This is a genomic window from Colwellia sp. MB02u-6 (genome assembly GCF_014077095.1).
Classification (GTDB): Bacteria; Pseudomonadota; Gammaproteobacteria; order Enterobacterales; family Alteromonadaceae; genus Cognaticolwellia.
The window spans coordinates 115,343-173,013 of sequence record NZ_JACGVG010000025.1 but is presented as its reverse complement, the minus strand read 5'-3'; the positions used below and the strand labels follow the sequence as shown (position 1 = coordinate 173,013).

The following is a 57,671-nucleotide window of genomic DNA, read 5'->3' as shown; positions in this document are numbered from 1 at the left end:
ATTACCAGCTTGGTTTTGTGCATATTATGGATGGCTTAGCTTTTGGTTTTCACGAACTTGGAGAACCAATGACCCTGGAAGATTTCAGAAGTTTATATCATGGCCTTATTATTGGTAATTGCGGCTACGACCAGGCGAAAGCTGAAGCGGTAATAGGTTTAGAAAAAGCTGATCTGGTGGCTTTTGGTCGCCCCTATATTTCTAACCCAGATTTACCTCAACGTATGCTTAATGACTGGCCATTGGCGCCATCTGACGATGCGAGTGATTGGTATGGCGGTGGCGCTCAAGGTTATACTGACTATGAGACCTACAAGTCCGCTTAGGTTTACAACATAATTGCGGGGATAAGTTTGTCTATTGTAGACATGTCCCTGTTGATACTGCTTAGGCGCTAGATCATGAAAAATCCTAAGGAGTAAATTACTTGTATGGTATTTGTCGTTTAAGGTGACAAATACCACCTTTACTACTGACCGCATCGCGACAAGAGTAATAATATGACTAGGCCACATACGTACAATACAAGAATAAGCCCAATGAGTCAGAACGAATGTACTGGCTAAACTACAAAACCTTGACCAATTTTACTTGACCACTTCAGTCATTAAAAGAAGGCTAAAAACCCTTACAACCCTTTAATCACCGCAGATATTTAATTTCTTATATTTAGCGAATACAAAAGTGCTGATAATTAACTAGCTAATGCTCACTAGGATAAATTTTATTTAAATTTTGGTATTGAATATGTGCCAACCACATGTGCTACAGCTTTTGCATAGCCTTCAGAATATAAAGAAACTTCACCAACGATTAGTGACTTCCCTACTTTTAACAAAGTACATTTAGCAATAATATCTTTCGTTGATGAGGGCTTTCTCATAAAGTTAATCGTCAAGCTGGTGGTAACAGCAAGTGCAACTATGCCTATTTCACCTAAAATAGCGACGTATAAAGCGCAATCAGCAACCGTCATTAAAACCGGGCCTGATACCGTACCACCTGGCCTTAATTCATCAAATCCAACAGTGTGTCTTACCGTTGCTGACTGTGCTCCAACAGCTTCAACAGTGCACTTAGCCTGAGGAAAATCTGTTCTCATGAAATTTTCAATTTCTTGCTTAGTTGCCAAAATAGTTCTCCAAAATAGTTATTCAAAAAAGCTCAGCTAAGTGTGAATAATAGCTTAAAGTGCGAAGCCTAGCATGTCCCTACACCTTGAAATAATATCGCTTTATTGTCTTATTAACGGTAACTAATAATAGGCTGTAACGATAGACAGTAAACATTTTAAGGTCGCTTAAGTTCTATATTTTTAGATGTTAGGCTAAAGTGATTTCCACCCATTTTACCAACAGAATCAATTAACTTTTGGTTTATATTGCCATCTTCATATAAGTCATCTCTGACATAAACAAACTTTACATCCAAAAGAATAACTGTGCCACCCGTAGGCAAATCACTGATCGGAATTATCTCTCTTAAGGTACACTCATAACGTATGGGTGAGGCTTGCACTGAGCGAGGCATTACTTGATAACTAGCGCAGCACTCAACGTTTGCGAAATCGAATTCACTTTCATCTTTATTAAGACTGGCACTGGTCATGTTCATTTTTTCTAATAAAGCCGAGTTAACTATATTGACCACACATTCGCCAGTTGCCATTAAGTTTTGTAAGGTATCTTTTTCAATACCACTTCGCTGGGTTACCTCAGTATAAAGCAGTACAGGAGGATTACAGCTGGCAACAGTGAAAAATGAATAAGGTGCTAAATTATCAATACCCTCCGGTGAACGCGTACTAATCCATGCAATGGGTCTGGGCGTTACACCACCATTGAGGAGACGATATTTTTCTTGGTTTTCTAATACTGAAACATCAAAAATCATTTGTTACTCCATCCCCCTAGTGTTCAAGTTTAACAGCATTACTCTACGTTTTTTTTACCACTAATCCGCTGTTTTCCTGCTGAAAATAATTAGTGACTATGATAAATTACAACTATAAATCACAATAATAAATGACTAAAGGTTTTACACCTCTACCTCTAGCAAACCTATTGCTGTTTCACTTTAAATGCTAAAGTTAGTCACCTTGGTACAAGATCTCAATCGTACTTGATTCTATCACTCACAACACGTATTAGGTGGGTGATATTACTTATATTGCCACACATCAGGGTTGGTGTTATTTGGCCTGCGTTCTTGACCTATTAACGAAAGAAATTATCGATTATGCCCTATCACAATCACCTAATGCTCAATGAGTAAAAGAGGCATTACTCAATGCGATGAAACATCAGCAGCCAAGGACTAACCTGTTAATGTTCCATTTAGATCAAGGTGTTCAATATTCTGCCTTTGAGTTTAGAAATGCGTTAGCAAAAAATTAAGATCACAGCCAGTATGAGCTACCAAAAAAATCTTTGGAACAATGGAACAATGGAACAATGGGACAATTTTTTAGAAGTTTAAAAACTGAACGTCTAAATGCTATTACTTTTATCAATTATCAAGAGGTATGAGCAAAGTTGAAAATTATATTCAGTTTTGTAATTATAAACCTCGATTTTCTGCTAATGATTACATGACACTGCATCAATAATTAAACCCGTTAAAAAAGTGACTTAAATACGCTCCAGATTCAGTTAACCATTACAGTTTTATTTATCCTGTATAAAAGCTAAACATTGGGCGTTGTTACCTTGAAAAACGACTCGGTCAGCTTTTAATCCTAACTGGTATTGATACATAGGATCATAATACTCACTAAGCAAGGGTTTTAACCAATCTAAGTGATACTCTAGTTGACCCTTTTGCTGCTGAGATAAGGCCACAGTCTGTATTTGCTTTAATTGACCATAACGTTCTGTACCTAGGCGTTTTCGTACTTTGAATAAACCTTGGGCTAAATACTCACTGAAGGCAACAAAACCTTGTTCTTCACCATAAGCGAGTTGGTATTGGGCGGTCATTTTGATGATATATTCTTGGTATATTTGCTCAAGTCGATAATCTAAACTTTCTTCAATCACTACAACTGGCGCTAAGGTCATCGCTTGGCGTAAACTTTCAGGTAAATGCACGCTACCAATTAATCGGCCTTCATCCTCCAAGACTAGCCTTTGCGCTAAAGGAAACTTACCCTGGATGTATTGTTCAGCCAATTTGTTTTCAAAATTTATTTGATTGGCTTGCGCGGTAACAAAACCGCCAAAACTTGAGCCTCGATGACCGGCTGCGCCTTCTAAATCTAAACTGTTCGCACAGTGAGCCAGAAAAGGCGTTTTTCCACTACCGGTATTACCCGCTAAAATCGTTAAAGGGTGTAACGCAAGTTGCTCCAATTCGTTCAGTAAAAACTGACGTAGTGCTTTGTAGCCTCCGGTAATCAATGGGTAGTTAACCCCTGAGTCTTTTAACCAGCCTTGCACTGTTTGTGAACGTAAACCTCCACGAAAACAATATAAATAACCTTGTGGGTTTTCCCTAGCAAAGTTTTGCCATTGTGCCATCCGGCTTACTTTACTCTGTCCACAAACAAGGGCATTACCCAAAGTAATAGCGGCTGCTTGGCCTTTATTTTTATAACAAAGACCAACTTCAGCGCGCTCATCATTATTCATTAGCGGATGATTAATCGACTGTTCAAAAGCGCCCTTTTCAAATTCAATCGGTGCGCGTACATCCATTAAAGGCAGTTTATTAGCAATAATAGTGCGAAAATCAGCGCTATCGGCGCGCGCTGTTACTGAACTATTAACGGCCATTACACTAAGCTTACCGTAGGTGAAGTGGCTGTAACAATTTCGCCAATAGGTTCAAGGTTCAAACCACTTTCTTGACATAAGTCTTCAAAAGCTTGCTTGCCTGCCGGCTTAACGGCAACCAGTAACCCGCCACTGGTTTGAGGATCGCACAAGAGTGTTTTCTGTTTTGGGCTTAACGGCCCAATATGCTCGCCATAACTGGTAAAGTTCCGTTCACAGCCACCAGGTACACAGCCTTGGTCGATGTAGTCATGAACAAAATCAAGACAGGGTACTCGCTCAAAATCAATCACAGCCGAGACATCACTGCCTTGACACATTTCCAAAAGATGCCCTAACAGCGCAAAACCGGTCACATCAGTCATAGCGGTTACTGTGTCTAGTGCTGCAAATTTTTGCCCAATAGTATTTAAAGTTTTCATCACTTGCGGCGCTATATCGGCATGTTCAGGTAACAATTTACCTTGTTTTTCTGCTGTGGTTAAAATACCAATACCCAAAGGTTTAGTTAAATATAAAAGATCGCCAACCTCGGCAGTATTGTTTCGCTTAATCTGCGCGTTATTAATCAGGCCAGTAACCGCTAAGCCAAAAATAGGCTCTGGCGCATCAATTGAGTGACCGCCCGCTAGTGGAATACCGGCTTCAGCACAAATAGCTCTAGCGCCATCAAGTACTTGTTGGGCGATTTCTGGTGCTAAAACATTAACCGGCCAACCTAAAATAGCTATCGCCATCAGTGGCTTACCACCCATAGCGTAAACATCGCTAATAGCGTTACAGGCAGATATTTTACCAAAATCAGTTGGGTCATCGACAATAGGCATAAAAAAATCAGTAGTGGAGATCACGGCTTGGTCATTGCCAATATCGAAAACGGCTGCATCATCTTTGGTGCTATTACCCACTAAAAGTGCGTTATTCACCGGTAAAGTAAGTGATGACTTTAGCATCACGTCAAGTACCGATGGTGAAATTTTGCAGCCACAGCCTGCGCCGTGTGAGTATTGAGTCAAGCGAATTTTTGTCATGGTGTCTTCGTATAAAAGAGTAAGCAGGTGCCTAATTTACAGTAATACCTGCCCTGTTACACCTGCCGATTAATATTTATAATCTGCCACTTAACTTGCAGATATACTTTGTTTAACTAATAACGCCGCTATTTCATGTTGTGCATAGACAAACGAGCTAATATTAATACCTGCTAATTCGCTTTTTTCTTCTAAGGTGTTAACTTTCACTATTAAGTTTGCCTTAGGATAGTAATTAAGCACAGCTTCACAAATAATTTGCTTGTTTCTCAAAGAATTGGCAGTAACAATAATGCTACTGCTTTGCTCTACCTTTAATGACTCTAATACGGGCTTTTTGTCTAAGTGACCAAAATAGGCATTATAGCCACGCTTTCTTGCCAGTAATACATGCTGTAAATCATCAGAAATAATTAAAAAATCAACACCTCTACTGGTCAGTTCTTTCGCAACAATTCTGCCCAAAATAGCAAAACCACAAACAATGGTATGGTTGCTGGCATCTACCGCTGTTATTTTGTCTGCTTCAAAAAATTCAACAACAAAAATGGCGGCTAACTTATAAATATTGCTGACCATAAAAGGCGTTAATATCATCGATAACACGGTGATCAAAATTAGAAAGCTGCCTAAATTTTCTGAGAGAATATTTTGACTGATCGCCAAGGCAAAAATAGCGAAAGAGAACTCTCCTACTTGGCACAAAGCAATAGCCGATTTTATCGATTCACTTTTATTCGCTTTTGCTCTCATTAGGAGATAAACGATAATGGCTTTTATTATCATCACCAAGGCTAATATACCCAGTACCCAATGTAGGTTGCTGATAAAAAATAACACATCGATTTTTGTGCCAATAGAAAAGAAAAACGCCCCTAATAATAAATCTTTATATGACGATATATCTGATTCTACTTTTATGTGGAATTTAGTTTCTGCGATGATCATACCCGCAATAAATGCGCCTAAAGAATAAGTAAAGCCCATTTCATGAGCAATCAGTGAAGCACCTAATACAATAGTGAATACCGAACTTAAAAATAGCTCTTCCATGCGCGCATTTGCTGAGAAATGCAGTAACCAAGTAATGATTTTTTTGCCAATAGTAAACATGAAAATAATAATAAGGCTGGCATAAAAAAGCGTTTTTAATAAAATATCAACCAGCGATAATTCATTATTAGATAAGAAGCCCATTAATAATAAAATAGGAATCACCGCCAAGTCTTGAAAAACCAAGATAGCAACTGACTTTTTTCCATAAGGGGTAACAATATCTTTTGATTTCTTCAAATAGGGTAATACGATGGCCGTTGAGGATAAGCTAAATGAAAGCGCAATAATTAATGACGATATCGGTTCAACATTAAAGCCATAAAAGGCAATAATAAAAATAACAATAGAGCTAAAAGCAACCTGTATAAAACCATTAAAAAATATCAGTTCTTTCATTTTACCCAGCTTAGAAAAAGACATTTCTAAACCTATAGTAAACATAAGAAAAACAATACCAAACTCTCCAATCAGCTCAAGAGAGTGAGGTGTGGTGCTGCCATTAAAATCAAAAAAATTACTCACAATAGTGCCAGTAATAATATAACCAATAATATGCGAAATAGAGAATTTGGTTAAAACAATATTTATAACGCTCGCCAGCGCCAAGGATACAGCAATAATAACAAGTATGGAGTCCATCTAAGTCCTTAAATTAGCCTGACTATTTATATCAGCAATTAAAAATTTATCTGACAATTTCCATGCACATTACAGGCCATTAAAAAAACAAAATCAGCACACCAGCAATGCACTGAGTCATGAAATTAACTAATTAAATTCAACAACTTAAAATAAAATCATACTAAGTCTATGTACTAGGTTTTTATCTGGCGCTTACTCTTAGTGCACGCTCACCATTATAGTGCAATTAGAGGGCTATATTAATCATTAATTAACTGAGTAGTTAAGCACAAAGCTTAAGCCAAAAAAAAATAAATGGATGGATGGATGGATGAAAATATGCAAATCACTGAGTTTTATCACCACATCAGTGCTCTGGAGGACCTATTTACTTAGGATAAAAAAGGGGTGACTACAGACACCCTTAGTTTTACCCCAAATACTTTCTACAGCAATACTATTTGAGCAACAAGCCGGTTTTTCCTCTAAGGCCAGTCGTTAGTACTTAACAAACACCACACTTGATAATGCCGGCACAGTAAAGCCCTTCTTATCTACTTTACTCTGCTTTAGCATAGCATCCAGGCTATTTTGTTGGATAGGATGCAGTTGATAATCGTTAGCTTGAGGGTAGGTGAATGTTTGTGCTTTAGTACTGGTATTAAAAATCACCAGTAAACTTTCAACATTTTCATCAACGCGTTGGCCAAGTGTGTCATCTATCTTCATCACCAACAAACCTAAAGGTTGATTAGCTATTGAATGCTTACTTAGGTTAAGAAAACTCACCTTGGCTATAATATCCTCAGCGGTTGTTAATCTAAATAATGGTGAACTCATGCGCAGCGCGATCATCTCTTTAAATATCTTAGCACTAAAGCCAATGTCTTGAGCGCTAACCTGATCTCGCCCTTGATGACCTTTACGTACTTCGTTAATTAACGACCAGTTTTCTTGGTCTTTATCACTAGGCGGCAAACCAACATGGTAGTAATTTTTATGCTGAGAAAAATCAACACGATTAAACCAATCACCATAGTCGTAACTGTCTCTAAGAAAAGATTTTGAGCGCATAAATTCACTGCCCATATGCAAAAAGGGAATACCTTGAGCATAGAGAACAAACGACAAGCTTTGTAAATGCATTCTAACGCGATCAGCGGTTGAAACATCAAAGGCCAAACGATACTGGCTGTTATCCCACAGCGTTTGATTATCATGCTTTGAAACATAATTAATAGTATCAGCAGGGTCTAAGGCGTAGCCTGTTGGCTGGTCGCCATAAGGAATATCTTTGCCTAGTCTCGCTTTACCTTCAATAAAATAAAGCGGAAAGTTTGATAAATTCCCCGTTAAACCAATACGTAGCTGATCCATGCGAAGATGGTATGCTTGCAAATTATTTTTTTGTGATGAAATACTTTGTGATTGACGTTCGTTTGGCTGCATCAGTAAACCATTACCTAGCCCTTGTGAATCACGCGTATTATTACCACCGCCACGCACTGCATCACGTAATCTGTCACTATAAGTACCAATTTCACTGCCACCTAGCTCTAGTTGACTGGCTTGAACAAAACGAGTGTTATTCGCAACTTCACCAAAGTTCCAACCTTCGCCATAGAAATAAGTATCCGCATCCACTGCTCGCACCGCTTCTCGCGCTGCCAGCATGGCACTTTTGGTTTGATGACCCATCAAATCAAAACGAAAGCCATCTATTTTATAATCACGCGCCCAAGTCACCAATGAATCTGACATTAACTTTGCCATCATCACCCGCTCGGTCGCGGTATTTCCACAGGTGTTACAGGTTGATTGTTCGACTGCACCTGTAATGATATTAAGCCGGTGATAATAATGGGGCACAATTTTATCAAGCACCGACTTTTCTTTTAAACCAAATTGATAAGTATGATTATAAACAACATCCATAATGACGCGAAAACCTAAGCGGTGAATACTTTGCACCATTTCACGAAACTCAACTAAACGGCTTTTACCTTTTGGACTAAGTGCATAACTCCCCTCGGGTACCGTGTAATGAAAAGGGTCATAACCCCAGTTAAAATTATCAAATTGACGCAGTTCACTAACGATTTTTTGCGCTTGAGCACTACTAACATCAAAACTAGCCAGTAATGATTTCAAGCTTTGTTCTTCACTGAAATCACTTAAATAAGAAAAATCAGTAGTACAAATATCACTAGTTGGCACAATATCACATACTTTTACCTTTACTTGAGCAACAGTATCATTGATATCTACCGACTGACTGTCGTCTTCATTAATAGAGGCTAAATCGTAAGTGGGCAATAAATGAATATTGTTTAATCCCGCTTTTTTCAGTGCTTTTAAATGCCGTATGCCACTGGAATTTTGCTCGCTAAACGCTTTGTATTTGCCTCGAAATCTATTATTAGACAGCGCATTATCATCAGCGCTAAAGTCTCTAATGTGCGTTTCATAAAATATATTATCTTCAATGTTTTCAACCCTAGGCACAGTCTGACTTTGCCAGTTAAGCGGTTGCGTACTAACATCATTTAAATCAACTACCTGTGAATATTTACTATTAACAGACAAGCTAAGTGAATATGGGTCTGTGGTGATCAGTGTTGCTATTTTCTTTGATTGAGGATGATAAACAGTGACCTGGTATTGATAGTAAGCGCCATCGAGTGAGCTATCACCAACAACAGACCAAATACCAGACTTGGTATCTTCAATCATTGTTAAACTAGAGGTTGATGAGGGAGATAAATCATCATTAAAAAGTAATAATGTTACCTTTTGCGCTGTTGGAGCCCATAACTTAAAGCTCACGCCATTTTCAGTGATCTTTGTGCCTAAATTTGTTTCTTCATTCGCATCATTTTCACCTTGTGTATAAAGGGCGTCTAACACCGCGCCCGTTTGTACAAAATGTACATCTTGTATTTTCTTACTTTGCGCCAGCCCAACAACCACTAATGGCTGCTTTAACCATGCTTTAACTTGTGAAGGTAACAACTCAACTTTATAGGCCTGAAAATCAGCAAGATGTGGAAACTTATTCATTAAATAATCAGGTAAATTAACCGCTAATAAATCAAGGGCCGAAAAATCTGTTTTTGCTATGTTGACTAACTGGTACAGTACCTGTTGGTTAGCTTTAGGCATGACCAATAAATTTGGTGTTAGCCAGTGAACTGAACTATCACTCGCTTGAGCAACTAGCTCAGCAGGTACAAATGAGTTTGCTTCAGCTACCACTGGCAGTGAAGTGTGCTTTTTCGACTGTTCACTGCAAGCCGTTAACAGTAGCGCAGCAAAACATGATGCATAAATAAAAAGTGATCTATGGTGCTTTTTCATTGTAACCAATCTAGTAAGTTTTCCTTGCCGTTAACTTACTTGTTAAGAGCATATAAAAAAACCCATTTTGCTATTTTGCATACGTATTCAGTTTAATATTAGCCGCTAGTATGGCTACTGAGTATCATTGAGCCAGCTCGATTCAACTTGAATCCGTCAGGTTAATTGAGGGGTATCGTTTGCGCTGTGTCAATTACATCAGGTTATTGCTATTACGTTAACGCAAAAATAAAATGCTCTGGCTCAGCCGATCTCTGAGCGGACTAAAACAATTCATACCCGGTTATTTATTTTCTCATCAATGTTCTCATCAACACTCTCATCAACGTTCTCATCAACAGAGTAACTTACTTATTTTAATAACTGTCGTTGCATACGTATTCAATCGATTTTTTGGATAAATACACCAAGTGAATACGTATGCATACGCTATTCATCTGCCAGTCAGCGCTTTATATTAAAGTTGTTCAAAATCACTGTCTTTTAGCTTTATTTAACCAGAGGACGTGACAGGACTAATAAAAAATATAATGATTAAGCTCATGGGAAAATGGCTTATAAAAATTAATTAAAAATCAGCCAGGGGAACCTTTCAATGTTAAATTTTAAACCAAGTAAAATGACGTTAGCGTTAATTTCAAGTGGCCTTATCGCCTTAAGCACACCAACGTTTGCTGCTGAAGAAGTTGCCGCAGCGAAAAAGAATGACGAAAAAGAAATTGAAGTCATTCAAGTTAGTGGCTTTCGTAAAAGTATTGTCGAATCTATCAACCTTAAGCGTTATTCATCCAACGTAGTTGAAGCTATTTCAGCAGAAGATATAGGTAAATTGCCAGATTCTTCAATTGCTGAATCAATTGCTCGTTTACCGGGCCTAGCAGCACAGCGTATTGACGGTCGTGCCAGCAAAGTAAGTATTCGTGGTTTTGGCGAAAATGAAAGTGGCACCACCTTAAATGGTCGCGAGCAAGTGTCTATTGGTGACAACCGCGGCGTTGAATTTGACCTGTACCCCTCTGAAATTATGAGCGGCGTTACCGTTTATAAAACACCCAATGCTAGCCTTGAAGGTGAAGGCATTGCCGGTGTAATCGATTTACAAACCATTAAACCATTAGACCAAGATGGTCGTGTTATTCAATTTAATGGTACCTATGAAAAAACCAGTTTTGATAAATTAAACCCTGATGGTGATGATGATGGTTTAAAAGGCACATTCTTCTATATGGATCAATTTGCTGATGATACCTTAGGTGTAGCTTTTGCCTACACTACCATGGCATCACCCAATCAAGAAAAAAGATGGAATTCATGGGGTTATCCTGAGTTTGAATATGAAGATGGCTCAAAAGGTTCTATCTTAGGTGGGGCTAAGCCATTTGTTCGCTCATCTAACTTAGAGCGTGACTCAGCGATGTTAGTGATTGAAGCTACGCCAACCGATGACATAAAGATGATTTTTGATGCACTTTATGTCGACTTTTTAGATACTAAAATTTTACGTGGCATTGAAATACCTTTCGCATGGGGTCAAGGTTCTATTTCGGCTGATACCGCAGTAATTGACGCGGCAACAGGCTTTGTTACCAGTGCAATCACACAAGACCAACGTGTTGTAGTACGTAATGACTATGAAGAACGTGAAGCACAATTAATGTCATTGGGTTTTAATACTAACTGGGCAGTAACAGATGGTTGGATATTAGATTTTGATGTGGCTTATTCAAAAGTTGAACGTGATGTTTACAGTGTTGAAAGTTATGCTGGTACCGGTCGTGGTGATAGTCGAGGTGCTGGTGATGACTTAGGTTACACTTTTAACTCTGGCAATACCGGTGCTACTTTCTCTCACGGCTTAGATTATAGCGATTACAACCTAATGCAACTAGGCGGTCCATTAAGTTGGGGTTGGAGTGGCGCATTAAATGACCAGTATGGCGTTACCGGTACTGAGTACGAAAACCAATTACAAGATGGCTTTATCAATACCCCAAGCATTGATGATGAGCTAATGTCATTAAAATTTGCCGCTAACCAAGAGCTTGACTTTAACTTCATTACTGAAATAACTTACGGCGTTGCTTATCGCGAACGTGAAAAAAATAAGCAATCTGAAGGTTATTTCATGACCTTAAGTGATTTTTCTCTTGATAATCCAGGTATGAAAGTTGTACCAGAAGCATACCGTGAAGGCACTGCTAATTTAGACTTTATTGGTATGGGCGATATGATCGCTTATGACACCATGGGCTTAATCAAAGATGGTTATTATAACCTAATGCAAGAAAGCTTAACTAACCCAACACATGCGACTAAGTCTTGGACGGTCAATGAAAAAGTGATGTCTGCTTTTATACAAGCGGAAATATCTGCTGAAATTGCGGGTATGCCATTAACCGGTAATTTTGGTGTGCGTTATGTGCATACCGACCAATCGTCGCAAGGTAATGCTTTTAACACCGTTGATGGTTTAGTGGTTACTCAACCGACTGACGTCAGCCATGACTATAGTCACTTTTTACCAAGTGTAAACTTGTCAATGCAAATTGACGATACTCAAACATTACGCTTTGGTGCTGCAAAAACTATTTCTCGTGCGCGTTTAGATGAAATGAATGCGTCATTTAACGCCTCGTATAATCAACAACCCGATACCGAGGGTAACTACTGGAGTGTCTCAGGTGGTAATCCTTCACTTGAGCCAAAAGAAGCCATTGGACTTGATTTATCTTATGAAAATTACTTCAGTGCTGAAGGTTACTTTTCCGTAGCACTTTTCCACAAAGATTTACAAAACTGGATCTTTGATGGTAGCTACGCCGTGGATATGACTGGCGTAGCAAACCCAGCGACTGGTGTATTACCCGCAACCACATCAGGTACTGGTAATGGTAAAGTCAATGGTGGTGAAGGCACGCTTTGGGGTTATGAATTATCGGCAACTTTACCTCTTAACATGCTAACAGAACATCTTGATGGTTTCGGAATTATTGCGAGTTATACTGGCATTGAATCTGATATGAAAGATCAAAATGATAATGACTACGAATTACCTGGTTTATCTAAAAGCATTACCAGTGCGACCTTTTATTACGACAAAAATGGTTTCTCTGCCCGCGCCAGTATGCGTAAACGTGATGCCTTTAAAGGTGATGTTTACGGCCTAGGTTTCAATACAGTACAAGTTGATATTGTCGGTGAAACTATTTTTGATGCACAAATTGGTTATGACTTCGCTGAAGCTGGTTTTGAAAGCTTAGAAGGTTTATCTATCTTCTTACAAGGTTATAACTTAACTGAAGAACCATTCACTTCATTACAAGGTGACAATGCACTTCAAGTACGTGATTACCAAGACTACGGTAGCTCTTATTTATTAGGCTTTAGCTACAAAATGTAATTTTTTAGTCTAGTGCAATAAAATAAAGCCCTTGTGATAATTTCTTACAAGGGCTTTTTTATACCAATTCCATTAATTAGGTGGTCTACTTTATACGCAGGAAAAATGGCCAAATACAAGGCATTTTTATTTAATAACTAGTTGTTCTAATTATTAAATAAATAACGCAGTAGTGGGTTATTTTAACCAGTAAAAATGATCAGATAATTAGTGAGATTGGTATTAATTAACCTACACGGCTATCAGGCTTGAGAGATATTATGCATAAAAGTAACACTCAGCGTAAGATAAAAAATATCGTTATTGTTGGCGGTGGTACCGCTGGATGGATGACAGCTTCACTACTAGCAAAAGTACTAGGTAAAACCCTCAATATTACTTTAGTTGAATCAGATGAAATTGGCACTGTTGGTGTTGGCGAAGCCACCATACCTCCTATAGTTAACTTTAACAGCGCTATTGGCATTGATGAAAAAGAGTTTATTAAAGCCACTAAAGGCACAATAAAACTGGGAATAGAGTTTAATCACTGGCATAAAGACGGTGAGCGCTATATGCATGCTTTTGGCAGCGTAGGGAAAAAATTCCCTTTTTGTGATTTTCATCATTTCTGGCAAAAACATCAACAATTACAAAATGGCAGTGACAATATTGACGGTAAAAGTTTTTGGGATTATTCCTTAAACTACCAAGCAGCTAAGCAAGGTAAATTCGCGCCAATTAAACACATTCCCAATACAAATTTACCTGGGTTGGCCTACGCTTATCACTTTGATGCCGGTTTATACGCTAAATTTTTACGTAAACACGCAGAGGGCTTAGGGGTAAAACGCATTGAAGGAACGATTACAGACGTAGCGCAAGATGATAAATCAGGCGATATCAAAAGTGTAAAACTTGAAGATGGCACCTGTATTACCGGTGATTTATTTATTGACTGTACCGGCCTAGCGGCTATTTTAATAGAAAAAACACTCAGTACTGGTTATGACGACTATTCTCACTGGTTGCCCTGTGATCGTGCCATCGCCGTGGCTTGTGAAAAAACGGATGATATTGAAGCTTACACCCGCTCAACTGCCCATAAAGTTGGCTGGCAATGGCGCATTCCACTGCAACATAGAACAGGAAATGGCTTAGTTTATGCCAGTAAACACATCAGTGATGAAGAGGCTAAAGCGTTATTACTCAAAAATATTGACGGTAAACCGCTAGCAGAGCCAAAAATTATCTCATTTAAAGCCGGTCGTCGCCGTAAACAATGGAATAAAAATGTTATTGCTATTGGTTTATCTAGTGGCTTTTTTGAACCCTTAGAAGCCACTAATATTCATTTAATTCAAACGGCTGCTACACGCTTAGTTAAATTTTTTCCTCACCAAGGTATTAACCTTGAGGAAGTTAACGAATTCAACCGTCAATCAAGAGCGGAGTCTGAAGGTATTCGCGATTTCATTATTTTACATTACAAACTCAATAATCGCGGCGATAGTGAATTTTGGCGGGCTTGTCAGCGCATGGATGTACCTGAGTCATTAATGAATAAAATTCAGTTATTCAAAAAAACAGGGAAAGTATTTTGTCAGCCTGACGATTTATTTACTGAAATAGCATGGCAACAAGTCATGATAGGTCAAGGTAATATACCCGAAGATCATCACCCATTAGTCGATACTTTATCAAAAGAACAGCTGGACGATTTAATGAAAAACTTAAAAATATTAATCAATCGCACGGTAGAAAAAATGCCAAGCCACGATGATTTTTTACACTCATTATAAGCGTGTTGGGTAACAACAAAGCTATAATTTAAAAAATAATAGTTTAACAAAGCGATGAATTAACAGATTTATCGCTTAAACATATATTCAAAGCCAATACTTGACGTTGAATATATGTTAACGATTAGTCTTAATTAACTTATGTAGATTAATAACTTCAGATGCTGAAGCTAAATAAAGATCGGAACAAAAACCCCATGCAAACCTATTCATTCAGTTGAGAGAAAATGGCCTTTGCGAATAAACAAAGAAACAAAGAAACAAATTTGGTAGTAAGTTTTATTTAGATAGTTGCAACTTTATTCAGCTTCTACCTTAGGCCAGTTTATTTTTGAGCCATCAAGACCATTTTTACAGCTCATAGGATCATTACCTTTATAGTTTCTACAGCCCCAAAATTCGCCATTTTTACTGGAACGTAACACCATCTCTGCATTACATTTTTCACAAATGGGTATGACATTTTGACATGATGTATTTAAACAAACTTTAAAGCCTTTATGGCGTTTTTGGCTCATGGGGCTCGCACAGTTAGCGCAGGGTTGTTCTGTATGCTCGCAGCGCGGAAAGTGTGAACAGGAATAAAAAGCGCCATACTGACTGGTGCGTTTTTTTAATTTGCCGGTTGCACAAGCCAGACAGTTTAGGTCGTCAATAAATGCTTGGCTGGCTACACTGCCAAATTCATCCAGTTCAAGGTCAAGGCTATGTTCATCAATAAGCTCTTTAACAAAGCAGCTGGCATGGCTCATATCGGCAATAATATAAACTCTGTCTTTAGCCCTAGTTAGCGCCACATAAAATAATCGCCGCTCTTCAGCAAAAGCAAAAGCTTCTTTTTTAGCGAGCAGTGCATCAAGCAGTGCGGGCGTTGCTTTCTCAGAAGGAAAGCCATGCGCGCCTTTTTTCAGTCCCATAATAATCACATAATCAGCCTCTTTGCCTTTTGAAGCATGAAAAGATTGCGCTTCAATATTTAATAGCGAGTATTGATTATTCAAGCGTTTTAACGCTGTTTTACTGGGTAACTGAAACCAAAAACGCGCCAGTAAGTAAACACTTACTGGCTGAGATACTTTAGCTGAAATAGCGGCTAAAACATCATCAACAGCGCCATTTTCTAGCTCATCAATCACCTTTTTGTTCGATGAGTTAAAAGCCGCATTCTCACGTTTAAGCAATGAAACTGCAGGGGCTTGAACCTGTTTAAACGCGTTAATATTTTTATGAATTTGTGCCGGGTTTTTACTAATGAAATTTGTCGCGACTTTGCTAATTTGATTATTAAAACGAAAGGTTTTATCTAATACTGATTGCGTGGTGGCACCAAAATAATCAGCAAAACCTGTGGTTAACCTCAGGTCTGCACCACTAAAACGATAAATAGCTTGCCAGTCGTCACCAACGGCAAAAATTGAACAGGCTTTATTATTATCACGTAATGCTTTAACTAATCGTGCCCGTGGCGCTGATATATCTTGAAATTCATCCACCATAATATAACGCCACGGCGATTGAAACTGCCCCGTTTGAACATAAGCTAGCGCTTTATTGATCATATCTTCAAAATCAATTTCTGCTTGGTGTTTTAAATGGGCCTCATAGGCAATTAAGATTGGTTTAAGTAACACCAGTGCCTTGGTGGTTTGCTGTGGATCAGCCGAATGGGCAATAATCTTATCTTTTAAACTATGGTTTAACGCGCCCTCTAAGGTAGAGTCCACATCAGCCGCTTTATAAAGCCCAACTAACTGACAAAACAAACTAGCGAGTACGGTTATTCGTCCGCTTTCTTTTAAACTTTCCAGTATCGCTTCATCAGGCAGTAATTCAACAGCAATTTTTTGGCGAGTAAAAAACGCTTCTAACGCGCTAATTAACCGCCCTTGTTTATGCTGCGCATAGCTTAATTCAAGACAAGATGTTTGATAATGCTGATGGGTATTTCGCTTCCATGTTATCGCCTCATGATATGCCTTTTTATCAATATAAGGCGCCGTATTACCTTGCTCATCTGTAACATAATATTCAATATAGACATTTAATTCAGGCAGAAAAAAGTTTGGTTGATATTGCCTGCGCACTATGGTTTCGAGCTTGTGTACATAACTAGCCTGGTATTGGTATTCTATCCCGTGATTAAATAACCAATTGGCAATAGTGAGCTCGCCAAAGCTTTTAACCTTATCGCCTTTTAAACTCCGAATATCGTTGTCGGTTAAATATTGGTAGTACTCACCTAAGCTATTAAAATCAAAATCGTTGCGCTCTACGTAATAGTACTTAGTGAAATATTCTATAATCAAATATCGATACTGAGCATGCTGATTAATTAAGCGTTCAAAACAGCCTTGGACCCACTTGGACTTAATTGTTTCATCTGTGGCTAATACCGATAAGCTAGGTTGAGCCCCTTCCACCTGAGCAATAATATTTAGGCCTAAACTATGAAAAGTTGTCGCACTTATTTCAGTGGTCACTAATTTGTCTTTTATTCTCTCATCCATTTGGTCAGCGGCTTTACGGCCATAAGCTAATAATAACATTTCACTATGCTGCGCTTGTTGGCTATTGAATAAATACCCGGCCCGCCCCACCATAACACTGGTTTTTCCTGTGCCAGCGCCCGCTAACAACAAATTATTATCATTGTCGATAATACAAGCTCGCCGCTGATGTAGTGTTAAAGGATTAGACTCGACATTATCAAAAAAGTGTTGATGATGTTGCAGCTGTCGCTTGATATAGCGTTCACGACAATCGTCTATATCCTGTGCTTGCCAATGTTGGTAATGGTTAAGTAATTGCAGTTTTTCAGTCACCATTGCTTTTGCTTTACTGTTGTTGATCCAAGGAAACCAACGCTTAAACTCTTGATGAACGGCTAATTGAACACGTTTAATACTCGATTGTCGTAGATATTGCTCATCGGTGATTTTTTTTATCGTACTTAATAATGTGTCAAGCCGTTGCATGTTAGCCGCGACCCAAAATTGCTGACAATGGCCCTGCTGCATAAGCCTTGAACTATAAGCTAGCATAATAAAAACATAGTTTTTATTGGCCGTTTTTAAGGTGACGATTTGCCCGAAAAAACTGATGCAAAACATTGGTGGGGCTATAAGATCTTGCCATTTAATTTTAATTAAACTGTTTTCAACATCAAAAGATAAGCCAATTTCATTGATATTAATTGTCGTGTTTTTGCCCATAAAACGGCCAAAAATACTTGAAGGAATATATTTCATTTACAACAAAAACCTAACACTGGAGAGAGAATAGCGGGAAAGAACTTATCTTAACATTAGTCATGTCAACAGGTAGGAATAAAAAGCAATAGGCACTTAGCAGGGTCGACTTTAGTCCATCAAGTTAAATGAAATTTAACCGTCAACAGCAAAAAAAGCAATACCGGCTACAGCTACTCGTTAACCCATAACATTAACTGCCCACTAAGCAGTTGACAGACTAAAGTCCATCCTAAAAAAATCAAAAAAACCACAAGAAAAATCACAAGAAAAACCAAAAGCCCAACACCAAACATTCACCCGTAGGCTCTTCGTAGGGTGGACTTCAATCCAACAAGTTAAATGAAATTTAACCGTTAACAGCACAAGTACCAATAAAAAATAATACCCGTGATAGCTACTCGTTAACCCATAACATTAACTGCCCACTAAGCAGTTGACGGACTAAAGTCCATCCTACAAAAATCAAAAAAAACCACAAGAAAAATCACAAGAAAAACCAAAAGCCCAACACCAAACATTCACCCGTAGGATTTTCGTAGGGTGGACTTCAGTCCAACAAGTTAAATGAAATTTAACCGTTAACAGCACAAGTACCAATAAAAAATAATACCCGTGATAGTTACTCGTTAACCCATCACATTAATTGCCCACTAAGCAGTTGACGGACTAAAGTCCATCCTACAAAAAACAGAAAAAATTCACAAAAAAGCACAAAAAAAGCCCAACGCCACATGACACCCGCAGGCCCTTTGTAGGTTGGACTTCAGTCCAACAAGTTAAATGAAATTTAACCGTTAACAGCACAAGTACCAATAAAAAATAATACCCGTGATAGCTACTCGTTAACCCATCACATTAACTGCCCACTAAGCAGTTGACGGACTAAAGTCCATCCTACAAAAAACAAAAGAAACTCACAAAAAAGCACAAAAAAAGCCCAACGCCACATGACACCCGCAGGCCCTTTGTAGGTTGGACTTCAGTCCAACAAGTTAAATGAAATTTAACCGTCAACAGCACATTAACCATGGCTATCGACGTTATTACTCTTGGTTATTCATTATGCAAAATTATAGTGCAGATCAGGTACCGCAATAGGTATGATAAGATTTATCACCTTCAACAGGTGCATCTTGATAGTGTTTAGTATCAGTAATTTCTGTATAAGGTTGTCGCAATACCGCCAAGAATTTATCTAACGCTGTTAAATCACCATTTTCTTGGCAAGACGCTAACAGTGCTTCAATATGATGATTTCTTGGAATAACAACAGGATTAGTGCTTACCATTAACGTGTGTGCAGCCACTTTAAATGACTCAATTCGAGCATACCAACGAGGTAACCATTCATTAAGCATATCGGTTAGTGGTTGTTCAATTTGAATTTTGTTCAGTGCATTCGTTAAAGCAGTGAAGGTTTGCGTGTAATCTAACTTTTGTTTTTGCATAATGGCCAGTAAATCATTAATCAACTGGGCGTCACCTTGCTCTGGCTCATCAATGCCAATTTTAGCCACCATCATAGTTAAGTAACCTTGCTGAATATCTTGATGAAATTGCGCTAATAAAGGCTCTATTTTCGCTACTGCATCATCTTCATCGCTAGCAACTAAAGGTAATAACGTTTCGGCTAGTCTGGTCATATTCCACTGCATAATACCTATCTGTTTACCAAAAGCATAACGACCATTACGATCAATTGAGCTAAAAACAGTGTCTAAATCATAAGCATTCATCATGGCACAAGGACCGTAATCTATGGTTTCTCCTGAAATAGTTGTATTGTCGGTATTCATCACGCCATGAATAAAACCCACCCTTAACCATGAAAGCACTAATGGTATTTGTTTTGACAACACAGCAGAGAAAAATTTAAGCACTTGTTCGCTACTAATATCATCAACCGTTGTTTCATCATCAAGGCTTGTTGTCGTTGTTGCTATCTTCTGTTCAACCAGTAATTCTGGAAAATGTCGATTAATGGCATAATTGGTCAACTTTTTAAGCGAATCAGTATCGTTACGCGCCGAAAAATATTGAAAAGTACCCACTCTGATATGACTTGTGGCGACACGGGTAACAACAGCGCCATCATAAGGTCGCTCGCGATATACATTTTCACCGGTAGTAACCACAGCTAAACAACGTGTAGTTGGCACACCTAGCGCAAACATAGCTTCACTCATCATATATTCGCGCAGCGCTGGGCCAAGCGCACAACGACCATCACCTTGACGTGAAAAAGAACTAACGCCTGAGCCTTTAAGCTGAATATCCCAGCGTTGCCCTTCAGCATCAGCAATGTCACCTAATAAATGTGCTCGACCATCACCAAGATGCGGATTAAAGTTACCAAACTGATGCCCAGAATAAGCTTGTGAAACCGGCTTACTTCCTTCAATTAATTGATTACCTGAGAAGTATTGTGCGATAAGTTCAGCATCATCTTTTTGACTAAAAGGGATAGTTAACGTTTTTGCTAAGGTTTCGTTCCACAGTAATAATGAAGGCGCAGCCACAGGTGCAGGAAATGTTTGCTCTGAAAAGCTGGTGCCAAGTGCTTGGTAGTTATTAGACAGGTTTATAGTCATTTATCTCTCTGGGTAAAGTTTTTATTCATGGGTTGATAACAATTAACGATGCTAATTCACTATCAAATTAACTGTAAATTCACTATGCCATCCATACTAATCATAAGCAATAATGGCGTGCTGATTGAAGGCCTTTGTTTGCCCGTATGGAAAGTCCATCGTTCAACATTTGCCAAAATTCTGGTGTCTTCTCACACGCTTGTTTTACAAAAGTATCAGGATCCCCCCTAATGCGATGCGAGTCGCTTTATTATGATAACTATAACGATACTGGAAAGTTAAGCTACCATGGACTTACATACGAATACTGAGTCATTCTCGGTCAGCTATTACATTGAAACGTTTAATATATTTTTATTAAATAAAAGTATGAATTTCAATCAGCTTAGCCCCCACATTGCCTTATAAACTTTTATAGCTGAGACAAAAAATAAGTTCCGTGGGTCACAAACTGGCTACGTTTTTATTTATAACGTAGAAAACATGATGATACCTAAATGTTACACAATAATTGGCAAATCTAGATTAATCACTTGATTTATAACAACAAAAAAAAACAAAATAAAGTTACACAGAGTAACACTATGAACCAGCCAAGTATCTTGTGGTGCGATGATGAAACATGGCCGCTATAACTAGCCTTTGAAGAACGACAATCTATTTTGTACACCTCCCTGCACACGCTTTTATTTAGTGCGGACTAAGTTAGAATCAGTGTTTTAATATTATATAAAGGAGATAAATGATAAAACTGAGAGATTAGAACTCCCATTCAATTGCCCTACCCCCTTGTACTGACGAACTTATTATTTTCCGCGTGCAAGTCAGAGCCGTAAATTTTCCTATGATTTATTCTAATGCTTAGCTGTTTTTTAACCTAAATTATCCACCTTGAGGTGAAGCTGTATAGACCTATTCATTATAACTATTGTCTACTTCTGTCGCTGTGAGGGGGTTAATCGTGTGAGCCATTGCAGCCCTTAATCGTGAAAATTTATAAATGAGTGTTGAGCAGCAATGAGGCTAGCTATTGCAGTAGGTTAAACAAGAGGTGAATGAACTAATTCGAGCGCGATCGCTTTGCTTTTAATAGGCGTGGGTGATTTAAAAAAATAGCGTCCTCGGCGAGATTCGAACCCAAGACATCACCCTTAGGTTTTCCGCACTCCTATAGCGTGTTCATAATCACAAGTTCACAATTACTATAAAAAGATTTACTAATAAAATCTTCATGAAACTACAGCAAATTTTTGAGCTAGAATGCTGAGTATTCAGTGTCAACAACAGAGCTAGATCAATCAATACTTAACTTTAATTATGTTGCCCTATTAGCTAGTAACTAATATTACTTAACCAATATTGCGATTTATTTTATTACATTAAGAGAATAAAATCATTGATTAACATCTTGAACTGCCTTAGTTTTATCTCAACTATGATTCTAACTTAATAAAATCACCTATTTTTCACGTTGGGTGGTATTATAGCCGTTAGCATTACATTTAGGCCTTTAAAGCTAATAGTCAGTAACCTCACATTAGGCATTCAAAGCTAATTAGTAATTGATTTTTCATGTGTATATTAATTTTATTGATATCTAACTTTAGGACAACCTTGAGTTAAATCTAGAGATTATTATAACTCTCTGCGCTTTTGGTTTACTAACTCAACAGGATAAGAATGACAATTTCTATATTAATTTGTGATGATTCTAATGTGGCACGAAAACAACTCCAAAGAATACTTCCTGAAGGTTGGGCCGCAAACTCACAGATAGTAAAAGACGGCCAAGAAGCACTTGATGTGCTTCGTACTCAGAAGATAGATCTTTTATTTCTAGATTTAACCATGCCGGTATTAGATGGTTTTAGTGTGTTAAGAATAATGCAGGCTGAAGGTATCGTTATTAATACCATTGTTATTTCTGCGGATATACAAGACGAAGCGAAAAGAATGGTTGAGGCCGCCGGAGCATTAGATTTGATTAGAAAACCTGTTTCTGCAAACACATTAATGAACATTTTAAATAAGCATAAGTTACTATGAAAAAGAGTTTCAATTTTACTGAAGATCAACGAGACTATTTACAAGAGATTTGTAACATAGGTATGGGGCAAGCAGGTAAATCGCTTTCTGTTCTATTTGATCAATATGTTACTTTATCTGTGCCTTCAATTGAAATTTTTTCAGCGAAAAATTTAATTACGACATTAAAACGATTAACACCTGCTGAAGAAGTATCAGCAGTACGACAGGGTTTTTATACTCATGTAGTAGATCCTAATATTTGTGGTGAATCCATTACCATTTTCAGTAACACCGACTTCGTGCAGTTGGCACGATTAATTGATTTAGATGACGAAGTCACGTCTGAAGTTCAACAAGAAATGCTCCTTGAAATTTCGAATATTATTAATGGTGCTTGCTTGTCAGGTATGGCCCAACAACTATCAGAACGTATTTTTACTACGCCACCATCGATAATAGGGCAATCCATCATAATCGAGAGTTTACTCAATAAAGAGCACTTGATATGGGATTATGCGCTTTCTATAAAAATACAATTCATTGTTGATAAGCATTCATTTCATTGCGATTTGTTTCTTTTGATGCCAGATTCTTCGGTTAAATACTTACAAGATGTTTTAATCCGGCTTGTTGATAAGTTATAAATATTATGATTAATAAGTACCCTTTCACTAATAATGTCATTGATTGCCTCGACAGTGGCGTTTTTGTTATAGATAAAGATTTTACTGTGCATCTGTGGAACGACTATATGGCTATTCGTTGTCAGTTCACCTCTGATGATATTGTTGGTTTAAATCTCTTAGATTGCTTTCCTAACTTACCTCGCAAGTGGTTTGAAAGGAATATTAAAAGTGTTTTTATTTTGAAAAGCCCAGCTTATTCTTCTTGGGAACAAAGAGCTTATTTATTTAAGTTTCCACACGGACGTTCTGTAACCGGTGGTGTTGATTTTATGTATCAAAATTGCTGTTTTACGCCCGTATTTGGCCAAGATAATAATGTTGAGTATATCTGCGTTACCATTAAAGATGTGACCGATATCGCCATAGCAACCATGAAACTCAAAGATACCGTCATGGAATTAAAGCGTATCAACAGTATTGATGGTTTAACACAATTGTATAACCGATCTCATTGGGAAAAATGTTTCCAAAATGAAGTGAGTCGAGTTAACCGATATGAACACCAAGTTTCTCTTGTTATGTTTGATATGGACTTTTTTAAAAAAATCAACGATCAGTACGGCCATTTGTGTGGTGATGAAGTACTAAGGCAAGTGGCGATACGCTGTACTGAGTCATTACGTTTAAGTGATGTTATAGGGCGTTATGGCGGTGAAGAGTTCTGTGTGTTTTTACCTGAGACCGATTTAAATGGCGCAGCCTATATAGCAGAAAAGCTGAGGCATATTATTTGTGATACACCTGTTTATTATAACTCAATAGCCGTGTCTATATCCGCCAGTATTGGTTTTACCTGCTCTCGTTCATCAAACAATAATCACGAAAAACTAATTCATGAAGCAGATACCGCTTTATATGCTGCAAAAAACAGTGGCCGTTCTCAATGTGTTAGCTTTTTCGATTGCGATGTTTAAGTTAATAACAAAAACTAACGGCTTGCCTTATTATTCGTCTAATAGATTAAAACAGTGACCAGTTACCTCTTGATAGAAGAGGTAACGCACTAAAGCATAGCTCGCTAACGTTTACTCCAACTCCTCATACCGCTCTCTCTATATTCAAAGGTTTTTTCTGTACTTTTTTTTCCTGTACTTTATTGCGGGAAGTAAGAGGTAACTATCAAAAAATATTGCTTAAAATTTTCTTTGGTGCTGTTTTTTTTGTTGATACTTTTTTGCTGACTGCTTTATAAAAAATATAAATCCTCATTTATCTCTTTCTTAATTTACTGTAGCCTACAGCAAGTAAGCGTTTAAAATAAAAAGGATTTTCATGAACACTACGGGTATCTACGAGCAGTTAATTACGCAATTAGTTGAGCAAAACTTAGATAGAGAAACTTTCCATGTTGGTGAGCGGTTATTAGAGACTGGCGAAGCAGCAACCTGGTTATCACGTTTCCTAACCCGGCTTATCGAAATTGCCATGGACTCAGTGCCCATTGGCAAGTCTAGAATTCATGAGCAAATAAACTTAGCAAATACTATTGTGCAGTGGCTTAGCACACACATAAAAGATGAAGCCTTAATCACTGATAACTTACTTGATAGCCAAGGCAAAATTCTTACCGCGTTATTTGATAAATCAAATCCCATTGCTGCTGACTTACCCAAATACGTAGACGCGATTATGCCGATAACCGGGCTCACACAAAGTGAGTTGTTTTGCGGTAGTAATGTTGGTGTTTCGCTAGAGACTGAAATTAAAAGAGAGATCCAATCGTCAGATAAAATTTATTGGCTGGTCTCCTTTATCAAATGGACTGGCATTCGAATATTTAAAAATGAATTAGAGTCTTTCGCCCGTAGTGGTAAACAATTAAAAATAATCACCACCTCATACATGGGCGCTACTGATGCAAAAGCGGTAGAGTTTTTAGCATCCCTGCCCAACACTGAAGTTAAGCTTAGTTACAATACTAACCGTGAACGCCTGCATGCAAAATCGTATTTATTTATGCGTAATACCGGCTTTCATACCGGTTATATTGGCTCGTCTAATTTATCACATTCGGCCTTAACCAGTGGCTTGGAATGGAACCTTAAAATTACCTCACAAGAAATACCACATATTATTGAAAAATCGCTCAGCACTTTTGAAACCTACTGGGAATCACCGGACTTTGAACACTTTGATGGCAAAGCAGCAAGCCGTGAAAAGCTAAATACCGCACTGCAAGAAGCAAAAGGCACGTTCAATAACGCAACGCTAAGTTTTTATTTTGATATCAAACCACACTCACATCAGCAAACTATATTAGAAAAATTACAGGTTGAGCGAAACTTGCATAATCGCTACCGTAACTTAGTTGTTGCGGCAACAGGCACAGGTAAAACCATTATTTCTGCTTTTGACTTTGCGCGTTTCTATACTAAAAATCCCAAAGCAAAGTTTTTGTTTATTGCCCACAGAGAAGAAATATTAAAGCAGGCACTCGGTGCTTATCGTGGCGTATTAAAAAATAGCGCTTTTGGTGAGTTATGGGTTGGTAATAACAAACCAAGCAAATATCAGCACCTCTTTGCCTCAATTCAATCGTTAAATAATCAGCTTAACAGCCATACAGAACAATTAGCCTTAAGTAAAGATTACTTTGATTACATTGTTATTGATGAAGTTCATCATATTTCAGCGAGTAGTTATCGCACGGTATTAAAGCACTTTAGCCCACAAATACTTTTAGGATTAACGGCAACACCCGAGCGCCATGATGGTACCGATATCCTCAGTGATTTTTGTAATGTTATTGCCGCAGAAATACGCTTACCTGAAGCGATAAATCAACGCCACCTTTCGCCCTTTCAATACTTTGGTATAGATGATGATACCGACTTAACTAAAATTTCGTGGTCTAAAGGCCGTTATGATATTGCCGAGTTAACTCATCTTTATACCTATAACGACCAAAGGGTTTTGCGCATTATACAAAGCTTACAAGAGGTAGTTACCGACATATCACAAATGCGCGCCCTCGCCTTTTGTGTTAGTAAAGAACACGCAACATTTATGGCGCAAAAATTCACCCTGCATAATATTACTTGTGGTGTATTAACCAGTGATAACAGTAGTGAACGAGAGATTCAGCAGCAGCGACTTAAATCAAAGCAAATAAATGTACTGTTTGTCGTTGATATATTTAATGAAGGTGTCGATATTCCAGAGCTAGATACCTTACTGTTTTTACGTCCTACCGAAAGTTTAACTATTTTTCTACAGCAACTCGGTCGAGGTTTACGCTTAACTGAAAATAAAGAATGTTGCACTATTCTAGATTTTGTCGGTAATTCACGACCAGAATATGACTTTTCTAGTAAGTTTAGAGCCTTAGTAGGGAAAACCAATCAGGCCATTGGCAAAGAAGTTAAGCAAGGCTTTCCTCACCTACCCTTAGGTTGTCGCATTGAATTGCAAGAAAGAACGCAAGCCATGATCTTGAAAAACATTAGCCAAGCGTCGCTGAACAAAAATAGGTTATTCAGCTTAATTAATAACTTCCCTCATGTAACAGACTTAGCCTTAACGCTAAGCAACTTTTTACACCTCAACCCTAACATTACCTTAGAAGATATTTACAAGATCAAAATTGGCGCATTTGGTGGTTGGTCAGTATTAGTTGCTGCAAGCAAGAACAACGAAATAGCGCTAGAGAATAAAGCACTTTATGCGGCTTATTATCGAGCCATCAATAATAGACTACTCAACTGTTCATCAATTTCGTATTTACGTTTTATTAAAGCGCTTTGCGATAACGATTTTTCAATACCGGCATTCAATGGTGATCACACAGAGACAAACGCCCAACAGCGCCAACAACAGTTTGCCTTAATGTGTCACTACGATTTTTGGGATAAAGCAGGTAAAAAAAGTGTGAGTGCTGACGTATCTGGTAGCTTAAGGGAAAGTTTAAATAAAAGTTTAGCTGCGCTGAAAGACCCTACACTTCAAGGTGAGTTAAGCGAGGTTATTTCAATGCTTATTGAACTGCTTGAAGTCAGTGAGTTTGCTATGCCAACAGTGGGTAACTCGAAAGTAGATGCCTCACCACTTAACATGCATGTTCGCTACCCGAAAGAGCATATTCTTGTCGCATTTGGTGATAGTACTTTTACTAAAAAGTCATCTAGCCGTGAAGGTGTGTTAAATATTGCTAACGCTAATACCGAGCTGTTATTTGTTACCTTGAATAAATGCGAAAAACAGTTTTCAGCCACCACCAGGTACCACGATTACGCCATAAGCCCAACCTTGTTTCACTGGCAAACTCAGAACAGCGCACGACCCAATTCAGGCCGAGGTTTAGGTTACATCCAACAGAAACAAACGAAGAAGATCATCCTGTTATTTGTCCGTGAACAAGGCAAAGATGAAAATGGTAGAACCATGGGTTTTGTCAATTTTGGTCCAGTAGATTTTGTAAAATATGAAGGTAGTCAGCCAATGAATATCACATGGAAGTTAAAACATCCCATGCCAGCATATTTGTGGCATGAGACGGCTAAGTTGGCGGTGGGCTGATTTATTTAATATCATTAAAAAGTTGCAATTATTCTGGAGCTCTTATTATTAGCTGCCCTGATAATGGAGCGTAATTGTTCATACAGAATGGGATTAGTATTTAAAACATTAACTTATGCCACATAGCTGAGCTAATTTAGACACGAATTTGTCTTAATAAATAGTCCACTTAGCCACCATTGCGGTCGTTCATCATCAAATTATAATGCTAATGGAGACGTTATAGTTTACTTTGCTAACGGCAGCTCCAAGACTTAAAGTGGTCGTTAGCATCAATGATTCCTTTATGACTTCTGATCCGACAAAGTAGACATAGCACAATGACTTTAATGTTTAGTAATAGCGAACTGCGGGCGGTCAAGTTAACTATCTTTTGCTCCCAAGTGTGTAATATAAATTTAAGGCAATAGCGCAAACTGTATGTGATGATTTAGTCTAAAAACTGTATTAATCTATTGCACCATGACATCAATATATTTTGTTTTAGTTTATTTTGTCGCAAGCAGCTAGTAATCTTCTTCCATATGCAAATGCGCGGATCTTAACCCAATTTTCATTAACAAAAAATAATGAGTTGAGCATTAACAATAATAAAAAAACGAACAATGCTGTTTGTTCAAAAGGAATAGTGAAAATTATCTTTAAATTAATAACTTTATCTACCATATGAGTCATGTAAATAATCAACGATGAAACAATCAAGGAAGAAGCAGATATAATTGCAGATAACCATTTAAACGCATACGTATTACGACTATAGCCATACGTAATAAGTTCACCAAAGATTAAATTGTACTTTTGTTTATCTCTTGTATGTTCAAGAAGGTACCTAATAGCACTGTCATATTTTTTGTCTGCAATAACAGGTTCAGCAGCTTCCTCGTCAGGCGTAATAACCTCATAGTCAGAAATATGTTTACTTAAAAAGTTTTGATATCGCTGTTTTGTATTTACATCGATCTCATCATTTCTATATCTCAAAAGTAAAGTTGATGGGCTGCCTCCCCATTTATTAAATAATTTTTTTTGAACTATATTTCCTCTGGTTGACATTTGATTTGCGGTATAACTCATAACACCAAAAGACGTTAAAAAAGTAATCAGAGCGCCACCTGCACTTCTAGCTGGCTCGTAAAAAGTTATAATTGATAAAGCAATGGGTAAAACAATAAAAGCAGCAGGTTTAACTCTTGCCCGAAGTGAGTATGTATCAAATAATTTAGCTAGTGATTCCATATTTTTCTATCTCCTAAATTTCCATTTTGTATTTGTTATTTCAAGAAAATTTTTATATATCTTTTGGGTGTTAACTTAATATGTTCACCCAAAGATAAAGCTATAAAAGCGTTTTAACTTTACATTTATGTACTATTCTTCCATCTGCTAAAGCTACGTAAGAATTTTTAAAACTATTTGATTGACATAAAATTAATATCACAAAAAAAGTCAGATCATGTTTAGATTTCCTAAATAACGACTTTATGGTCTTTAGATCTTGAGTTGAGGGTGAAGGACTTAACTCAGGGTGAGTGTGCCAATCTCCAATATAATAAAAACCATTTTTATAGTTTTTGTCGATCATGGTTTGGGCTGTACGCTTGTTCGGTATAAAACCAAAACGTTTTCTTACATCTAGATCTGATGCAGATGAAATTAAATCGATGTCGACAACATTAGAAACTAGAGACGAAGTGAAAAGCATACCACCTGTTTCTAACTTAGCTCCAGTTTGGCGATATTTTTGAAGTTCATGTATGACGTTGTCGGAAAATGATAACTCTAGGTCTAACTCTTCACTCCTAAACACTACCATTACTGCTTAATCCAATTATTTCCGTCATAAACGAATCGCTTCTGACATTTACCTTCACCGGGGGAACCGTACTCGTTAATCCAAGAGTTTGACCATGTACCATTTAGTCGCTTTAGTTCGTCCGTAGACTCAAACCAGACTGTATGTGTTGGCGGTAATAGTTCATCAGAGGTTAAATGGATTAATACTGTTTCAGCAAGCATTGATTGTGTATGAGTTAGAGGTATTACACCATAAGGTTGAAAAGAGCCAGCACAAGCAGGTATGTTCTTAATGGTTGATCTTTGCCATTGTGTAACAGGTGTTTTTAATTTTCCAACTTTGTTGGTCTCAAGAATGTGCAAAGAATTAAATGCATTTGAGTTTTGCGGATTAACTATAACATGGCCTGCCATTGCATGAGCCTCAACAAATGAAAATACGATAGGGCCGAAGTTGTGCTGGGTTTGCATATCCAGCAATGCTTGGTCTGTCAACCAATTAGCTGTACAACTTACAATCATTTCGGAATCTTCAAGTGCTGTAAATGAGACTCCGCTTTCATCATAGGCATTCCACCCCTTATAAGCGTTTATATTTGATAATGGAAAATCTGATCGAAGTCGTTTGGCTAACTCTTCTGTCTTACTAAATCCTGCGGAAGAACAACCTAATAAATGTCGAGAAGGGTTCTCAGTACCTAAAAGTTCATCGTCAAACAGGTTTAAATTCATAACGCCAGATTGTAATAATAATCTAGCAGTTGCGCCGCCAATAGAGCCGCAGCCAATAATAGAGATAACATCATTACTAAATCTTATAACGCCGGTATTGTGATCTCTTCCCATAAGCCAACTATGGTCATGTCTAGTTACATTACGGCCAAAAATTTTAAAATTGGAAACCCGTTGTAAAAAAGTCGCTATCGGCATGGTCTTGTTAAATCCATGCTTAGCTGTAACCTTGTTATATTTATTTTTTCGCTTGTTAATTGAGCTTTCAAACTCAATAGCAATTACACAAAGATTGTCAGGAGAATTAAATGATATTATTAACGATGGATATGAGTGTTTTACGTTAATGGTATGCAACAACTCACGTTCAATAAAATCCATGTTTTGATTTGAGCTATCCGTTTTGACTAGCTGCAAAAGCTCTTTAGTTGTATTTGGAAATTGTGATGGATGCCAAGTCTCTTTTAAGCATATCAATAAACTCCGCTCTAATGGGTAGTTTGAAGCACCAACATTTCTAGAACTAATGTTATCGAGAAATGCAATTAATGCAGTTTCGTTGTCTCCAAAGGTATGCTGTCCTTTGGAATAATTAACAACAATTCGTCTGGTTCGTTTTTTTTGCAGGTCACAAATGCTACGTTTAAAGTTTTCCGTTTTATTATGGTAGTGCCAGTAGCTGGTAAACTCATTATGAAAATCCTGATCTAGTGCACCAGTTAATCCATCTGAGATTAGCAATACAGCATGTTCCAATAGCTCTACAATAAATAAGAGATCATTAGGATTAACACATGTCATGCCATCCCAAACACACAACTTGCCTTTGTCTTCTAAGTGAGGAAACGACAACACTGGTAGTTTAGGGGTTTTCAGGAATATATTGGGTAAGCAAGCAGGAAAAGAACCTGGGAGTACAAGATCTATAGTAACAGACTCATTATTATGCCTTATTTCCAGCTCTAATTCCCATCCAGAAAGGTTATCAGAGTAATTTTTCAACTCAACTGTTGATAACTTTCTCGCTCCGAAAGGAGCAATAAGTGTATCAATTTCATCAACTATATCAGTTTGGTTATGCATAGCCGCCGCTACCATCACGATTAACTTTTTGTGGTGTAGCATTGGAGTTGGCAGACAAACTTGCCGCTGATTTTACCTTAGCGCCACTACTCTCGATGACTATGGTAAGAGGAATGTTTTCCTTTTTGCTGTTCTTGTGATCGTCAACACATTTAAATGACCCTTTGACGTGATTCGCTATTTTTTCGTATTCCTTTTTTGCTTTATGAGCTGGGGGGTTGTTATCATCATTTTTAATTTCATTGCAACTAGCTACTATGATTGCACTGTTATTTGCTTCATTTAATGCACTTAATGCGTCATTTGATACTTTGGCTACTGTTTTATTTTTTTTGGCTTCCTTTAAACTGTCGTGACTTATTGAACGCCATGAGCAGTGGTGTGGAACCTGAAGAACATTATAAGACAAATCCTTTGTCGTTTTAGAGTCGGACTTACGTTTCCACAATGCTTCATTGCAAGCTACCTCGGCATCACCGAGAGTAAAAAATTGTGTGGAACAACCGTTTACTTTAATCGCATAGTTCATCATTACGCTAGATTCGTTTGAACTGAGTTTGTCCTCGTCTGTTTCCAACTCTGAAATAGGGCTTGGACCTAATAATTTAACTGAGAGATCGCTAGTCATTTTTATTTCAGAGTCCAACTTATGTACGATACTCTGTATATCGTCAGTTTTACCTTTTTCGTCTTCACCAAGTACCTTTACTAAATCACCACATTGACCAAGCTTATTGTTCTTTTTGTAAAGATTTACACGACGTTTTATTTCTTTATTAAACGCTTTAGCATCTTCACATAGCGTTAAACTATTTTTCTTACTATTTTTTTCTGCACGTCGGAAAACAATAGGAGATGAATAAACCTCATTGATAAATATTTTGTTATCGTTTTTTTTCCAACCAGACGGTTCTCCAAGGTGAAAGTGTTCCTTTATGCCTTTACAATGATCTTCATCAGGATGACTCCATACGAAAAAGTCAACGAATAATCGATTTTTACTATCTCGGGGTAAACACTCTCTAAGTTGCTTGACAACATCAGGACATTCTTTGCCAGAACGTATGTTGCAATCAATTAGAATATTTTTACCAGAATTGGTGGTAATGAGAGTCATATCTCCGTTACCTACGGGGAAGAACTTGATTGTAGCTGTCATATCGTTCCTTTGAATTAGAGCGCAATTTTAGTGTAAGGTTTTATTTTAAAGGTACGACAAATAGTTGATTATTAATAAGTAACTATGCTGTAACTTTCAAAACGCCTTTTTTAATGTGTGGGTATAAAACATAAAAATACAATCATTGTATTAAATAAAGTTCAGTATTTTAGATATACAAAATCAAATAAGCTTTGTATAAATATTAAGAGGCAAACAAAGTATCAAGAAAAGGTCATCAATAGGTTCATTGTGACTGCTAGATATATTGATTCGGCTCTTTATTTATGACCGCTTACAGCCTCAAAGCTGTCGGTATGGTGCTAAAACCTTAGGTCTTCTTTTCATGGCTACGCTCCTTTACTTTAAGGATAGCGTTGCATTCACCATTTGAACTCAAGGCTTAAAGCGGACATTAGCCATGACTGTCTGCTAATGTCTCCAATGCGCACCAAAGAAACATGCTAGTTAAAGAATAAATGAGGACAGAGTAAATTGAAACATTCACCACTCTCTCAACTGCTGCATTTCTTTCAGTCGTCCACGTTGCATCACCAAAGCTTCAAACAAATCATCTACTGACGAGTTATCTGAATTTAACCCCGGCAAGGCAATATTAGCCTCAGCGAAAAATCGTTGCTGAATCTGATCTTCTGGTTCAAGCCAAGCAACTTGCCACCAATGCTGAATTCTTTCTTTAGCCTGCTTTAATTTCTGCTCGGTTGGCAATCTATCGCTTTTTTGATTATTCACTTGGCTATCGGTTTTCAATAAATTCCATAAATCGTTATTGGGCCATCGGGCAAATGGCATACTGTGATCAATATCGTATTTTTGTTTTAATGATTTAGCCGACCATACGCAGTGTATTTTTTCGTCTTTTGGCAATGCGTTTTGTATGATGTTAAAGCGTTCACGTACCTCAACAGTACTGCGTTTAGGCTCTTCCCAGTTTAAGGCTTGAAATAATTTGTATTGTTTTTCAGGCGATTTATATTGAGCATTACCGGCATAACTTGCCATGGTTTTTACCCATTCATTAACTAGTACAGGTTCAATCCAACAGGCGTAGCGATTAAACGCTAACCAAGTCGATTCAGGCAGTGAAAATTCGCCCCATTGTTCAAGGGTTTGTAAATCAAGAAATATGCTGTCTTTGGCTGTTACGGTTTTGCTGGCTACTTCAAATACGGTGTTGTTACTATTAGCTTCTCTATTAGGGAAGGTGATATAACGACATGGCATCGTTTTAATATTACTGACTGCCGCAGAGAGTGTCTTATGCAGCGCGATAGCATCGTCACCGGTAAATAGATTGCCAATACGATAATCTGACGCGCTGCGATGGGTTAATTTCTGCCAACCATTCGCTTTCATAAACCCCATGTTGGGGCTTTTATTCGGTGTTTGAAATATATTGTGGCTATCAATTAAGTCTTTGTACTGATGACACCAATACAGCGCCACTAAGCCTACGGGTAAAATAACGCGATCGCCAAATGGTGATGGCTCTCGCCTTAGCACTGCGCCTGCATAGCCATCAGCAATTCTTAATAAAACTCTAAGTAAGGCCAGTTTATGGGTTGCTGATTTGCCATCGTTTAGTGCTACATGGCGAATAAAAGGAAAAGCGCCCGTGCCATCGTCTGGCATTTGCAATACTAGGGTTTGCCATGAAACGTGATCACGGCCGAGTTTGTCTGATTCTTTTGGTGTTTCTAATTGAATGAATAAGCCAACATCGCTAGCGAGTTGTTTGAGTTCGTTAGCACACACGGTATGCATTTTACGTTCATTGCAATCCTCAATGGTTTGTCCATGCCTGAGAGAAATAACCAGTTTGCCACCGGGTTTAAGTAAATTAGCTAATTTACGTATTGAGCGAGCACGATCACCTACAGGTATATGCATCCAAACCGCGCTTAAGAGGATTAAATCAAAGCTGACTTCTTGTTTGGTGATAACGTTTAATGCGGGTAATGAATCTGTCAGCCACTTTACGTTTAGCCCTGTGGTTTGGTTTGCACCCAGTTCAGCCAATAGGTTGGCAGGTTCAACAGCCACTACTTGAACCTTGTTTTCGGTGCCGTGAGTGCGCGCGGCAAGTTGCGCTATATGTTTAGCATCGCGACCAGAGCCTGCACCAATATCAAGAATACGCGCATGAGCATTTTTTATAACGGATGGCAAAAGTTGCGACCAACTTTGATGTACCTCATCAAATGATTTTGACAGGTATTGCTGGGCTAGCTTATTGGCATTTTCATTATAAAATTGAGCAGGCAAGCGCGGGTTCCTTTCGCGTAGATATCTTTATCATTCTATTGTGACACAAAGTTTATCCATATTGTTGTTTTCTATCAATGCATTACAAATTGATACAATCAGATATTTTCATATAAATTAGAAAGGAAATTCAAAAGACCATCTAGTTCAAATTCATTTGGTGAGTGGTTGTTATTACCATAAATGGTCATCATTGTTGCAACCATACCCATTAGCCCGGTAGCGGCCTTTCAGTAGTTATTTAGTTATTTAGTTGTTTGGCTTTTTGGCTAAAATACTCTGTGCGACCCAATGCCGCATTCCATCAAAAGTAATAGTGAAGTGCTTTTTAACCCAGTTTTCACTTAAAGTATTCGCTTTCTTGGGCGTATTTTTAACCCATTTATCTGTAGTAGTTATGTAGTTGTGATGAGTAGATACTTTATATTTTATTTCAGTAACACTTTCAAACCAATGCTGAACTAATGTTATCAACGTAAATTTCGCTTCATTCTTATTTTTATGTTGCCATAAAGGCTTAGGGTTTTTCCCATCAAATAATAATCCCTTAAATTTTGGCACTCAGTTTCTGATATCACGCAAAGACACGTTAGGGCAATGCCCCAATCTCAAATGGTCAGCTTTATTGTTATAACGATGGCTGAATTGCCAAACCATTTTGCCTTTTGCAGACACGCTTATACTGATAGAGTCTCGATCAGCAAGCTCGAAAAGTTTATCATGGCTCTTATTATGATATTTCTTTAATATAGGATGTGATAGCTTCATCCACTATCTACACAAGGGTTAGTTTTTTGTAGGTATTTTGTAGGTATTTTGTAGGTAACAGTGCAGACAAAAACAATGAATAAACATAAATAACTTAGCTCTCAATAAAACAAAAAAAGTTAATTTCAGGCCAATAAAAACGGGACAAAAACATACCAATGCCAACCAATCAAAACACACATACACAAGCTACAATCCTTTGGCACGATTATGAAACCTGGGGGATATCACCAAAATTTGACAAACCCTCTCAGTTTGCCGGTATTCGCACAGATCTCGATTTAAATATTATTGGTGAGCCCGAAATGTTTTATTGCTCGCCACCTGCTGATTATCTGCCGCAGCCTGAAGCTTGTTTAGTTACGGGTATTACCCCGCAAAAGGCTTTGCGAGAAGGCTTAAGTGAGGCTGAATTTGCTGAGCGTATTCACGGACTATTTTCCCAAGCTAACACTTGTGTCGCTGGCTACAACAGTATTCGCTTTGATGACGAGGTAACTCGCTACTTATTCTATCGCAACTTTTACGACCCTTACGCGCGTGAGTGGCAAAATGGTAATAGCCGCTGGGACATTATAGATATGGTACGCGCTTGCTATGCCTTGCGACCTGAAGGTATTGAATGGCCAACTGTTGAACGCGACGGCGAACAAGTGGTTAGTTTTCGTTTAGAGTTGCTAACAAGAGCGAATGGTATTGACCATGAAGCGGCGCATGATGCGATGAGTGACGTATATGCCACTATCGCTATGGCCAAGCTGATTAAAGAAAAGCAGCCAAAGTTATATGACTTTATCTTTAATTTGAAGAACAAAAAGCAAGTGGCTGAACTCATTGATGTTTACCACATGACCCCTATTGTTCATACCTCAAGTAAAGTCTCTTCTTTACATGGTTGCACTAGCTGGTTTGCGCCGATTTGTTATCACCCTATTAATAAAAATGCTGTAATAGCGGTAGATTTAGCGCTTGACCCATCGCCGTTATTTGCACTGTCTAGTGCCGAGATAAAAGCACGTTTATATACCCGTTATGATGAATTAGCAGAAGATGAATTGCCGATCCCGGTTAAGTTAATTCACTTAAATAAGTGCCCTATTGTCGCGCCAGCAAAAACTTTGTTACCTGAAAATGCTGAACGCTTAAATATTCCTCGCGAGCTTTGTTTAGAGCATCTAAAGAGCCTTAAGCAATATACTGAACTTAGAGATAAATTAACCGATGTTTTTGCCAGTAATGACTTTGATGATAAACCAGTAGAAGCTGAATTTGCCTTATATGGTGGAGAATTTTTCTCTCATGGCGACAAAGCGCAAATGGATATATTGCACCAACTAGCGCCAGAGCAATTGGGCACGCACCCTTTTCAGTTTCAAGATAAGCGATTAAACACCCTGTTGTTTAGTTATCGGGCGCGTAACTTCCCTTATACCCTAGACGACGGCGAGCAACAAAAGTGGCAGGCGCATTGTCAAGACCGTCTTCAGTATGGCACTAAAGGTTTATTGAGCGCTGATGAGTATATGATGAAGTTAGAAAACTTGGCCTTTGAACATGAAAATAACACCGAAAAAATGCAGTTACTAAAAGCCTTGTTTGAATATATCAGTAAATAATATTGCTTGAATTGATTATACCGGTTTTATTGATTAGCTAGCCTAGTTTATGCCTAGCAAAAATAGCCAAATTCAAGGCCTTTATTTTAATAACGCCTTGTGCTGATGGTTTGCTAAATAGCGTGGTAGTGATAATGGTAGTGTTAGTGGGTGATTGAAACCAGGTAACATAATCAGCAAATGAGTGAGCTTGGTATTGTTTAATGCAAAATTATTTAATGAAAATAATTTAATGATTATATACCGGCGCTACTTTTTATCATTTACTTGGCATTGATGACGTAAATTGCAACGAATTTTTAAATACAACCGCTGACTTTAGCTGATATTTAAGCCGTTTAAAACCCAGTAAAATTTTGCTCCATACAACAGCTATCAGCTAAAGCTAATCACTCCATGTCTGCTACAAACGTTAACAAATTTAATTTTAATAGGTTGAACAATATGAAAAAAGTTTCTTTTATTGGTTTAGGTGTTATGGGTTTTCCTATGGCGGGCCATTTGCAAAAAGCGGGTTATGACGTGACCGTTTATAATCGCACAACAACAAAAGCTCAACACTGGGTAGCGCAATATGGCGGAGCCATGGCTAGCACACCAGCAAAAGCGGTGAACGACAGCGATATTGTTTTTGTATGTGTCGGTAATGATGATGACCTACGCCAAGTGGTTTTAGGGCCAGAGGGCGTATTTTCAGGCATGAAAACTCAGGCTATTCTTGTCGACCATACCACAGCGTCGGCCACGGTTGCCCGCGAACTCGCAGAACAAGCTACTGAGCTTAATCTAGGGTTTTTAGATGCGCCAGTATCAGGTGGTGAGGCTGGCGCTATTAATGGCCAATTATCAATTATGGTTGGCGGCGAGCAAAACACATACGCCTCAGCTGAAAGTGCGATGCAATGCTATGCCAAATTTAGTAAATTACTTGGGCCTGTCGGTAGCGGCCAATTGGCAAAAATGATGAACCAAATTTGTATCGCGGGTGTTATTCAAGGTTTAGCTGAAGCATTGCATTTTGGCCAAAACGCAGGGCTAGATTGCGAGCAGGTTGTTGAAGTGATCAGTCAAGGCGCTGCGGGGTCTTGGCAAATGAATAACCGTCATAAAAGCATGTTAGAAGGCGAGTATGATTTTGGTTTTGCGGTTGACTGGATGAGAAAAGATCTCGACATTGCCCTAACTGAGGCAAAAAATAATGGCTCTACCCTGCCATTAACCGCGCTAGTAGATCAATTTTATGCCGATGTACAAAAAAATGGCGGTAAACGCTGGGACACCTCAAGCTTATTGACCCGATTGTCATAACTTATCAAGCGATATTTTAACGCTCAGGCGAAATTTCATCTGTATTTTTACGCGTGATTTTCGTCTTTTTCAGCTGTTTTTATAAGCTTTAACTTTTATCAGCTCTTTAGTACCCACTCGAGCAAACTCTACACATCAGCCACTTGCTAGCTATTATTATCCGCTAAATATCATTACCCACTAGATGAAAGTGCTGGCGCGTTAATCTTGTTAATTTCACGCCTATACCTTATTCTGTTTTGACATTGATCCAACCCGTTGAGTCTTATGACAAACACTATTTACACCTTTGGTGCCAACAATTATAAAAATGAAGCCGTTGATTTTACTAAATATCAAGGCAAAACCCTGTTGATCGTTAATACGGCTAGTGCTTGTGGTTTTACGCCACAATATGCAGGTTTAGAAACACTATATCAAGAATACAAAGACAAAGGTTTTGAAGTACTCGCTTTTCCTTGTAACCAATTTGGCAAGCAAGAAAAAGCTGAGAACAGTGAAATTAAAAAGTTTTGTGATCTTAACTTTAAGATTTCATTCGACCTGTTCAGTAAAATAGAGGTCAATGGCGATAACGCTCACCCGTTATATCAGCACCTAAAAAATGCAGCGCCAGGGCTGTTAGGAAGCAAAAGTATTAAATGGAATTTCACAAAATTCTTGGTTAATAATCAAGGTAAAGTGATAAAACGTTATAGCCCAAGCACTAAGCCCGCCGATATTGCCAGTGATATCGCTGCAATACTTTAATCAGTTTTAGTCGCCTAAAAAGACCGAGCCTAAGCCTAGATAATCTAGCTTTGGGCTATTTTTTTTAGTTTTTTGTAGGTCGGACTTTAGTCTGACAACCGTTAAACAGGCAATTAACCTGATGGGTTAACAACCACGGGCAGCTAATATGTTTTTTTCACTCAAAATTCAAACCAAAAACAGTTAAATTTCATTTAACCTGATGGACTAAAGTCCACCCTACATTGGGCCTATGTTGAAGCTATATTGGACCTACATCGAACCTACATCAAACCTACATCAAACCTAAATTGGGCCTACACTTCAATCTATACAAGATTTATTGGCCACTAGAAATTAATGGGATCAATAAATTTTTAACGCGCTAAGTCGCCAACTGCAGATCGCGTAATTTGGCAATTTTATCTCGTACCGACGCGGCCAATTCAAACTCTAAGTTTTGGGCATGATTAAACATGGTTGTTTCTAATTCTTTTACTTTTGCATCAATTTGTTTGGTGGTGAAGGTTTCATATTCTGAAGCTGGCTCAGCTGCTTTTAATGCTGCTGCTGCGCGAGTCTTACCACCATCAAGGTCCATTACATCAGAAATATTACGTCTAACGCCACGCGGGGTTATGTTGTTATCAAGATTATATTGGTGCTGTTTAACGCGACGTCGGTCGGTTTCATCAATTGCTTTACGCATTGAGCCGGTAATGCGCCCGGCATATAGAATTGCTCGGCCATTAATATTACGTGCCGCTCGCCCAATCGTTTGAATAAGTGAACGCTCTGAGCGCAAAAATCCTTCTTTATCAGCATCGAGAATCGCCACGAGAGAAACTTCTGGCATATCTAAACCTTCACGCAGTAAGTTAATACCTACTAGCACATCAAACTTTCCTAAACGAAAGTCGCGGATAATTTCTACCCGTTCAACTGTATCAACATCAGAATGTAAGTAACGCGCTTTAACTTGGTGTTCGTCTAAATAATCGGTGAGGTCTTCCGCCATGCGCTTGGTTAATGTCGTGGCTAAAACTCTTTCATCAATTTTTACCCGTTTACGAATTTCAGACAGTAAATCATCAACTTGCGTGTCAACGGGGCGAACTTCTATGATGGGATCCAGCAGTCCGGTGGGTCGCACGACTTGTTCAGCAATTTCCCCTGCTGACTTTTCAAGTTCATAGTGACTTGGCGTTGCAGAAACATAAATGGTTTGCGGCGACAGGGCTTCAAATTCTTCAAACTTCATTGGGCGATTATCAAGCGCCGAAGGCAATCTAAAGCCATATTCTACTAGGTTTTCTTTGCGTGAACGGTCACCTTTGTACATAGCACCAATTTGCGGTACGGTGACGTGTGACTCGTCAATGATCAGCAAGCCATCGCTGGGCAAGTAATCAAATAATGTCGGTGGTGCCTCTCCTGGCCCCCGGCCCGATAAATAGCGCGAGTAGTTTTCTATGCCTGAGCAATAACCCAGCTCGGTCATCATCTCAATATCAAATTGAGTACGTTGCACTATGCGCTGCTCTTCAATAAGTCTATTGTTTTCTTTAAGTTGAGTCGCTCTATCTTTTAATTCAATTTTTATTTTTTCAACCGCAGCCACTATTTTTTCACGTGGTGTCGCATAATGGGTTTTAGGATAAATAGTGACGCGAGCGACAGTGTGATCAACAGCGCCGGTGAGTGGATCAAATATGCTAATGCGCTCAATTTCTTCATCAAACAATTCAATACGTAAGGCCATGCGGTCTGATTCAGCAGGGAAAACATCAATAACATCACCGCGCACACGATAAGTTGCGCGCTGAAATGCCATGTCATTACGTGCATATTGCAATTCAGCTAAGCGCCTTAAAATGTCACGCTGATTAATAATGTCACCAACGCTGATATGCAACATCATTTTCAAGTAGGATTCAGGATCGCCCAAACCATAAATTGCTGAGACAGAGGCGATAATAATGACGTCTTTTCGCTCTAACAGTGATTTGGTTGCCGATAAGCGCATTTGCTCAATATGTTCATTGATCGAGGCATCTTTTTCGATAAAAGTATCAGTGGTTGGCACATAGGCTTCTGGTTGATAGTAGTCATAGTAAGAAACAAAATACTCTACGGCGTTATCAGGGAAAAAATCTTTCATTTCACCGTATAATTGTGCCGCTAAAGTTTTATTTGGCGCTAGCATCATGGTCGGTCGATTCAGTTTTTCAATAACATTGGCGATGGTATAAGTTTTACCTGAGCCGGTTACCCCTAATAATGTTTGATGTGCTAAACCTGATTCAATACCATCAAGCAATTTTGCGATTGCCGTAGGTTGATCGCCGCTGGGAGTATAATCTGAATGTATTTTTAACGCTTTCATTAAGTAATAACCTCTACTGTGACCCGATCTTTTTCACATTGCTTGTTAAACAAACCATAAGAAATAGCCGCCATCACTACATTTCCAAGTAAAGCTCCCATAAAAAAGCCTTCTATACCAAACCACAAACTACCAATATAAGCTAATGGCACATAACAAATAAATAAACGAATAACACTTAACACTAGCGCTACCATAGGCTTATGCAGTGCGTTAAATGATGAGTTTGTTAAAATAATAACGCCTTGAAAGCCGTAACCTAAGGGTAAAATCCAAATAAAAAGTTTAATAATATCGGCAACCGCTTGCTCTTTAGAGAACACGTCGGCAATAAATGGCGCGGCTAACACGAGCACAACATAAACAAGCACCTGAAAGCCTAAAACAAATTTGATTGAGGTTTTGTAGCCGTCTTCAACACGCTTCATGTTGCCGGCACCCAAGTTTTGGCTGATAAAGGGAGGTAATGTCATCGACAGGGCTAACACCACTAAACAGGCAATAGATTCAATTCTTGACCCCACCCCAAAAGCGGCTACAGCTGATGCGCCATAGTTAGCTACAATCGCGGTTAACACCGCCGAGGCAGCCGGTGTTAACATATTTGCGCCCGCTGCAGGTAAGCCAATATGTAAAATGTCGCGTGCCGAATAAATAAAGTCTTTAATTGCCATTAAATGGCGGTGAATTAAATCGCGTTTAATCGCTAAAATATATAAAACATAGCCTAAACCGAATAGCCAAGATATTAAGGTAGCAATGGCTGCACCTTCAATACCCATAGCGGGTATGGGACCAAATCCAAAAATAAAAATAGGATCTAATACAGCATTTATTAAGCCAGCGCTACCCATAATTATACTGGGTGTTTTAGTATCGCCATCAGCACGCAAAATAGCGTTACCTATCATAGGGCCAATTAAACAGATACAACCTAAAAACCAGAGGTCCATATATTGATGAATTAAGGGGAGCAGTGCTTCGCTAGCCCCTAAAAGTAAAAAGGTTTCATCAATCAACAAATAACCGATAACGGCTAGTATACCGACAATGATTGCTGATAAATATAATGCGCTGGTTGCGAGGTTTTTTGCCGTCGCTTTGTCACCTTTACCCAGCGCTTTTGCAATGACGGCTGACGTACCTATACCTAAACCTATAGTAAGACTGATCACGGTAAAGGTAATAGGAAAAGTAAAACTAATCGCAGCTAAAGGCTCTGTGCCCAATAACCCGACAAAAAAGGTATCAACTAAGTTAAAGGTCATCAATAAAATCAGGCCATAGATCATCGGCACTGTCATTGTTTTTAACGTTGGACCTACGGGGTCTTTAAGTAGATTTATTTGGTGAATAGTTTTAGTCTTAATCATTAATTTTTGAACGTAAGTGATGAACCGAATACACCTGCCATTGTAAAAGATCGTGTTCGGTCTCGCTACGTATATATTTTATTAGTGATAATAATGTGACAACTTGAAGAAAAAATAATATACCTGGAATAAAATAGACAACGCTGCTCTTCGCCAAAAACACCATAAATGTATAAAATATCACTCTTGCACAAAAAACACACGAACATGGGCGAAAACACGACAATAGTACACTAACTACTTGTTATTAATTAATATTTAAACTTAATCAAAAAAATCTCTATTTAACTACAAGCCGCATTCTACCGTTTACCTTACGTAAATGTACACTTTAACCCACATAGTTATCCACAGATAAAGTGGATAACTCTATTTTTAGTTGTTATTTTTAGTGCTGGGTATTTATTCATCATAAAATGCAGGAATGTTATCAACAACGCCTGCAATTTGAGCAAACAAGCAATAAAATGATTTTTTTCGAACTTTTGTGTTGACAGTATGACATGCGGCCTTTAATATTCGGCCCCGTTAGCCACTAGAGGCTTTCAAAACAATTCCTCAATAGCTCAGTTGGTAGAGCAACGGACTGTTAATCCGTTTGTCCTTGGTTCAAGTCCAAGTTGAGGAGCCAAATTAAGAAGTAGTGGTTTTTATTTTAATATAAAAACGGCTAGATTAGAAAGTAGTAGAAGCACAATTCCTCAATAGCTCAGTTGGTAGAGCAACGGACTGTTAATCCGTTTGTCCTTGGTTCAAGTCCAAGTTGAGGAGCCACATTAAGATGTAATGGCTAGTATTAATATTGCTAGCGGTTATATTAGAAAGTACAGTAAAAAGAACAATTCCTCAATAGCTCAGTTGGTAGAGCAACGGACTGTTAATCCGTTTGTCCTTGGTTCAAGTCCAAGTTGAGGAGCCACATTAAAGAACCTGCTTTTTTAAGCAGGTTTTTTTTCGCCTTGAATTTGATGAACGACTATCCCTCAAAAAATCAGTTGGTAGAGCAACAGCCCCTGCTTTTGTAATTAATAAGCATTTGTCATTTCTTTGTCGGTCGAACTTTAGCCAGACAACCGTTAACGAGTGGTTAATGCTATAGGCCAAAAAACATCAGCAGCAAATATTATTTTCATTAATTAGTCTTAATACCAAAAGCAGTTAAATTTCATTTAACCTGATGGACTGAAGTCCATCCTACATAGAGCCTACGAGTGATGATGTAGATTTAGGTAATTTTTTGTCGGTTGGACTTTAGTCTGACAACCGTTAAACGAGTGGTTAATGCTATAGGCCAAAAAACATCAGCAGCAAATATTATTTTCCTTAATTAGTCTTAATACCAAAAGCAGTTAAATTTCATTTAACCTGATGGACTGAAGTCCACCTACATAGAACCTACGAGTGATGATGTAGATTTAGGTGATTTCTTTGTAGGTCGGACTTTAGTCTGACAACCGTTAAACGAGTGGTTAATGCTATAGGCCAAAAAACATCAGCAGCAAATATTATTTTCATTAATTAGTCTTAATACCAAAAGCAGTTAAATTTCATTTAACCTGATGGACTGAAGTCCATCCTACATAAAGCCTACGAGTGATGATGTAAATTTAGGTAATTTCTTTGTAGGTCGGACTTTAGTCTGACAACCGTTAAACGTGTCATTAACCTGATAAGAAAAATATAAATAGCTAGTTCAATCTTAGACGCAACAATTCACTACAAAAGAGCCAAGGGTTAATAGTTTTATTACTAGCGGTTACATTAAAGAAAAACAATGCCTCATTAGCGCAGTGGCTAGAACAACAAACTGTGCTCTTGTAATTAATAAGCATTTGTCATTATTGTTTATTTCAAAATTGTTTATTTCAAAATTGTTTATTTCAAGAGGGTTTATTTTAAAAGAGCTTGTTTAAAAAGTGCTTATATAAATTAGCCTATAAAAAAGGGCTAGATTTTCATCTAGCCCTGTATTGATATTTTAAGCTTAATAACTTATTTCATCATGGCATCGCGAGCGACTTTAAACTCACTGCCTTCACGCCAATTTGGCCAGTCTTTGGTATTGCTTAACATATAGCCTGTTTCAAAGAAGACTTGCAGCTCTGCGATCATACCCTGCCAACCCCAATTTTCATTGTATTCGTCACAGGTTTGGTGGTAACACTTAGCAACTAAAGCAGACACTTGCTCACCAATGGCTTTTTGCTCGGCATTAAGCCAAGTAGAGCCACCACCAGCACTTAATGCCGGTACGCCTTTCTTTGCCAAACTAAAGTGGTCTGAACGATAATAATAGCCACGTTCAGGGGTTTGCTCAGGTGTTAGGATACGGCCTTGGCTTTTAGCCGCTTTTGCTAAGTAATCTTCAAGTGCCGACTTACCAAAACCCACGACAGTTAAGTCTGTTTTCAAGCCTGAAATGTCTAAGCTGTCCATGTTGATCAAACCTACTACTTTATTTAATGGCATGGTTGGGTGGTTGGCAAAATAACGTGAGCCCAAACGCCCTTGCTCTTCAGCTGTTGCCGCCATAAAGGTTACTGAGCGTTCAGGGGCTTTGTCTAACGCTTTATAGGCTTTAGCAATATGCATTAAACCTGCTGTACCTGTGGCGTTATCATGTGCTCCATTAAAGTAAAGGGTTTTACCGTCAATAACGGTAGAGCCTAGATGATCCCAATGTCCCATATAGATAACATGTTCATCAGGGCTAGTGCGACCTGGAATTGTCGCGATAACATTATTAGATACTGAGGCTGTAATACTATTGTTAACTTTGATGTTAGCGCTGAGTTTAAGTGGCACAGCTTGAAATTCATTTGACAATGCTTGCGCTTTTAAGGTATTAAAATCTAAACCAGCTTTTGCCATTAACTCGTGTGCTTTGTCTGTGCTGATCCACATTTCAACATCAACAACGGCTTCATTCACTTCTTTAGCTGGTAGATGGTATTGCGCGCCAGTCCAGCTGCTTTCGATAACATTCCAACCATAGCTAGCCGGTTTGGTTTCATGCACTATAATAGCGCCAGCAGCTCCTTGACGGGCCGCTTCTTCATATTTATAAGTCCAGCGCCCATAATAGGTCATGGTATTGCCGTCAAACAGTGCGGGGTCTTGTGAGGCATAACCTGGGTCGTTAACTAACACCACAACAGTCTTTCCTTTCACATCAATATTTTTATAATCATTCCATTGATATTCAGGTGCGTTGATACCGTAACCAACGAAAACTAACTCAGAATTTTCAAGGCTAATTTGTTCACGTGTTTGACGTGAGCTAGCAACATAGTTTTTAGGAAAATCAAAGGCTATGTCGGCAATGGTTAATGTACCAACTGGCTCACTCACTATACTATTCATCGGTACGGCTTGAAGATAACTCTCGCCATTGCCAGGCGTTAAACCTAGTTTTTTGAATCTCGAAATCAACATATTGGTGGTTAATGTTTCACCTTCAGTTGATGGTTCACGGCCAGCGAATTTATCTGACGATAATGTTTTTACATCAGCTTTTATCGCGTCAGTATCAAACGATTGATACGCTGCAATGAAATTATCCTGAGCACAAGCACTCATCGACAGTAATAAGGCGCCAGCACCTACCAATATTTGCTGACGTTTTTCACGAATATAACTCAACTTAATTCTCCTAAAGTTTATTCACCATAGTTTAAAAGTCATAAAATTAATGGTGAATTTAAATCACCTATCAGACTAACGGTATTCCTCACAAAACGCTAGAAATACCTAATTAATACAATGTACTTGTTGCATTACTCATTAAATATCAAACTACAGATTTTAGTTACTCAGCGGTTATTTTACTGGTGATTATTTACCAGACCAAGGTATTAACGTGACGTAAATGCTGCTCAAACGCCGCTATTTTAAACACGGCTATAGGAACAATAAATTTACGCACTATACGTAGTAATAGGGACGTTAACGAATAGCCCAAAACTTAATCTCTTGCTCAGTCAAAAAACCTTCCGCCTGCGGCCCCTGCATTAAAGCTAATGTGGCTAATATTCCGGCTTGAATACATTGTGGTGCAACTACTGTAATAGAGCGTGGTGCCTGTACAACTGGCCAACCGGTTTTTGCATTTAAAATATGGCTATAACGAACGTTATCTTTGAATAAAAAGCGCTTTGCGTCACCGCTAGTGGCTAATGCGCCTTTTAACAAACTCACCACCATAGGCTTGCGTTCAATAAAACCTGGGTGTTCAATGCCTACTTGCCATGGCACATTGTTTTTACGGGGTTTATTAGCGGCTAAATCTCCACCTAAATTAACCAGTAGCGGTAATTGAGTAAATTCGTTGGCAATGATCATCGCTCTATCTACTGCGTATTCTTTACCGATGCCGCCAAAGTCGATTTCCATATGGTTTGGCATAATTATTTGATGTTCATCAAAAACAACTTTATGCCAACCGATGTTTTCTAAGCTTTTTTGTACATCTATACCTCGAGGTATATTGTCGCTACCATCAAATTGCCAAACTTGCCGTAATACCCCTGATGTTATGTCAAAAACACCATCGCTAAGTTGATAGCAAGTATCGGCAAAGTTTAATAACAAATAGGTTTCTTGATCGATAGCTAGCGCCTGACCGCCACTATTATTTATAGCGGTACAAACACTGGTGGCTTGATAACGTGAATATTTATCTTCAATGCGCCATACTTCATCAGCAATAAGCTCACCTAAGGTCAATGCAAGCTGGTTGTCCTTGCTAGCCACTAGTACTTCACAAGGACTGGCCATGGCATAAAAACGCAGACAATAACCGTCATCAGTTGCTGTTATTTCAAGCTGTCTAATCGGATTTTTCTTCAAGTGTTGTCCAATTTTTTACTGCCACTTTATTTTTCAACACGTCCCTGCGTATTTAAGTTAAGTTAAGCGAGATTAAAATGAATAGCTAACTTGAGCGATAATCGCTTCTACACTTTCATATAATTCAACTTCTGCTAGCGCACCCGGTGCTTGGTAACCTGAGTTTTTAGGGTCTTGTCGATAATACTCTAGCCTAAACGACAAATCATTACCGTCGCTAAGCTTCATACCGTACTTCACCCCTAAGGTGTATGCACTCATTTCTCCAATCCGATAATCTGCACTAGCAAACCCTGGAATGGCATTCGATTGTGCTAAAAATGGTTGGTAAAAGTCAGCAGCACTTTGTTGATAAAATCTAATATGAGGCTCGATATAACTTTGACCAGACAAAGGTATTCTCAACCTTGAGTCAATAGTATGAGAGTCTATTGCCCAGTCATCCCACATATAACGATAAGAGATATCAATAACGTTTTGTTCAAAGTGGTATTTAGTTTGTGCAAATACACTTTGCTTAACGCGACTGTTAGGCCGGTTTTCGTAAAGATAGTCTTGCGCAATGCCTTCGCTATTGACCAAACTTAACATTTTAAAAGGGTCGTTTAAATAACCATCAACTTTTGAGTAAGAGTAATTAAACTGGGTGATCATGCGACGATTGATAACTTGCGTAAAACCAAACATGATATCTGCAGTCGTTTTGTTGTCACTGTCTGTTCTGCGCGTAGCATTAAAAGCGGTTTTACCAGCGCTATTTACTGTCTCATCTTCACCCCCTTCGTCAATGCTATATTCGTCGTCATCATTATCATAAGCTAATGGCATTGATGCGAAAGCTAATGGAATACCACCTTCTGGTTCAAAAGTGTCTTGAAAGTAACTTAACCCTACTGAAAATGTTGAGTTTTTATTGTTAAAGTCATAGGCAAGGTTGCCATTAACACCCAGTGATAAATAATCATATTCTTTTGAAATATGAACACCTGCACTACCGGTATATTTTTCTGCTAACGGCTGAGTCCACTGGGCATTTAGCTGCACGCGAGTATCTTTAAATGTGTCGTCTAACGGGGTTTTGCCCGCTTGCGTTTGATAACTTCCCTTGCCTGAAGGTCGGGTAAATGTTTGCACATTCGGCTGTGCCGCTGCGCCAGTAGCTGAAGCACCGGTGAGTGAATCTATGGTTAACTTTAGATTCAATACTGCTTCATTTTCAAGAGTTTTTTGAGCGCTTATAACCGCTTCGGCGGCTGAAACGCGATCGCTTTCACTATAATATAAAAATGCACTCTCAAAATCCCAAGACGATTCTTGCTGTGCTTTTGCAGGCGTCATTGTGTCGTCTGCTGCATTGGCAATAACAGGTAATGTGCCTAACAGCGCCGAGGTAGCAATAGTCAATGCGGCCTTAATGTTTATTGGCGCCTTTTTGTGAGTTAATTGCATCCGCAACCTCCACCACCAAAACCTTTACCACCACTTGATGCTTCTTTGCTGAAATAGATATGATCATCAAGTGCAGAATCTATAGGTGAAGAGGTTAACGCCATCTCTTCTTTTGCTAATAAATCACGCTCCCATGGTTGTACACCTAATGATGAACAGCCACTGGCTAAAAAGATTGCCGCTGACAATAAAGAACACTTAATTATTTGCGAAGGTAAACCTGCATTAAAGTAATTTTTTTTGATTTGAAATGTTTTCATAAACCTACTCTATATTTAACGGCTAATAACGCCGTTAATTGTGTTTCATAAAGCTTTACTTTTTTAGTAAAAAAACCTGTATGTGCCTGCTGCACGTTACCCTGCTTGTCAATTAATAAGCTACTTGGCATACCTTGAATATCAAATTTTTGTGCGATGTCACCTTTGGGGTCATAGATAACTAAGAAATTTGCCGGGGTTTCTAACAAAAATTCTGTTGCTAATGTTTTATCTGCATCAAGATTGACACTAATGATGACAAAACCCTGATCACGATATTTTTGCTGCATTTCGTTCATCCAAGGAAATGACTTACGACATGGCCCGCACCAAGAAGCCCAGAAATCAAGATAGACTACTTGTCCTCGGTGTTCGGCTAAGGTTTGCTGCAACTTAGTTTCTGGTATCGACATCGCCTGAGTATGTTTAACCAGCAACAAGGAGAGTAATAACGCCAATACAGCAAAGGTATTACATGATTTTGGTAAATTTTTTGGCATAAACAGTAAAATTCATTGGTCTAGTTTTAAGGCCCTAATCTTATTTGATTTTTCTTAAGAAATCCTTAAGGTTTAATAAAAATATTGGATATAAATTTTCTTTAATCAGTGAAGTTACGTTATTATCGTCGACATATTTACTTATCCTTTTTTACTGGAAGTTTCACCTTGATTGACATCACCCTGCTCAGCTTATTTATCCCAACATTTTTTATTGTTAGCTTAACGCCAGGTATGTGTATGACATTAGCCATGAGCTTAGGAATTACCATCGGAGTGAGAAAAACATTATGGATGATGTATGGGGAGTTACTGGGTGTTGCTACTGTAGCTATTGCCTCTGTATTAGGTGTTGCGACAATAATGAATAAGTTCCCAGGATTATTTCAAGCGTTTAAAATAATTGGGGCATTATATTTATTATATGTTGGTATTAATATGTGCCGGGCTAAAGGCAAACTTTTGACCAATTCAAATCAACACCAGCAAATCATTAAAAAGCGCAGCTTATTTCAACAAGGATTTTTTACTGCCATTGCTAATCCAAAAGGTTGGGCATTTATGATTTCGCTATTACCACCTTTTATTAGCCAAACCCTGCCATTGGCACCACAATTAAGCATTTTAGTTGCGGTAATATTAATATCAGAATTTGTTTGTATGACCCTATACGCCACGGGTGGAAAAACTATTGGTAAGCTATTAACCCAAAGAAACAATGTACAACTACTTAATAGAATATCAGGCAGTTTAATGATATTAGTTGCTCTTTGGCTAGCCATTAGCTGATATAAGTTAAACGAAGCCTTTGCACTTAACAGTAATACAAAACTTATGATTAGGGTATGAATTCACAGGCGAATGTTTAAAGCGTATGACTAGCTAATGATAATTTCTAGTGGCATAGACTAATTTTATTATGTTATTAGCACCGGTGATTTGACCTGGTAAAAAAATCTGCGTACAACAAGATCACCCACTAAATAAAACTCATATGATTTTAGAGCTTTTAGCTTCGGTAACTCGCCACAGTTAACATTTTTGTATAGGTTTTTTGTTCAACGGTGGTGAAGGTTAACCATATACGCCATGTCATTTCCTCTGCGGAACAACTGCCAACAAGTATGTCTGATTTAAACACTTGTTTACTCGCTGCTTCATTATCAAATTCACTATCTAGCTTTAGCTGGGTTATATCGATTGGCTCTGGTTTTAAATTATCTGATGTTTTGTTATTCAATCTATTGTTAGGAAAGTCCTCATCAATAAACAAAGGTATTTTGCCCATATACATGTTAACCCCTTCAAGATAACCACTAACGCTGGTCAGTGCTTGTGTACCTTGATAATTCAGCACCATATTAAATGCCTGCTCAGCAACTATTCTATCAACATTAAATAAGACTTGAACTTGCCCTCCAGCTAAGTCGAATTGACATTGGCTTTGCTGAGCAATGCACTGTGCAGTGCGTACACTCTTAACACCCGCCGCTAGGTTAACCTTATCTTGGGGACTACAAGCGGTTAATAGAATGGCTGACCATATTAATAAAATGCCTTGCGCTAATTTTTTGGAAATATTCATGACGTGCTATAAAAGAAAGATATTTGTCAGTCATGATACACAAACCTTGGTGATATTTATCACTTTTTTATTGGCTTTATTTAATGCGTCACAGCAAATTTCAAACAAAAACCGAAGAGTTCACTTTTGCTATGATCTTACACAAGATTAGCCCCGTAATACTTAGTAATTAAAGTAGGGTCAAAGAAAAAATGACAACATGAACTGAACTATTATTACAGTTGACTGGTGATTTTTTTAGTTTTAAACAGAGAATTTTCAGCCAAGCATTTCTTAAATTAAACACAGTATCTAGTGTTAAATAGTTTGAAAAGCGTATCATATAGTTAGCTCTTCGATGTTTGCATAACGTATCTGCCAAATATTATTGAGTCATTATCATTTACCTTCAATTTAATTGTGTAAATATCAACCACAAATGGATTCACTGTTTCCGCTAAATTAGCCCGCTTTAAATGGTCTTTTTTTTCTAGCAAAAAAACGAGTAAATAAGTTAATCAGCACTTGCTTATTGACTTATTGGACGATATTGCAGCAACAGGATTTTTTTGTTGATTTAAATCAAGATTTACGGTTGATTTATAGCATAGGCGAAAGGTAAAATTACAAATAACATAGCTTCTCAGCATTTTTCATGAAAAAGTTTATTTTTTACAGAAAATTGCAAAATTTAACTTAGTAACGGAACAATTAAAATGACAACAACGCTTGAACATCCGTCATATAACTTCAATGTGGTGCGTCAATTCACCGTAATGACAGTTATTTGGGGGATCTTTGGTACTTCATTAGGTGTACTTATTGCTGCGCAATTGATTTGGCCTGCACTAAATTTTGAAACACCTTGGTTAACCTATTCTCGTCTTCGTCCGCTGCATACCAATGTGGTAATTTTTGCTTTTGGCACCAGCGCACTTTTCGCTACTTCATATTATGTTGTTCAGCGCACCTGTAAATCAGTTTTGTTTGGTGGAAAATTAGTCGCCTTTACCTTTTGGGGCTGGCAAGCTGTTATCGTGCTTGCCATTATCACTTTGCCTATGGGTTACACTTCAAGTAAGGAGTATGCAGAATTAGAATGGCCGATTGACATTTTAATTGCTGTGGTTTGGATTAGTTACGCCATTGTATTTTTCGGCACCTTAGTCAAACGTAAGACATCTCACATCTATGTTGCAAACTGGTTTTTTGGTGGTTTTATCCTCACTGTAGCGGTATTACACATCGGAAATAGCATGGTTATTCCGGTGTCGATGTTTAAGTCCTACTCAATATATTCTGGCGCTATCGATGCTATGATGCAGTGGTGGTATGGACACAATGCCGTAGGCTTCTTACTGACTGCAGGTTTCTTGGGTATGATGTATTACTTCGTACCAAAACAAGCTGAACGTCCAGTTTATTCTTACCGTTTGTCAATTGTTCATTTTTGGGCATTAATTTCATTGTACATTTGGGCTGGTCCTCATCATTTACATTACACTGCACTACCTGACTGGGCTCAGTCAGTGGGTATGGTAATGTCAATCGTATTATTCTTACCTTCTTGGGGTGGTATGATTAACGGTATTATGACGCTTTCTGGTGCGTGGCATAAACTTCGCTACGACCCTATTTTGCGCTTCTTAATTGTTTCATTATCCTTTTACGGTATGTCTACCTTTGAAGGCCCTATGATGGCAATTAAATCAGTGAATGCATTATCTCATTACACAGATTGGACTATAGGTCATGTACATTCAGGTGCATTAGGTTGGGTTGCTATGGTGACAATTGGCGCTATGTACCATTTAATTCCTGTGTTATTTAATCAAGGTCGCATGTACAGCACTAGGTTGATCAATATGCATTTCTGGTTACACACATCAGGTATCGTTTTGTACATAGTAGCGATGTGGATTTCGGGTGTCATGCAAGGGTTAATGTGGAGAGCTGTTAACACTGACGGTACGTTAACTTACAGCTTTGTTGAAAGTTTAGTTGCCTCTAAACCGTTCTACTTTATGCGTTTTGTTGGTGGTGTATTGGTTGTTGCTGGTTTCTTACTGATGGCTTATAACATGTACAAAACAATCTATGCTAAAGACAATAGTCTTAAGCCAATTGAAATAAGTTAGGGAGCCGACAATGAAAAATAAACATGAAAAATTTGAAAAAAATGTTGGTCTGTTTGCTATTTTTACTCTTCTTGCAATCAGCATTGGTGGTTTAGTTGAAGTTACGCCGTTGTTCTTTCAAAAAGCTACCACAACACCGGTTGATAACCTAAGACCTTATACCGCTTTAGAGATGGAAGGTCGTGATATATATATTCGCGAAGGCTGTAACGTTTGTCACAGCCAAATGATCCGCCCTTTCCGTGCTGAAACTGAGCGTTACGGTCACTACTCTGTTGCCGGTGAAGGCGTATGGGAACATCCATTTTTATGGGGCTCTAAGCGAACAGGCCCTGATTTAGCCCGTGTTGGTGGTCGTTACAGCGACGATTGGCATCTTGCGCATTTACTTGACCCTCGTTCAGTGGTACCTGAGTCAAATATGCCTTCATTTAAATGGTTAGCTGAAACTAAGCTTGATGGCGAATTAACGGAAAAGAAATTATCAACATTTAATTTCTTAACCCGTAATCGTAGCCATAAAGATGAGCAAGGTAATGCTATTCCACTTTACTCTGAAACTGAGCTTGCTAATGCAAAAAATGCAGTTGCAGGTAAAACAGAGATGACGGCACTAATTGCATATTTACAATCTCTAGGTCATGCGCTGAAATGATAACTATAGACTACGGCACACTTAGAGGGCTAGTTGCCCTATTAATATTGGCATTATTTATTGTCATTGTGGTTTGGTCGTATTCAAAAAAACGCAAGTCAGCGTTTGATGAAGCGGCAAATTCAATTTTTGAAGAAGATACTGAAACTGAAACTGAATTAAAGCACTCTGAAAAAAATAATAAACAGGAGACTAATAACAATGTCTAGCTTCTGGAGTATTTGGATTACTGTTCTTACCTTGGGTACATTAGTGGGTTGTTATCTACTATTGAACTATTGCTTAAAGAACTTTGCAGGCGTTGAAGAAGGTGAGCCTACGGGTCATGTCTTTGACGGTATTGAAGAATTGAACAACCCATTACCGAAATGGTGGAGTACCTTCTTCTTATTAACCATTATCTGGGGTTTTGGCTATTTACTACTTTATCCAGGTTTAGGTAATTTTCAAGGCCTATTAGGTTGGAAGAGTTCTAACCAAGGCATTTTAAATTTATCAGAATCAAAGGCAAGCATTGCTAATGCGAAAGCAGCGGGCTTGCTGGTACAGTACGACCGAGAAGTTATTGCTGCAACCGAAAAATATGGCCCTATTTTTGATGCCTACGCAGAGCGTAAAATTATTGACTTAGCAACCGCTAATGATGATGAAGCAACGTCTGCTCGTAAAGTCGGACAACGCTTGTATTTACAAAACTGCTCTCAGTGTCATGGTTCTGATGCACGTGGTGCTACTGGTTTTCCTAATCTAGCTGATAAAGATTGGCTATACGGTGGCTCACCTGAAATGATCAAAGCCACGCTCATCCACGGCCGTAAGGCAAATGGCATGATAGCTTGGAGTGCAGCATTAGGTGGCGAACAAGGTGTTAAAGAAGTTACCGCATATGTCTTAAGTTTAAGTGGTCGTGAAGTTGACACAAAAGCAGCTGAAGCCGGTAAAGTTAAATTTGCCATGTGTGCGGCTTGTCACGGTAGCGAAGGCAAAGGCAGTGATGCAATGGGTATTGCATTAGGTGCGCCTAACTTAACAGATAATATTTGGTTATATGGTGGTTCGCCGCGTGCGGTTGAAATGTCAATTGCTAATGGTCGTGCTGGCGTAATGCCGGCTTGGGATAAAATCCTAGGTGAACAAAAAATTCATGTCATTAGTGCTTATATCTATAGCTTGTCGCAAGAATAAAAAGTTAGAATAACGATTAAATACAAAGCCTTGGAACTGTAACGTACTAAGGCTTTTTTATTTAAAAAACATTAAACTTCACTAAATTAGCGCTTTTTTAATAGTTACCACTTATAAATAGTCGTATAATATTCATTCTCTCAGCAAAGAAGAAATTTTCATGAAAACATCTTGGTACCGAGAACCTTGGGCATGGTTTGTATTTATATTGCCTTTTACCGTAGTAGTTGCCGGCATTGCCACCTTCATTATTGCCAATACTAATCCCGACACTTTGGTTGTTGGAGATTATTATAAAAAAGGTAAAGCAATTAACCTTGAATTGGGTAAAATTAAACAAGCGCAAAAACTTGGCATGAGCTTTGGTTTAAAACTTGTTGACGACCAACTCATTATTCGTCCAACGGGTATCGAAAAAGAATTCCCCTTACTTAATGTCAATTTTTATCACCCAACCCTAGCGGATAGGGATTTCTCTTTAGTATTAACGCCTGATGGTAATGGTAACTTTACCCACATTTTTGAAGCTGATAAAAATGTGGCCGGTAAATGGCAGCTAACCATCACTCCGTTTGAAAATCACTGGAAAATTCAAGCTGTGATCACTCTACCTCAATCCGATTTTATTGCGATAACACCGGACACAGCCCAAGCAAATTAATGAGCCAAGCTTAATGAACCTAGACTGTTTTCATTGCGGTGAGTCCGTACCCAATGGCATTAATTTAACCACGAGTATTGAAAATATTATCCAACCTATGTGCTGCATAGGTTGCCAAGCTGTAGCACAAACTATTGTCGACAACCATTTAACTGACTACTACCGTTTTCGCAGTGCGCCAGCACACAAAGGCGAAGTATTAATACCTGAACAACTGCAACGCAATAAAATTCTTGATGATGAAAGCTTACAAAATGAGTTTGCTTATTATCATGATGGTTTTAAAGAAACTATATTAACCATTGAAGGTATAAGTTGCTCAGCATGTGCTTGGTTAATAGAAATGCAAATCAAGAAAATCGATGGTATTAATAAAATTAATGTTAACGCCACGACACAAAGAGCGACAGTCCAGTGGCAAGAAAATCAAGTAAAACTCAGTGAGATACTGAGTTTAATTGATAAAATTGGTTATCACGCCCTACCCTTTAAAGCCAGTACAGCTGAAAAAGCCAATAAAAAACAAGCCAAAAACTTTATTAAACGCTTAGGCATTTCAGGCATTTTAATGATGCAAGTCATGATGATCGCGTTTGGTTTATACTTTGGTGCTTTTGCCGATATGACTGAGTACAATGTACAGTATTTGCGCTGGGCCAGCCTTTTCTTAACCCTACCCATTGTTAGCTATGGCGCCTTTCCGTTTTATAAAAGTGCTTTTTTTGCCTTGAAAGCGCGACAACTATCAATGGACGTACCTGTCTCTATTGCCATTAGCCTGGCTTTTCTTGCTAGCGTTTGGGCTACATTTACCCAACAAGGTGAAGTGTATTTCGAGTCTGTTTCCATGTTTACCTTTTTGTTACTCATTGGTAAATTTCTAGAATTTAGGGCCCGTAGCCGCGCTGCTGACATCTCGGCAAATTTATTAAAATTAATGCCAATGACCGCAACTAAAATTGAACAGGGTATTGAACGTTTTATTTCAGCAACACATTTAAAAGCGGATGATATTATTTTAATAAAACCCGGTGAAACTATACCTGCAGATTGTGAAATAATAACTGGCACTAGCCAGATCAATGAA

At 38.3% G+C, this 57,671-nt stretch carries 39 protein-coding genes, 3 tRNA genes and 1 pseudogene (2 of these 43 running past the window's edge); 21 read left to right on the top strand and 22 right to left on the bottom strand.

The window, feature by feature from the left end; translation table 11 throughout:
* A protein-coding gene (locus H4J46_RS02105) for an alkene reductase (RefSeq protein ID WP_182231916.1) crosses the window boundary here: on the top strand, positions 1-326 show its end. Its footprint begins 766 nt before the window's first position; 326 of the gene's 1,092 nt are visible here — the last part of the coding sequence; its start codon lies off the left edge, out of view; the stop codon is at positions 324-326.
* Between the two features lie 398 nt (positions 327-724).
* On the opposite strand, the gene H4J46_RS02100 is transcribed toward H4J46_RS02105, so the two are convergent.
* Together H4J46_RS02100 and H4J46_RS02095 are read right to left on the bottom strand one after the other, a co-directional pair.
* A complete protein-coding gene (locus tag H4J46_RS02100) occupies positions 725-1,132 on the bottom strand; it encodes a PaaI family thioesterase (RefSeq protein ID WP_220462904.1) in 408 nt (135 codons plus the stop codon).
* Between the two features lie 158 nt (positions 1,133-1,290).
* Positions 1,291-1,893, bottom strand: a complete 603-nt coding sequence (locus H4J46_RS02095; RefSeq protein WP_182231915.1) for a flavin reductase family protein — start codon at positions 1,891-1,893, stop codon at positions 1,291-1,293.
* Positions 1,894-2,150: 257 nt separating this feature from the next.
* Here H4J46_RS02095 and H4J46_RS17035 point away from each other — a divergent pair.
* Positions 2,151-2,608, top strand: a pseudogene (locus tag H4J46_RS17035) (transposase); the annotation flags it as partial.
* 58 nt (positions 2,609-2,666) lie between these two features.
* On the opposite strand, the gene mnmH reads toward H4J46_RS17035, so the two are convergent.
* The 4 genes from mnmH to pulA form a co-directional block, all read right to left on the bottom strand.
* The gene (gene mnmH / locus H4J46_RS02090; RefSeq protein WP_182231914.1) at positions 2,667-3,773 is read right to left on the bottom strand and encodes a tRNA 2-selenouridine(34) synthase MnmH; all 1,107 of its coding nucleotides are present in this window, start codon (positions 3,771-3,773) and stop codon (positions 2,667-2,669) included.
* The gene (selD, locus tag H4J46_RS02085) at positions 3,773-4,804 is read right to left on the bottom strand and encodes a selenide, water dikinase SelD (RefSeq protein ID WP_182231913.1); all 1,032 of its coding nucleotides are present in this window, start codon (positions 4,802-4,804) and stop codon (positions 3,773-3,775) included. The genes mnmH and selD overlap by 1 nt, the downstream gene beginning before the upstream one ends.
* A gap of 90 nt (positions 4,805-4,894) precedes the next feature.
* Complete coding sequence (locus H4J46_RS02080; protein WP_182231912.1) at positions 4,895-6,499, bottom strand: cation:proton antiporter; 1,605 nt, start codon at positions 6,497-6,499, stop codon at positions 4,895-4,897.
* A gap of 480 nt (positions 6,500-6,979) precedes the next feature.
* Positions 6,980-9,838 carry a pullulanase-type alpha-1,6-glucosidase gene (gene pulA / locus H4J46_RS02075; RefSeq protein WP_182231911.1) on the bottom strand — a complete coding sequence of 953 codons (2,859 nt, stop codon included), beginning with the start codon at positions 9,836-9,838 and terminating at the stop codon, positions 6,980-6,982.
* A 595-nt stretch (positions 9,839-10,433) separates the two neighbouring features.
* Between pulA and H4J46_RS02070 the strand changes: the two genes are divergently transcribed.
* A complete protein-coding gene (locus H4J46_RS02070) occupies positions 10,434-13,238 on the top strand; it encodes a TonB-dependent receptor (protein WP_182231910.1) in 2,805 nt (934 codons plus the stop codon).
* 260 nt (positions 13,239-13,498) lie between these two features.
* The gene (locus tag H4J46_RS02065; RefSeq protein ID WP_182231909.1) at positions 13,499-15,019 is read left to right on the top strand and encodes a tryptophan halogenase family protein; all 1,521 of its coding nucleotides are present in this window, start codon (positions 13,499-13,501) and stop codon (positions 15,017-15,019) included.
* Between the two features lie 299 nt (positions 15,020-15,318).
* Here H4J46_RS02065 and H4J46_RS02060 read toward each other — a convergent pair whose 3' ends face one another.
* Positions 15,319-18,267: a UvrD-helicase domain-containing protein gene (locus H4J46_RS02060; protein WP_182231908.1), complete on the bottom strand. Its 2,949-nt coding sequence runs from the start codon at positions 18,265-18,267 to the stop codon at positions 15,319-15,321.
* A gap of 1,085 nt (positions 18,268-19,352) precedes the next feature.
* Positions 19,353-20,861: a YdiU family protein gene (locus H4J46_RS02055; protein WP_182231907.1), complete on the bottom strand. Its 1,509-nt coding sequence runs from the start codon at positions 20,859-20,861 to the stop codon at positions 19,353-19,355.
* Positions 20,862-22,541: 1,680 nt separating this feature from the next.
* On the opposite strand from H4J46_RS02055, the gene H4J46_RS02050 reads away from it, so the two are divergent.
* The 4 genes from H4J46_RS02050 to H4J46_RS02035 all read left to right on the top strand — a co-directional run bounded on the left by H4J46_RS02050 (position 22,542) and on the right by H4J46_RS02035 (position 28,090).
* Positions 22,542-22,907: a response regulator gene (locus tag H4J46_RS02050; protein WP_182231906.1), complete on the top strand. Its 366-nt coding sequence runs from the start codon at positions 22,542-22,544 to the stop codon at positions 22,905-22,907.
* A complete protein-coding gene (locus H4J46_RS02045; protein ID WP_182231905.1) occupies positions 22,904-23,533 on the top strand; it encodes a hypothetical protein in 630 nt (209 codons plus the stop codon). Before H4J46_RS02050 ends, H4J46_RS02045 begins: the two co-directional genes overlap by 4 nt.
* Positions 23,534-23,538: 5 nt before the next feature.
* A complete protein-coding gene (locus tag H4J46_RS02040; RefSeq protein ID WP_182231904.1) occupies positions 23,539-24,489 on the top strand; it encodes a diguanylate cyclase in 951 nt (316 codons plus the stop codon).
* 358 nt (positions 24,490-24,847) lie between these two features.
* Positions 24,848-28,090, top strand: coding sequence for a DUF3427 domain-containing protein (locus H4J46_RS02035; RefSeq protein ID WP_182231903.1), 3,243 nt, complete (start codon positions 24,848-24,850; stop codon positions 28,088-28,090).
* Between the two features lie 483 nt (positions 28,091-28,573).
* Here H4J46_RS02035 and H4J46_RS02030 read toward each other — a convergent pair whose 3' ends face one another.
* From H4J46_RS02030 to H4J46_RS02005, 6 genes are all read right to left on the bottom strand, one after another.
* Complete coding sequence (locus H4J46_RS02030) at positions 28,574-29,326, bottom strand: hypothetical protein (protein ID WP_182231902.1); 753 nt, start codon at positions 29,324-29,326, stop codon at positions 28,574-28,576.
* Between the two features lie 100 nt (positions 29,327-29,426).
* Positions 29,427-29,897, bottom strand: a complete 471-nt coding sequence (locus tag H4J46_RS02025) for a Mov34/MPN/PAD-1 family protein (protein WP_182231901.1) — start codon at positions 29,895-29,897, stop codon at positions 29,427-29,429.
* A 5-nt stretch (positions 29,898-29,902) separates the two neighbouring features.
* On the bottom strand, positions 29,903-31,699 hold the full coding sequence (locus H4J46_RS02020; protein ID WP_182231900.1) for an E2/UBC family protein: 1,797 nt from the start codon (positions 31,697-31,699) through the stop codon (positions 29,903-29,905).
* A complete protein-coding gene (locus tag H4J46_RS02015) occupies positions 31,692-32,858 on the bottom strand; it encodes a hypothetical protein (RefSeq protein WP_182231899.1) in 1,167 nt (388 codons plus the stop codon). Before H4J46_RS02015 ends, H4J46_RS02020 begins: the two co-directional genes overlap by 8 nt.
* Positions 32,859-33,362: 504 nt before the next feature.
* Positions 33,363-35,144: a class I SAM-dependent methyltransferase gene (locus H4J46_RS02010; RefSeq protein WP_182231898.1), complete on the bottom strand. Its 1,782-nt coding sequence runs from the start codon at positions 35,142-35,144 to the stop codon at positions 33,363-33,365.
* A gap of 249 nt (positions 35,145-35,393) precedes the next feature.
* The gene (locus H4J46_RS02005) at positions 35,394-35,705 is read right to left on the bottom strand and encodes a hypothetical protein (protein ID WP_182231897.1); all 312 of its coding nucleotides are present in this window, start codon (positions 35,703-35,705) and stop codon (positions 35,394-35,396) included.
* 365 nt (positions 35,706-36,070) lie between these two features.
* On the opposite strand from H4J46_RS02005, the gene sbcB reads away from it, so the two are divergent.
* The 3 genes from sbcB (at position 36,071) to H4J46_RS01990 (ending at position 39,586) form a co-directional block, all read left to right on the top strand.
* Positions 36,071-37,528 carry an exodeoxyribonuclease I gene (gene sbcB / locus H4J46_RS02000; protein ID WP_182231896.1) on the top strand — a complete coding sequence of 486 codons (1,458 nt, stop codon included), beginning with the start codon at positions 36,071-36,073 and terminating at the stop codon, positions 37,526-37,528.
* 396 nt (positions 37,529-37,924) lie between these two features.
* The gene (locus tag H4J46_RS01995; protein WP_182231895.1) at positions 37,925-38,836 is read left to right on the top strand and encodes an NAD(P)-dependent oxidoreductase; all 912 of its coding nucleotides are present in this window, start codon (positions 37,925-37,927) and stop codon (positions 38,834-38,836) included.
* A 267-nt stretch (positions 38,837-39,103) separates the two neighbouring features.
* Positions 39,104-39,586, top strand: coding sequence for a glutathione peroxidase (locus H4J46_RS01990; RefSeq protein WP_182231894.1), 483 nt, complete (start codon positions 39,104-39,106; stop codon positions 39,584-39,586).
* A 364-nt stretch (positions 39,587-39,950) separates the two neighbouring features.
* Here the strand turns inward: H4J46_RS01990 and uvrB are convergent, their stop codons facing one another.
* Together uvrB and H4J46_RS01980 are read right to left on the bottom strand one after the other, a co-directional pair.
* The gene (gene uvrB / locus H4J46_RS01985; RefSeq protein WP_182231893.1) at positions 39,951-41,951 is read right to left on the bottom strand and encodes an excinuclease ABC subunit UvrB; all 2,001 of its coding nucleotides are present in this window, start codon (positions 41,949-41,951) and stop codon (positions 39,951-39,953) included.
* On the bottom strand, positions 41,951-43,324 hold the full coding sequence (locus H4J46_RS01980) for an MATE family efflux transporter (RefSeq protein WP_182231892.1): 1,374 nt from the start codon (positions 43,322-43,324) through the stop codon (positions 41,951-41,953). Before H4J46_RS01980 ends, uvrB begins: the two co-directional genes overlap by 1 nt.
* Positions 43,325-43,879: 555 nt before the next feature.
* Between H4J46_RS01980 and H4J46_RS01975 the strand changes: the two genes are divergently transcribed.
* From H4J46_RS01975 to H4J46_RS01965, 3 genes are all read left to right on the top strand, one after another.
* A tRNA-Asn gene (locus H4J46_RS01975) sits at positions 43,880-43,955 on the top strand.
* Positions 43,956-44,022: 67 nt separating this feature from the next.
* Positions 44,023-44,098: transfer RNA gene (locus H4J46_RS01970), tRNA-Asn, on the top strand.
* A gap of 69 nt (positions 44,099-44,167) precedes the next feature.
* Positions 44,168-44,243 (top strand) — tRNA-Asn (locus tag H4J46_RS01965).
* Positions 44,244-45,316: 1,073 nt separating this feature from the next.
* Here the strand turns inward: H4J46_RS01965 and H4J46_RS01960 are convergent.
* From H4J46_RS01960 to H4J46_RS01940, 5 genes are all read right to left on the bottom strand, one after another.
* Positions 45,317-46,966: a M28 family metallopeptidase gene (locus tag H4J46_RS01960; protein WP_259365651.1), complete on the bottom strand. Its 1,650-nt coding sequence runs from the start codon at positions 46,964-46,966 to the stop codon at positions 45,317-45,319.
* Between the two features lie 303 nt (positions 46,967-47,269).
* A complete protein-coding gene (locus tag H4J46_RS01955; protein WP_259365650.1) occupies positions 47,270-48,172 on the bottom strand; it encodes an FAD:protein FMN transferase in 903 nt (300 codons plus the stop codon).
* 72 nt (positions 48,173-48,244) lie between these two features.
* Positions 48,245-49,621 (bottom strand): DUF3570 domain-containing protein, encoded by a 1,377-nt coding sequence (locus H4J46_RS01950; RefSeq protein ID WP_182231891.1) that lies wholly within the window; start codon positions 49,619-49,621, stop codon positions 48,245-48,247.
* Positions 49,612-49,881, bottom strand: coding sequence for a DUF4266 domain-containing protein (locus tag H4J46_RS01945; protein WP_259365649.1), 270 nt, complete (start codon positions 49,879-49,881; stop codon positions 49,612-49,614). The genes H4J46_RS01950 and H4J46_RS01945 overlap by 10 nt, the downstream gene beginning before the upstream one ends.
* Positions 49,878-50,381 carry a TlpA disulfide reductase family protein gene (locus tag H4J46_RS01940; protein WP_182231890.1) on the bottom strand — a complete coding sequence of 168 codons (504 nt, stop codon included), beginning with the start codon at positions 50,379-50,381 and terminating at the stop codon, positions 49,878-49,880. The genes H4J46_RS01945 and H4J46_RS01940 overlap by 4 nt, the downstream gene beginning before the upstream one ends.
* 168 nt (positions 50,382-50,549) lie before the next feature.
* Between H4J46_RS01940 and H4J46_RS01935 the strand changes: the two genes are divergently transcribed.
* Entirely contained in the window at positions 50,550-51,170 is a 621-nt protein-coding gene (locus H4J46_RS01935) for a LysE family translocator (protein WP_182231889.1), read from the top strand.
* A gap of 220 nt (positions 51,171-51,390) precedes the next feature.
* On the opposite strand, the gene H4J46_RS01930 is transcribed toward H4J46_RS01935, so the two are convergent.
* The gene (locus H4J46_RS01930) at positions 51,391-51,966 is read right to left on the bottom strand and encodes a hypothetical protein (RefSeq protein WP_182231888.1); all 576 of its coding nucleotides are present in this window, start codon (positions 51,964-51,966) and stop codon (positions 51,391-51,393) included.
* Between the two features lie 695 nt (positions 51,967-52,661).
* Between H4J46_RS01930 and ccoN the strand changes: the two genes are divergently transcribed.
* From ccoN to H4J46_RS01900, 6 genes are all read left to right on the top strand, one after another.
* The gene (ccoN, locus tag H4J46_RS01925) at positions 52,662-54,083 is read left to right on the top strand and encodes a cytochrome-c oxidase, cbb3-type subunit I (RefSeq protein WP_182231887.1); all 1,422 of its coding nucleotides are present in this window, start codon (positions 52,662-52,664) and stop codon (positions 54,081-54,083) included.
* A 10-nt stretch (positions 54,084-54,093) separates the two neighbouring features.
* Complete coding sequence (gene ccoO / locus H4J46_RS01920) at positions 54,094-54,738, top strand: cytochrome-c oxidase, cbb3-type subunit II (protein ID WP_182231886.1); 645 nt, start codon at positions 54,094-54,096, stop codon at positions 54,736-54,738.
* Positions 54,735-54,947, top strand: coding sequence for a cbb3-type cytochrome c oxidase subunit 3 (locus tag H4J46_RS01915; RefSeq protein WP_220462903.1), 213 nt, complete (start codon positions 54,735-54,737; stop codon positions 54,945-54,947). The genes ccoO and H4J46_RS01915 overlap by 4 nt, the downstream gene beginning before the upstream one ends.
* On the top strand, positions 54,940-55,923 hold the full coding sequence (ccoP, locus tag H4J46_RS01910; RefSeq protein ID WP_182231885.1) for a cytochrome-c oxidase, cbb3-type subunit III: 984 nt from the start codon (positions 54,940-54,942) through the stop codon (positions 55,921-55,923). The genes H4J46_RS01915 and ccoP overlap by 8 nt, the downstream gene beginning before the upstream one ends.
* 160 nt (positions 55,924-56,083) lie before the next feature.
* Positions 56,084-56,584 (top strand): FixH family protein, encoded by a 501-nt coding sequence (locus tag H4J46_RS01905; protein ID WP_182231884.1) that lies wholly within the window; start codon positions 56,084-56,086, stop codon positions 56,582-56,584.
* Positions 56,585-56,597: 13 nt separating this feature from the next.
* A protein-coding gene (locus H4J46_RS01900) for a heavy metal translocating P-type ATPase (RefSeq protein ID WP_182231883.1) crosses the window boundary here: on the top strand, positions 56,598-57,671 show its beginning. 1,326 nt of this gene lie beyond the right edge of the window; the window shows 1,074 of its 2,400 coding nt (coding positions 1-1,074); its start codon is at positions 56,598-56,600; its stop codon lies off the right edge, out of view.

Excerpts from the sequence above, each read along its gene's own strand:
- H4J46_RS01945 (WP_259365649.1), bottom strand. The coding sequence starts at position 49,881 with ATGAAAACATTTCAAATCAAAAAAAATTACTTTAATGCAGGTTTACCT.
- sbcB (WP_182231896.1), top strand. The coding sequence starts at position 36,071 with ATGCCAACCAATCAAAACACACATACACAAGCTACAATCCTTTGGCAC.
- H4J46_RS02015 (WP_182231899.1), bottom strand. The coding sequence starts at position 32,858 with ATGACAGCTACAATCAAGTTCTTCCCCGTAGGTAACGGAGATATGACT.
- H4J46_RS02040 (WP_182231904.1), top strand. The coding sequence starts at position 23,539 with ATGATTAATAAGTACCCTTTCACTAATAATGTCATTGATTGCCTCGAC.
- ccoO (WP_182231886.1), top strand. The coding sequence starts at position 54,094 with ATGAAAAATAAACATGAAAAATTTGAAAAAAATGTTGGTCTGTTTGCT.
- H4J46_RS01915 (WP_220462903.1), top strand. The coding sequence starts at position 54,735 with ATGATAACTATAGACTACGGCACACTTAGAGGGCTAGTTGCCCTATTA.
- H4J46_RS02060 (WP_182231908.1), bottom strand. The coding sequence starts at position 18,267 with ATGAAATATATTCCTTCAAGTATTTTTGGCCGTTTTATGGGCAAAAAC.
- H4J46_RS01940 (WP_182231890.1), bottom strand. The coding sequence starts at position 50,381 with ATGCCAAAAAATTTACCAAAATCATGTAATACCTTTGCTGTATTGGCG.
- H4J46_RS02020 (WP_182231900.1), bottom strand. The coding sequence starts at position 31,699 with ATGCATAACCAAACTGATATAGTTGATGAAATTGATACACTTATTGCT.
- H4J46_RS01990 (WP_182231894.1), top strand. The coding sequence starts at position 39,104 with ATGACAAACACTATTTACACCTTTGGTGCCAACAATTATAAAAATGAA.
- H4J46_RS02065 (WP_182231909.1), top strand. The coding sequence starts at position 13,499 with ATGCATAAAAGTAACACTCAGCGTAAGATAAAAAATATCGTTATTGTT.
- H4J46_RS02030 (WP_182231902.1), bottom strand. The coding sequence starts at position 29,326 with ATGGAATCACTAGCTAAATTATTTGATACATACTCACTTCGGGCAAGA.
- H4J46_RS02035 (WP_182231903.1), top strand. The coding sequence starts at position 24,848 with ATGAACACTACGGGTATCTACGAGCAGTTAATTACGCAATTAGTTGAG.
- H4J46_RS01905 (WP_182231884.1), top strand. The coding sequence starts at position 56,084 with ATGAAAACATCTTGGTACCGAGAACCTTGGGCATGGTTTGTATTTATA.
- selD (WP_182231913.1), bottom strand. The coding sequence starts at position 4,804 with ATGACAAAAATTCGCTTGACTCAATACTCACACGGCGCAGGCTGTGGC.
- H4J46_RS02095 (WP_182231915.1), bottom strand. The coding sequence starts at position 1,893 with ATGATTTTTGATGTTTCAGTATTAGAAAACCAAGAAAAATATCGTCTC.
- H4J46_RS01995 (WP_182231895.1), top strand. The coding sequence starts at position 37,925 with ATGTCTGCTACAAACGTTAACAAATTTAATTTTAATAGGTTGAACAAT.
- H4J46_RS02070 (WP_182231910.1), top strand. The coding sequence starts at position 10,434 with ATGTTAAATTTTAAACCAAGTAAAATGACGTTAGCGTTAATTTCAAGT.
- uvrB (WP_182231893.1), bottom strand. The coding sequence starts at position 41,951 with ATGAAAGCGTTAAAAATACATTCAGATTATACTCCCAGCGGCGATCAA.
- H4J46_RS01950 (WP_182231891.1), bottom strand. The coding sequence starts at position 49,621 with ATGCAATTAACTCACAAAAAGGCGCCAATAAACATTAAGGCCGCATTG.
- H4J46_RS02050 (WP_182231906.1), top strand. The coding sequence starts at position 22,542 with ATGACAATTTCTATATTAATTTGTGATGATTCTAATGTGGCACGAAAA.
- ccoN (WP_182231887.1), top strand. The coding sequence starts at position 52,662 with ATGACAACAACGCTTGAACATCCGTCATATAACTTCAATGTGGTGCGT.
- H4J46_RS01980 (WP_182231892.1), bottom strand. The coding sequence starts at position 43,324 with ATGATTAAGACTAAAACTATTCACCAAATAAATCTACTTAAAGACCCC.
- mnmH (WP_182231914.1), bottom strand. The coding sequence starts at position 3,773 with ATGGCCGTTAATAGTTCAGTAACAGCGCGCGCCGATAGCGCTGATTTT.
- H4J46_RS01930 (WP_182231888.1), bottom strand. The coding sequence starts at position 51,966 with ATGAATATTTCCAAAAAATTAGCGCAAGGCATTTTATTAATATGGTCA.
- pulA (WP_182231911.1), bottom strand. The coding sequence starts at position 9,838 with ATGAAAAAGCACCATAGATCACTTTTTATTTATGCATCATGTTTTGCT.
- H4J46_RS02055 (WP_182231907.1), bottom strand. The coding sequence starts at position 20,861 with ATGACTATAAACCTGTCTAATAACTACCAAGCACTTGGCACCAGCTTT.
- H4J46_RS02080 (WP_182231912.1), bottom strand. The coding sequence starts at position 6,499 with ATGGACTCCATACTTGTTATTATTGCTGTATCCTTGGCGCTGGCGAGC.
- ccoP (WP_182231885.1), top strand. The coding sequence starts at position 54,940 with ATGTCTAGCTTCTGGAGTATTTGGATTACTGTTCTTACCTTGGGTACA.
- H4J46_RS02045 (WP_182231905.1), top strand. The coding sequence starts at position 22,904 with ATGAAAAAGAGTTTCAATTTTACTGAAGATCAACGAGACTATTTACAA.